The 57,671-nt window shown below is 50.7% G+C and carries 55 protein-coding genes and 1 riboswitch (2 of these 56 only partly in view); of the genes, 46 read left to right on the forward strand and 9 right to left on the reverse strand.

Annotation, left to right across the window (positions count from 1 at the left end; all coding sequences use genetic code 11):
* The 4 genes from BQ7367_RS07230 to BQ7367_RS07245 all read left to right on the forward strand — a co-directional run.
* On the forward strand, positions 1–721 hold the 3' portion of the coding sequence (locus BQ7367_RS07230; RefSeq protein ID WP_072524825.1) for a zinc dependent phospholipase C family protein. It extends 101 nt beyond the left edge of the window; the window shows 721 of its 822 coding nt (coding positions 102–822); the start codon falls outside the window, past its left edge; the stop codon is at positions 719–721.
* Between the two features lie 44 nt (positions 722–765).
* The gene (locus tag BQ7367_RS07235; protein ID WP_072524826.1) at positions 766–2,016 is read left to right on the forward strand and encodes an MFS transporter; all 1,251 of its coding nucleotides are present in this window, start codon (positions 766–768) and stop codon (positions 2,014–2,016) included.
* A 137-nt stretch (positions 2,017–2,153) separates the two neighbouring features.
* Positions 2,154–2,858 (forward strand): ABC transporter ATP-binding protein, encoded by a 705-nt coding sequence (locus BQ7367_RS07240; protein ID WP_072524827.1) that lies wholly within the window; start codon positions 2,154–2,156, stop codon positions 2,856–2,858.
* Positions 2,859–2,867: 9 nt separating this feature from the next.
* Entirely contained in the window at positions 2,868–5,999 is a 3,132-nt protein-coding gene (locus BQ7367_RS07245; protein WP_072524828.1) for an ABC transporter permease, read from the forward strand.
* An 81-nt stretch (positions 6,000–6,080) separates the two neighbouring features.
* Here the strand turns inward: BQ7367_RS07245 and BQ7367_RS07250 are convergent, their stop codons facing one another.
* Positions 6,081–6,998, reverse strand: a complete 918-nt coding sequence (locus tag BQ7367_RS07250) for an AEC family transporter (protein WP_072524829.1) — start codon at positions 6,996–6,998, stop codon at positions 6,081–6,083.
* A gap of 82 nt (positions 6,999–7,080) precedes the next feature.
* Entirely contained in the window at positions 7,081–7,722 is a 642-nt protein-coding gene (locus BQ7367_RS07255) for a phosphate propanoyltransferase (RefSeq protein WP_072524830.1), read from the reverse strand.
* Positions 7,723–7,918: 196 nt separating this feature from the next.
* On the opposite strand from BQ7367_RS07255, the gene BQ7367_RS07260 reads away from it, so the two are divergent.
* The 11 genes from BQ7367_RS07260 (at position 7,919) to BQ7367_RS07310 (ending at position 18,726) form a co-directional block, all read left to right on the forward strand.
* Complete coding sequence (locus BQ7367_RS07260; protein WP_072524831.1) at positions 7,919–9,550, forward strand: Na/Pi cotransporter family protein; 1,632 nt, start codon at positions 7,919–7,921, stop codon at positions 9,548–9,550.
* 102 nt (positions 9,551–9,652) lie between these two features.
* Positions 9,653–10,195, forward strand: coding sequence for a stage V sporulation protein T (spoVT, locus tag BQ7367_RS07265; RefSeq protein ID WP_072526129.1), 543 nt, complete (start codon positions 9,653–9,655; stop codon positions 10,193–10,195).
* 109 nt (positions 10,196–10,304) lie between these two features.
* Positions 10,305–10,691, forward strand: a complete 387-nt coding sequence (locus BQ7367_RS07270) for a TIGR04086 family membrane protein (RefSeq protein ID WP_072524832.1) — start codon at positions 10,305–10,307, stop codon at positions 10,689–10,691.
* Positions 10,692–10,770: 79 nt separating this feature from the next.
* Positions 10,771–10,914, forward strand: a complete 144-nt coding sequence (scfA, locus tag BQ7367_RS07275; protein WP_072524833.1) for a six-cysteine ranthipeptide SCIFF — start codon at positions 10,771–10,773, stop codon at positions 10,912–10,914.
* 128 nt (positions 10,915–11,042) lie between these two features.
* The gene (gene scfB / locus BQ7367_RS07280) at positions 11,043–12,437 is read left to right on the forward strand and encodes a thioether cross-link-forming SCIFF peptide maturase (protein WP_072524834.1); all 1,395 of its coding nucleotides are present in this window, start codon (positions 11,043–11,045) and stop codon (positions 12,435–12,437) included.
* A 46-nt stretch (positions 12,438–12,483) separates the two neighbouring features.
* The gene (locus BQ7367_RS07285) at positions 12,484–14,880 is read left to right on the forward strand and encodes a protein translocase subunit SecDF (protein WP_072524835.1); all 2,397 of its coding nucleotides are present in this window, start codon (positions 12,484–12,486) and stop codon (positions 14,878–14,880) included.
* A gap of 138 nt (positions 14,881–15,018) precedes the next feature.
* Positions 15,019–16,731, forward strand: coding sequence for a single-stranded-DNA-specific exonuclease RecJ (gene recJ, locus BQ7367_RS07290; protein ID WP_072524836.1), 1,713 nt, complete (start codon positions 15,019–15,021; stop codon positions 16,729–16,731).
* Positions 16,732–16,765: 34 nt separating this feature from the next.
* Positions 16,766–17,386, forward strand: coding sequence for an NUDIX hydrolase N-terminal domain-containing protein (locus tag BQ7367_RS07295; protein WP_072524837.1), 621 nt, complete (start codon positions 16,766–16,768; stop codon positions 17,384–17,386).
* Between the two features lie 44 nt (positions 17,387–17,430).
* A complete protein-coding gene (locus tag BQ7367_RS07300; protein ID WP_083588899.1) occupies positions 17,431–17,985 on the forward strand; it encodes a hypothetical protein in 555 nt (184 codons plus the stop codon).
* Positions 17,986–18,005: 20 nt separating this feature from the next.
* Entirely contained in the window at positions 18,006–18,197 is a 192-nt protein-coding gene (locus tag BQ7367_RS14810; protein ID WP_072524839.1) for a hypothetical protein, read from the forward strand.
* Positions 18,190–18,726: an aldo/keto reductase gene (locus BQ7367_RS07310; RefSeq protein ID WP_072524840.1), complete on the forward strand. Its 537-nt coding sequence runs from the start codon at positions 18,190–18,192 to the stop codon at positions 18,724–18,726. The genes BQ7367_RS14810 and BQ7367_RS07310 overlap by 8 nt, the downstream gene beginning before the upstream one ends.
* Before the next feature lie 4 nt (positions 18,727–18,730).
* Here the strand turns inward: BQ7367_RS07310 and BQ7367_RS07315 are convergent, their stop codons facing one another.
* Positions 18,731–19,669 (reverse strand): D-2-hydroxyacid dehydrogenase, encoded by a 939-nt coding sequence (locus BQ7367_RS07315; RefSeq protein WP_072524841.1) that lies wholly within the window; start codon positions 19,667–19,669, stop codon positions 18,731–18,733.
* Positions 19,670–19,984: 315 nt separating this feature from the next.
* Here BQ7367_RS07315 and BQ7367_RS07320 point away from each other — a divergent pair, with 315 nt between their 5' ends.
* The 5 genes from BQ7367_RS07320 to aspS are packed head-to-tail and all read left to right on the forward strand — an operon-like array spanning position 19,985 to position 27,509.
* Positions 19,985–22,288: a RelA/SpoT family protein gene (locus BQ7367_RS07320; RefSeq protein WP_072526130.1), complete on the forward strand. Its 2,304-nt coding sequence runs from the start codon at positions 19,985–19,987 to the stop codon at positions 22,286–22,288.
* Between the two features lie 27 nt (positions 22,289–22,315).
* On the forward strand, positions 22,316–22,939 hold the full coding sequence (locus tag BQ7367_RS07325; RefSeq protein ID WP_072524842.1) for an MBL fold metallo-hydrolase: 624 nt from the start codon (positions 22,316–22,318) through the stop codon (positions 22,937–22,939).
* Positions 22,940–22,964: 25 nt separating this feature from the next.
* On the forward strand, positions 22,965–24,485 hold the full coding sequence (hemZ, locus tag BQ7367_RS07330; RefSeq protein ID WP_072524843.1) for a coproporphyrinogen dehydrogenase HemZ: 1,521 nt from the start codon (positions 22,965–22,967) through the stop codon (positions 24,483–24,485).
* Positions 24,476–25,726 (forward strand): histidine--tRNA ligase, encoded by a 1,251-nt coding sequence (hisS, locus tag BQ7367_RS07335; RefSeq protein ID WP_072524844.1) that lies wholly within the window; start codon positions 24,476–24,478, stop codon positions 25,724–25,726. Before hemZ ends, hisS begins: the two co-directional genes overlap by 10 nt.
* A complete protein-coding gene (aspS, locus tag BQ7367_RS07340) occupies positions 25,719–27,509 on the forward strand; it encodes an aspartate--tRNA ligase (protein ID WP_072524845.1) in 1,791 nt (596 codons plus the stop codon). Before hisS ends, aspS begins: the two co-directional genes overlap by 8 nt.
* 23 nt (positions 27,510–27,532) lie before the next feature.
* Here aspS and BQ7367_RS07345 read toward each other — a convergent pair whose 3' ends face one another.
* Together BQ7367_RS07345 and BQ7367_RS07350 are read right to left on the reverse strand one after the other, a co-directional pair.
* Positions 27,533–27,811, reverse strand: a complete 279-nt coding sequence (locus BQ7367_RS07345; RefSeq protein WP_072524846.1) for a type II toxin-antitoxin system HicB family antitoxin — start codon at positions 27,809–27,811, stop codon at positions 27,533–27,535.
* 113 nt (positions 27,812–27,924) lie between these two features.
* The gene (locus BQ7367_RS07350) at positions 27,925–29,139 is read right to left on the reverse strand and encodes a DUF6070 family protein (protein WP_072524847.1); all 1,215 of its coding nucleotides are present in this window, start codon (positions 29,137–29,139) and stop codon (positions 27,925–27,927) included.
* Positions 29,140–29,398: 259 nt separating this feature from the next.
* On the opposite strand from BQ7367_RS07350, the gene BQ7367_RS07355 reads away from it, so the two are divergent.
* From BQ7367_RS07355 to BQ7367_RS07385, 7 genes are all read left to right on the forward strand, one after another.
* Positions 29,399–30,307, forward strand: a complete 909-nt coding sequence (locus tag BQ7367_RS07355) for an Abi family protein (protein ID WP_072524848.1) — start codon at positions 29,399–29,401, stop codon at positions 30,305–30,307.
* A gap of 268 nt (positions 30,308–30,575) precedes the next feature.
* Complete coding sequence (locus BQ7367_RS07360) at positions 30,576–32,384, forward strand: ammonium transporter (protein WP_072524849.1); 1,809 nt, start codon at positions 30,576–30,578, stop codon at positions 32,382–32,384.
* 156 nt (positions 32,385–32,540) lie between these two features.
* Positions 32,541–33,350: a precorrin-6A reductase gene (gene cobK / locus BQ7367_RS07365; protein ID WP_072524850.1), complete on the forward strand. Its 810-nt coding sequence runs from the start codon at positions 32,541–32,543 to the stop codon at positions 33,348–33,350.
* A 45-nt stretch (positions 33,351–33,395) separates the two neighbouring features.
* Positions 33,396–34,127: a TetR/AcrR family transcriptional regulator gene (locus BQ7367_RS07370; RefSeq protein ID WP_235837568.1), complete on the forward strand. Its 732-nt coding sequence runs from the start codon at positions 33,396–33,398 to the stop codon at positions 34,125–34,127.
* A 20-nt stretch (positions 34,128–34,147) separates the two neighbouring features.
* Positions 34,148–34,624 (forward strand): flavodoxin, encoded by a 477-nt coding sequence (locus tag BQ7367_RS07375; protein ID WP_072524851.1) that lies wholly within the window; start codon positions 34,148–34,150, stop codon positions 34,622–34,624.
* A 13-nt stretch (positions 34,625–34,637) separates the two neighbouring features.
* Positions 34,638–35,804 carry an iron-containing alcohol dehydrogenase gene (locus tag BQ7367_RS07380; protein ID WP_072524852.1) on the forward strand — a complete coding sequence of 389 codons (1,167 nt, stop codon included), beginning with the start codon at positions 34,638–34,640 and terminating at the stop codon, positions 35,802–35,804.
* Positions 35,805–35,913: 109 nt separating this feature from the next.
* The gene (locus BQ7367_RS07385) at positions 35,914–36,900 is read left to right on the forward strand and encodes a diaminopimelate dehydrogenase (RefSeq protein ID WP_072524853.1); all 987 of its coding nucleotides are present in this window, start codon (positions 35,914–35,916) and stop codon (positions 36,898–36,900) included.
* 865 nt (positions 36,901–37,765) lie between these two features.
* Here BQ7367_RS07385 and BQ7367_RS07390 read toward each other — a convergent pair.
* Positions 37,766–38,773 (reverse strand): YeiH family protein, encoded by a 1,008-nt coding sequence (locus BQ7367_RS07390; RefSeq protein WP_072524854.1) that lies wholly within the window; start codon positions 38,771–38,773, stop codon positions 37,766–37,768.
* 293 nt (positions 38,774–39,066) lie between these two features.
* Here BQ7367_RS07390 and BQ7367_RS07395 point away from each other — a divergent pair, with 293 nt between their 5' ends.
* From BQ7367_RS07395 to BQ7367_RS07405, 3 genes are all read left to right on the forward strand, one after another.
* Positions 39,067–39,942: a LysR family transcriptional regulator gene (locus BQ7367_RS07395; RefSeq protein ID WP_072526132.1), complete on the forward strand. Its 876-nt coding sequence runs from the start codon at positions 39,067–39,069 to the stop codon at positions 39,940–39,942.
* Positions 39,943–40,031: 89 nt separating this feature from the next.
* Positions 40,032–40,778 (forward strand): ABC transporter ATP-binding protein, encoded by a 747-nt coding sequence (locus tag BQ7367_RS07400; RefSeq protein ID WP_072524855.1) that lies wholly within the window; start codon positions 40,032–40,034, stop codon positions 40,776–40,778.
* 52 nt (positions 40,779–40,830) lie between these two features.
* Positions 40,831–41,745, forward strand: a complete 915-nt coding sequence (locus BQ7367_RS07405; RefSeq protein WP_442855398.1) for a SufB/SufD family protein — start codon at positions 40,831–40,833, stop codon at positions 41,743–41,745.
* A gap of 44 nt (positions 41,746–41,789) precedes the next feature.
* Here BQ7367_RS07405 and BQ7367_RS07410 read toward each other — a convergent pair whose 3' ends face one another.
* Entirely contained in the window at positions 41,790–42,677 is an 888-nt protein-coding gene (locus BQ7367_RS07410) for a LysR family transcriptional regulator (protein WP_072524856.1), read from the reverse strand.
* A gap of 199 nt (positions 42,678–42,876) precedes the next feature.
* Here BQ7367_RS07410 and BQ7367_RS07415 point away from each other — a divergent pair, with 199 nt between their 5' ends.
* The 4 genes from BQ7367_RS07415 (at position 42,877) to BQ7367_RS07430 (ending at position 46,678) form a co-directional block, all read left to right on the forward strand.
* Positions 42,877–44,166 (forward strand): IS30 family transposase, encoded by a 1,290-nt coding sequence (locus tag BQ7367_RS07415; protein WP_072524857.1) that lies wholly within the window; start codon positions 42,877–42,879, stop codon positions 44,164–44,166.
* 385 nt (positions 44,167–44,551) lie between these two features.
* The gene (locus BQ7367_RS07420) at positions 44,552–44,794 is read left to right on the forward strand and encodes a hypothetical protein (protein ID WP_072524858.1); all 243 of its coding nucleotides are present in this window, start codon (positions 44,552–44,554) and stop codon (positions 44,792–44,794) included.
* Position 44,795: 1 nt separating this feature from the next.
* Positions 44,796–45,785, forward strand: coding sequence for an alpha/beta hydrolase (locus BQ7367_RS07425; protein ID WP_072524859.1), 990 nt, complete (start codon positions 44,796–44,798; stop codon positions 45,783–45,785).
* Between the two features lie 221 nt (positions 45,786–46,006).
* On the forward strand, positions 46,007–46,678 hold the full coding sequence (locus tag BQ7367_RS07430; RefSeq protein WP_268874782.1) for an aldo/keto reductase: 672 nt from the start codon (positions 46,007–46,009) through the stop codon (positions 46,676–46,678).
* Positions 46,679–46,791: 113 nt separating this feature from the next.
* Here the strand turns inward: BQ7367_RS07430 and glpK are convergent, their stop codons facing one another.
* On the reverse strand, positions 46,792–48,288 hold the full coding sequence (gene glpK, locus BQ7367_RS07435; RefSeq protein ID WP_072524860.1) for a glycerol kinase GlpK: 1,497 nt from the start codon (positions 48,286–48,288) through the stop codon (positions 46,792–46,794).
* 227 nt (positions 48,289–48,515) lie between these two features.
* On the opposite strand from glpK, the gene BQ7367_RS07440 reads away from it, so the two are divergent.
* The 4 genes from BQ7367_RS07440 to BQ7367_RS14890 are packed head-to-tail and all read left to right on the forward strand — an operon-like array spanning position 48,516 to position 50,458.
* Positions 48,516–48,896 (forward strand): GntR family transcriptional regulator, encoded by a 381-nt coding sequence (locus tag BQ7367_RS07440; protein WP_072524861.1) that lies wholly within the window; start codon positions 48,516–48,518, stop codon positions 48,894–48,896.
* Positions 48,886–49,572, forward strand: a complete 687-nt coding sequence (locus BQ7367_RS07445) for an ABC transporter ATP-binding protein (RefSeq protein WP_072524862.1) — start codon at positions 48,886–48,888, stop codon at positions 49,570–49,572. The genes BQ7367_RS07440 and BQ7367_RS07445 overlap by 11 nt, the downstream gene beginning before the upstream one ends.
* 14 nt (positions 49,573–49,586) lie before the next feature.
* A complete protein-coding gene (locus BQ7367_RS07450) occupies positions 49,587–50,354 on the forward strand; it encodes a hypothetical protein (protein ID WP_072524863.1) in 768 nt (255 codons plus the stop codon).
* Positions 50,324–50,458, forward strand: coding sequence for a hypothetical protein (locus BQ7367_RS14890; protein ID WP_268874768.1), 135 nt, complete (start codon positions 50,324–50,326; stop codon positions 50,456–50,458). The genes BQ7367_RS07450 and BQ7367_RS14890 overlap by 31 nt, the downstream gene beginning before the upstream one ends.
* Positions 50,459–50,477: 19 nt before the next feature.
* Here the strand turns inward: BQ7367_RS14890 and BQ7367_RS07455 are convergent, their stop codons facing one another.
* A complete protein-coding gene (locus BQ7367_RS07455) occupies positions 50,478–50,945 on the reverse strand; it encodes a YbaK/EbsC family protein (RefSeq protein ID WP_072524864.1) in 468 nt (155 codons plus the stop codon).
* A gap of 408 nt (positions 50,946–51,353) precedes the next feature.
* Here BQ7367_RS07455 and thiW point away from each other — a divergent pair, with 408 nt between their 5' ends.
* From thiW to BQ7367_RS07495, 8 genes are all read left to right on the forward strand, one after another.
* On the forward strand, positions 51,354–51,890 hold the full coding sequence (gene thiW, locus BQ7367_RS07460; protein ID WP_072524865.1) for an energy coupling factor transporter S component ThiW: 537 nt from the start codon (positions 51,354–51,356) through the stop codon (positions 51,888–51,890).
* Between the two features lie 39 nt (positions 51,891–51,929).
* Positions 51,930–52,040: riboswitch (TPP riboswitch) on the forward strand.
* Positions 52,041–52,124: 84 nt separating this feature from the next.
* The gene (gene thiM / locus BQ7367_RS07465; RefSeq protein ID WP_072524866.1) at positions 52,125–52,946 is read left to right on the forward strand and encodes a hydroxyethylthiazole kinase; all 822 of its coding nucleotides are present in this window, start codon (positions 52,125–52,127) and stop codon (positions 52,944–52,946) included.
* The gene (gene thiE / locus BQ7367_RS07470) at positions 52,933–53,598 is read left to right on the forward strand and encodes a thiamine phosphate synthase (RefSeq protein WP_072524867.1); all 666 of its coding nucleotides are present in this window, start codon (positions 52,933–52,935) and stop codon (positions 53,596–53,598) included. The genes thiM and thiE overlap by 14 nt, the downstream gene beginning before the upstream one ends.
* Positions 53,599–53,615: 17 nt before the next feature.
* Positions 53,616–54,278 carry an HAD family hydrolase gene (locus BQ7367_RS07475; protein WP_072524868.1) on the forward strand — a complete coding sequence of 221 codons (663 nt, stop codon included), beginning with the start codon at positions 53,616–53,618 and terminating at the stop codon, positions 54,276–54,278.
* Positions 54,279–54,390: 112 nt separating this feature from the next.
* A complete protein-coding gene (thiD, locus tag BQ7367_RS07480; protein WP_072526134.1) occupies positions 54,391–55,245 on the forward strand; it encodes a bifunctional hydroxymethylpyrimidine kinase/phosphomethylpyrimidine kinase in 855 nt (284 codons plus the stop codon).
* A gap of 1 nt (position 55,246) precedes the next feature.
* Positions 55,247–56,434 (forward strand): putative hydroxymethylpyrimidine transporter CytX, encoded by a 1,188-nt coding sequence (cytX, locus tag BQ7367_RS07485; RefSeq protein WP_072524869.1) that lies wholly within the window; start codon positions 55,247–55,249, stop codon positions 56,432–56,434.
* Positions 56,435–56,633: 199 nt separating this feature from the next.
* Positions 56,634–57,038 (forward strand): large conductance mechanosensitive channel protein MscL, encoded by a 405-nt coding sequence (gene mscL, locus BQ7367_RS07490; protein ID WP_072524870.1) that lies wholly within the window; start codon positions 56,634–56,636, stop codon positions 57,036–57,038.
* A gap of 62 nt (positions 57,039–57,100) precedes the next feature.
* Positions 57,101–57,671 carry the beginning of a Na+/H+ antiporter NhaC family protein gene (locus BQ7367_RS07495; protein ID WP_072524871.1) on the forward strand. Its footprint extends 956 nt past the window's final position, so 571 of the gene's 1,527 nt are visible here — the first part of the coding sequence; its start codon is at positions 57,101–57,103; its stop codon lies beyond the right edge, outside the window.

Genomic DNA, 57,671 nt, shown 5'->3' on the forward strand with positions numbered 1-57,671 from the left:
TATCGGGGTACACGGACCGGACATTCTTTTTTATTATAATGCGCTGAAGAAAAATCCGGTTAACAGTCAGGGATATGATCTGCACGAAAAGATGGCAGATGAATTTTTTCGTCATTCCAAAGAAGTCGTGCGCAAAGCGGATGACGCTGCCGCGGCGAGAGCGTATGTATACGGATTTATCTGTCATTTTGCTCTGGACAGTGAATGTCATCCCTATATAGAGAAAATGATGCGGGAGGGAGGCCTCAGCCATTCAGAGATCGAGATGGAATTTGACCGTCTTCTTTTGAAGGAAGATTACATTAATCCGGTGCGTTATCTGTCTACGGGTCATATCCATCCGACCATGGAGAACGGAAAAGTTATTGCTCCCTTTTTTGAGGATGTGACACCGGAGATTGTGGTAAAATCTCTGAGATCCATGATCCGTATCCATAAGCTGCTCCTGGCACCGGGCAAGGCAAAACGCCGTCTGATCTTCGGAGGAATGAAACTGGCCGGACAGTATCAGTCCATGCACGGAATGGTCATGAGCCTGGAGCCGAATCCCGCCTGCCGTGATTACTGTCAGATCCTGAAAAAGCTGTATGCCGGAGCGGTTCCGCTGGCAGCAGGGCTGATCATACGGTACCAGAAAGCATTGTTTGAGGGAGAAGAACTGCCGGAGAGATTCCATCGGACATTCGGCGCAGGAGATGACTGGGAGAGTCTGAGACTGTAAAAATCCGGGAAATCGGAAAATAATAAGGAAAGAGAGAACAGAAAATGAAATTTAAACTGACACCGCTGGAAAAGAAATGGGTCCTCTATGATGTGGGAAATTCCGCGTTTACTCTGATGGTCTCTACGATTTTTCCAATCTATTTTAATTATCTTGCCGAAAATGTGGGAATAATCGAGGAAAATTATCTTGCTTACTGGGGATATGCCACTTCTGTCTGTACGCTGATCGTTGCGCTTCTGGGGCCTACCCTGGGAGCGATCGCTGATACAAGAAATTTTAAGAAAGCGATTTTTACCATTGCGATGGCTGTAGGCGTTCTGGGATGTGTTGTTTTGGGATTTTTATCGTCATGGATATGGTTTCTTGTCGTATTTGTGATCGCCAAGACAGGATATTCGGCCAGCCTGGTATTTTATGATTCTATGCTCACAGATGTAACGGAGCCGGAACGGATGGATACGGTATCATCGCACGGGTATGCGTGGGGGTATATCGGCAGCTGTATTCCTTTTGTGGCATGCCTGGGTATCGTGCTGGGCGCGGGAAGTCTGGGGATCAGTATGCAGACGTCCATGATTCTGGCCTTTATTGTCACAGCAGCCTGGTGGCTGTGTTCCTCCATGCCCCTGCTTTTTTCCTACCGGCAGAAATATTTCGCCGAGGCCGGAACACATGTGGTAAGAAACAGCTTTAAGCGGCTTGGACATACTTTCGCAGAATTGACGAAAGAGAAAAGAATTTTTGTTTTTCTGCTGGCATTTTTCTTCTATATCGACGGTGTGTATACTGTCATTGATATGGCTACGGCGTACGGAACGGCTCTTGGGCTGGACACCACCGGTCTGCTTCTGGCGTTGCTCCTGACCCAGATCGTGGCATTTCCCTGTGTGCTGATCTTCAGCCGGCTGGTGAAGAAGGTGACTCCCGAAAAGATCATCACGATCTGTATCGCGGCGTATTTCTGCATCGCAGTGTATGCCTACTGGCTGGACACACAGGCAGATTTTTGGATCCTGGCCGTACTGGTGGGGATGTTCCAGGGGACAATACAGGCGCTCTCAAGATCCTATTTCGCGAAGATCATACCCGCTGAAAAATCCGGAGAGTATTTTGGTATTTACGACATTTGCGGAAAAGGGGCATCTGTACTGGGGACATTTCTGGTATCTGTCTTAAGTCAGCTGACCGGAAGTATGAATATCGGGGTCAGCGCCCTTTCTGTGATGTTTCTGATCGGACTTGTTCTGTTCCGGTATTCGGCAAGGCTGAACGCAAAACAGGAGCATATCTAAAAAAAGTGTGAAAATAGCGGGAAATCTCTCAAATTGTAAGAAATCCATGATATAATACAATACAGACAGATCAGTCGGAGCGGATACGTGGTATCCGCTTCGCTTGCATGGAGAAAGGCGCGTCAGGAGAACACACTATGGATGAATTTGTTAAACTGGAAGATATCACGAAGATTTACAAGATGGGAGAGGTCGAGATCCGGGCGGTAAACAGTATCAGCTTTTCTATCAATAAAGGAGAATTTGTGGTTATTGTCGGGCCAAGCGGGGCGGGAAAAACAACAGTCCTGAATATTCTGGGAGGAATGGATACGGCCACTGACGGGACGCTTCTTGTAGATGGCAATGACATTACGGCATACACGGAGCGGCAGCTTACCGGATACCGGAGGAATGATATTGGATTCGTGTTTCAGTTTTATAATCTTGTCCCGAATCTGACCGCGCTGGAAAATGTGGAGCTGGCTCTCCAGATCTGCAGAAACCCTCTGGATGCCAGAGAAGTTCTGGAGGAGGTAGGGCTGGGTGACCGGCTGGACAACTTTCCGGCACAGCTCTCAGGCGGAGAACAGCAGCGAGTCTCTATTGCCAGGGCGCTGGCAAAAAATCCCAAACTTCTTCTCTGTGACGAGCCTACCGGCGCGCTGGATTATAATACAGGAAAGGCAATCCTGAAGCTTCTGCAGAATATGTGCAGGCAGAGGGGAATGACGGTGATTGTTATCACCCATAACCAGGCCATCTCACCTATGGCGGACCGCCTGATACATATTAAAAACGGACAGGTTTCCCATATGGAGATGAATCCGCATCCGACGTCCATTGACGAGATAGAGTGGTAGGAGAGACAGATGAAGAAAAAGGCGTTGAGAAAAGATTTTTATATGGAAATCCGGCGCAGTCTCGGGCGGTTCCTCTCCATCTTTTTTATCGTAGCCATCGGGTGCGCATTCTTCTCGGGGATCAGGGCCTCGGAACCGGACATGCGATATTCCGGAGACGCGTATTTTGACAGTAAGAATCTGATGGATATCCAGGTGATCAGTACACTGGGGCTGACGGAAGATGATGTTAAGGCTATACAGGAAGTGGAAGGGATCGAGAAAGCAGAGGGCGGATATTCCGCGGATGCTCTCTGTACAGAAGGAGATAATCAGATCGTGGTCCACGTGATGTCTATGCTCCCGTCTATGAATCAGGTTCAGCTTGAGGACGGGAGACTTCCCGAGTCGGCGGATGAGTGCGCGGTAGATGTGGATTTTCTGGCAGAAAGTACTCTCAAGATCGGGGATACCATTACTTTTTCCAGCGGGACAGAGGATGATATCACAGATACCCTCAAGACAGATACTTTTACGATCGTGGGGGCAGTGAGCAGTCCTCAGTATATCAGTTTTCAGAGGGGAAGTTCTACGGTTGGGAACGGAAGCGTTTCCGCGTTTGTCTGTGTACCGGAGGAAAGTTTTGCGCTGGATGTTTATACCGAGATTTATGCGCAGGTAGAAGGCGCAAAGGAACTGACTGCTTTTACTGACGCCTATGATGAACGTGTGGCAGAAGTGATAGACAATGTGGAAGCCATTCGGACAGAGCGGCAGGACGCCCGATATAATGAGATCCTAGAAGAAGCGGAACAGGAGATCGGGGACGCCGAGCAGAAATTGGCCGACGCGGAAGAGGAGCTGGAATCCGGGCGGGCAGAGGCTCAGAACGAACTGGACGATGCCAGAGAGCAGCTTACAGATGCCCAGGCGGAACTGGACAGCGGGAACAGCCAGATCGAGTCGTTAAGATCACAGATAGAATCTTCCAGGCAGGAACTGGAGAACAGGCAGGCCGAGCTGGATCAGGCTGCCGCGGAGTTGAATGGAAATATTGACAGCCTGAATACTCAGATCGATCAGTTGAATGAGGCAAAGGAGCAGTATAATGCACTTGCCGCCAGCGGAAAGACAGACGACGTTACCATGGCCGCGATGGAGGCATTGTATCAACAGATCCAGAGCGGAGAATCAGCGGTTGCTCAGGCACAGGCTCAGATCGATACGGCACGGGCCCAGCTGGAATCCGGGCAGGCTCAGATCAACAGCGGATGGGAGCAGATCTCTTTGGCGGAACAGCAGCTGGCTGACGCCCAGGCGCAGTCCCAGTCCGGCGCCCAGGAGATTGCCGATGGATGGGAAGCGTATTATGAGGGAGAGGAACAGGCACGGACAGAGATCGAGGATGGAGAACAGCAGATCGAAGATGCCAGAGCGCAGCTGGCCGACGCGGAAGAAGCGCTCGGCGATCTGGAGAAGCCAGAATGGTATATCTATGACAGGAACAATCTCCCGGATCATACAGGCTATGGGGAGAACGCTGACCGTATGAGGGCTATCGGACAGGTGTTCCCGGTAATCTTCTTCCTGGTGGCAGCGCTGATCAGTCTGACTACCATGACCAGAATGGTAGAGGAACAGAGAATCCAGATCGGAACCTTGAAGGCTCTGGGTTATGACAGACATTCTATAGCAGGAAAATATCTGGGGTACGCTCTTCTCGCTACCGTGACAGGAAGTACGGCCGGTATCCTTTTTGGCGAGAAAGTATTTCCCTATATTATTATTAATGCATATGGTATCATGTACCAGCATATGAATGAGATCTTGCTGCCCTATAATCTTCAGTATGGAATCGGAGCTGCCGCCGCGGCTCTTGCCAGTACATTGATCGCCACGTTTATGGCATGCTTTGGAGAGCTTAGGGAACAGGCCGCGGAGCTGATGCGCCCGCCCGCTCCAAAGCAGGGACAGAGAGTGCTGTTGGAGCGGATTCCGCTTATCTGGAAAAAGCTTAATTTTTCATGGAAGGCAAGCGTGCGGAATCTGGTGCGCTATAAGAAACGGTTTTTCATGACTATTTTCGGGATCGGGGGTTGTATGGCCCTGATGCTTGTGGGATTCGGTCTGAAAGATTCGATTTTTGCCATTGTGGATATTCAGTACGGAGAGATCCAGCTTTACGACGGCAATATTATTTTGGAGGACGGGATTTCTGACAAAGAAAGGGCAGATATCCTTGCCGATCTGGAGGAAAACCAGCAGGTGGACGGTTCAGCAGAAGGGCTGCTTTCTCAGATCACTCTGGGAAACGGCGAAGAGTGGTATGATACTGTCTATCTGGATGTGCCGAAAGATGTGGAGCAGTTTCCGGAGTTTAATGTGCTGCAGGACCGGATTACGAATGATAAGTATCTTCTGGATGATGAAGGAGCGGTACTTACCGAAAAGATGGCAAAGGATCTGGGTGTAAAAGCGGGAGATACGGTTATCATCCGAGATGAAGACAAAGGAGATCTGGAAGTTAAGATCAGCGCGGTATGCGAGAATTATATGGGACACTATCTGTATATGACGCCCTCCTTTTATGAGAAGGTATACGGGGAAGCACCGGATTATAACAGTATTGTATACAAAACTTTGGACAGGAGCACCGGTGAAGCGGAAGAAGTAGGAGAAGAAGTCCTGAAGCTTCCGGGAACCCTGAGTGTCAGCTATACGACAGACCTCAGACAGCAGGTGGATCATATGCTGGGCGCTCTGGACCTGGTTATCGTTGTGCTGATCATATCTGCGGGAGCTCTTGCGTTTGTTGTCCTGTACAATTTGAATAATATCAGCATTACAGAGAGAAAGAGAGAACTGGCAACCCTGAAAGTGCTGGGATTTTATAACAAAGAGGTAACGGCTTATGTATATCGGGAAAATATCGTTCTGACGATCCTGGGCTCGGTGTTTGGCATGGTACTGGGGTGGATCCTGCACCGGTTTGTAATCGTGACAGTAGAGATCGAGTCTGTTATGTTCGGGAGGAATATTGACGTGAGCAGCTTTGTGTTTGCCTTTCTCCTGACAGCGGCATTCTCGCTTCTGGTCAATGGAGCGATGTACTTTAAACTGAAGAAGATAGACATGGTGGAATCTTTAAAGAGTGTGGAGTAAAAAACGCGCGGGAATAGAAAGAGGTGGAAAAGAAAACAGAACAAAATCTGCCGGGCATGAGCCCGGCAGATTTTGTATATGTCAGAGAAGGCGTTCCGCGGTCATTACGACCAGGGGAATTGTGACCATGGACAGAACAGTGGAGAAAGCAAATATTTCTGAGGCATATGTATAATTCTGCCGGTACCGGATCGCGAACATGGTTCCGGAAGTAGCGGCAGGACATGCTGTGGCGATGAGCATGGAAATGGACACATCCTGCGGCAGGCGCATGAGCATCAGGAACGGAATCATAAGGATCGGTATAATCAGCAGTTTAATAACGGATACAAAATACAGGCGCGCCCTGCGCAGCATTTTCCAAAGATCAGACTGAGCCACCGAGAAACCGGCCACCATCATGGCAAGGGGCGTGTTCATATCCGCCACGTAGTCCATGGCGTCCACCAGTACCCCGGGGATACGTATCTGCAGAAAAAAGAGGATCACAGCAGCGAGTGTAGCGATAAACATAGGAGAGAGCAGACCCTCCTTCAGTCCTTTTACAGAGAATTTTTTCTCCATCAGAATGATGCCGTGGGTCCATGAAAAAAGATTAAACATGACAATATATGCTGTCAGGTAGAAGATCCCGTTGTCCCCCAGTACGCTGCCGATCAGCGGTATGCCGATAAAACCACAGTTAGAATAAATCGCGCTGAACCGTTCAATTGAGTAGTCCGGATGTCCGCCGGAACGGATCAGAAGAGTGGAAACGACGATGGCCAGGACGTGAGAGACCGCCGCTGCCGCGAAAGCCAGAAGCAGTCCACGGACCAGCTGAGGGTCATATTCAGTCTGGTAAACGGTGAGGATCACGCAGGGATTGACTACCATAAGGAGAAGATTTGAGACGGAACGGTTTCCTTCCTGATTTACGATCTTCACCCTGTAACATAAAAATGCGAGCAGCATGATAAAGAACATTTTTACCAACTGCTCAAAGATCAGTATAAACATGAGTTTGTTTTCCTTTCTTCATTACATGACAGGAACAGCCAGAACATACGGACAACCGGTAAACTGTGTCGTCTCCTGAAACTTATCGGTGGATCCCGGCCTCGAGTTCTTCTGCCCAGGACTGGAGGCTGTAGGTATGTCCGTTGAACAGTTTGAGGATGACTCCCGTAGGATTGTCCTCGTTGGCAAAAGCGTTGGCCTCGTCCGTATCTACATGCATGGCAAGGGAGTAGGAGGGGCTGACCCGTACGACCACGTCAGAAAAAATAAGAGATCGCTCATAGCTTGTAGTAATGACAAAGACGATATCATTATCTTTGACATGGGCGCGGATCGCGTCCACAGGAGTCATATGGATATGCCGTTTCGCGACAATTACTCCCCGTTGGAGTTCCAGTCTGCCTTTGGGGCCGATCAGGGTACATCCGGGTGTGCCTTCCAGGTCTCCGGACTGGCGTATGACGCTTTTGATTCCCAGTCTCCTGGCGTCAGTCACGGAAATTTCCACCTGAGTTTCTTTCCGGCAGGGGCCCAGGATGACTACTTTTTCGAACCTTCCTTTCGGTCCCTCGACCGTCAGGCGTTCTTTGCACGCGTACTGACCGGGCTGGCTTAATTCTTTCGCGAAAGTAGGCTTTGCGCCAGGGCCGAATAGTGTTTCAAAGTCTTTCTCTGTAATGTGGATATGTCTGGCTGATGTCTCAATCGGTATTTTTAAACTCATAGTCCGTTCCACTCCTTACAGACTAGATTTTAGCAGAATAAAGTGGGCATTTCAATGCATTTCTCTCCGAAATCACCCGTTTGAGGACAGGCGCGTTAAGAAAACGTAAAAATCATGTAAAATTTTGTTGACATGCTATAAAGACGCATGATAATTTTAGAATAGTGCGTTAATAATATGCAAAGGAGAAAAAGGGATGGGAATAACAGATATACTCTCATTATTTGGAGGGCTGGCGCTGTTTTTGTACGGGATGCAGATGATGAGCACAGGACTGGAAGCCGCTGCCGGAGACAAGATGAAGTCCGTTCTGGAAAAGCTCACCTCCAACCGAATAAAAGGAGTGCTTGTGGGGGCGGGCATCACGGCGGTGATCCAGTCTTCGTCCGCCACGACAGTCATGGTTGTAGGCTTTGTTAATTCCGGGCTTATGACACTGCGGCAGGCGGTGTGGGTGATTATGGGAGCCAACATAGGGACGACCATTACCGGGCAGCTGATTGCCCTTGATATTGGAGCGATAGCCCCGGTATTCGCGATCCTTGGCGTGGCCGCGATGATGTTTGTTAAAAATGAGAAAGTTCATCATGTCAGCAGTATCCTGGCAGGACTTGGCATCCTGTTTATGGGAATGGATATGATGGGAGCCGCAATGGAGCCGCTTCAGGAATCCGAGACGTTCATCCATCTAATGACACAGTTCAGCAATCCGCTTCTGGGGATTCTGGTGGGTGCTGTGTTTACAGCCATTATCCAGTCTTCTTCGGCGTCGGTGGGAATCCTTCAGGCACTGGCCGCCACAGGTATGATCCCGCTGTCAAGCGCGGTGTATGTGCTGTTTGGCCAGAATATCGGAACATGTATCACCGCGGTGCTGGCTTCTATCGGTACAAAGGTCAACGCCAAACGTACGACTATCATCCATCTGATGTTTAATATTATCGGAACAATGTTGTTTACAACGATCTGTATGCTCACGCCTTACGTGACCTGGGTAGAGGCCCTGACTCCGGGAGATCCGGTGGCTCAGATCGCCAACGCGCATACGATATTTAATATTGTGACAACACTGATCCTTCTGCCTTTCGGGACTTACATGGCAAAGGCAGCGGTACATATCCTGCCGGACAGCAAGAAGAAAGACGAAGAAGAACTTCAGATGAAATATATCCGGCCCTTCGAGTCTTCTTATGCCATCGGCCACAGCGCGGTAGCTGTCTCACAGGTAAAAGATGAAGTGGCAAGAATGCGGGAAATGGTAGAGAAGAATATCGCAGACGCGTTTGACACACTGATCAAATATAATGAAAAATCACGGAAAAAGATCGCGGAGCGGGAAGAATATATTGACTATCTGAACAAGGGAATATCCGAATATATCGTTTCTCTTATGGCAGGGGAGACCAATGCGGCTGATTCAAGAAAGATCAACGGATATTACTCGATCATTACCAATCTGGAACGGATCGGCGATCATGCCACTAACCTGGCGGAGTATGCGGATGATATGAAGAAATGGAATCTCGAATTTTCCGACACTGTGCTGGAGGAACTGGCGGAGATGAAACAGCAGTGTATCGCGTCTCTGGATAATCTGAAGGATGTAACAGCCGAGAACGCGGAGAGAGTTTTAAGTGACGCGGCGGTCATCGAACAGAAGACAGACGACATGCGGGACAAATATTTTAAGAAACAGATGCAGCGGCTGAAGAAAGGGAAGTGTAATCCTCAGAGCGGGATCGTATTTTCTGAGATACTGACAGACTTTGAGCGTATGGGAGATCACGCGCTGAATATCGCGCAGGAATACAGAGAGATGGTACAGTAGGAATACAGATAAATGAATAAAATCCTCTGTTTTACAGATACTACATTTACTGACAGAAATAACGAGTTTATGCAGATATTTGTAAAACGGAGGAATTTTTTTATGAAAGCGACAGGAATAGTCAGACGGATCGACGACCTTGGACGTGTCGTCATCCCGAAAGAGATCAGAAGAACGCTCCGCATCCGGGAGGGAGATCCTCTGGAGATCTTTACAGACCGCGAGGGGGAGATCATCCTGAAAAAATATTCTCCCATCGGGGAGCTGGGAACGCTGGCCAAATTGTATGCGGAAAGTTTATCTCAGACGCTGGGATGTACGGTGTGCATCACAGACACGGACCAGGTGGTGGCCGCGTCAGGAAGCGGGAAAAAGGAACTTCAGGACCAGTTTATCGTAAGAGAGCTTGAAACTATACTGAAAGACCGGAAGCAGATCCTGGCAAAAAAAGGCGGGGAAGAATATATCCGGATCACGGCAGAGATGAAAGAGTATGAAGATGAGGCGATCTGTCCCATAATCTGCGAAGGGGATGTGATCGGAGCCGTGATACTTTTAAATAAAGATGAAAAAAAGAAATTCGGAGAAGTAGAGCAGAGAGTAGCTTACAGCGCGGCTGATTTTCTGGGAAGACAGATGGGATAAAGTACAAGTTCCCGGAATCTGTCATAAATCCTTCCGGACAAACATAGTATTTACAACCGGGACAACGTCCGAAAAGACGATCTCAAATTGGATTCGGGAGGATAGAAATATGGAGAAAAACGCAGGCGGCAGGCAGGAAATTGAACAGATCGTTCTCAGGATGATCAAATCGCTCCTCTGTGCTTATATCGTAACCGGGATCATGCTCCTTGTACTGACGGTACTGCTCTACAAAGTGGGGCTCAGCGAAGAAAACGTAAATGCCGGCATTATCCTTATTTATGTGATTTCTACATTTGCAGGCGGATTCGTCATAGGAAAGATGACCGGAACGAGAAAATTCCTGTGGGGCCTGCTTACCGGGATCCTATATTTTGTTCTTTTGCTCCTTATCTCGCTCGGTGTGTACCATTCCCTGCAGTCAGAGCCGGTCAGTCTGCTGACTACATTCCTCCTGTGCGCGGGAGGCGGCATGCTGGGAGGCATGATCGCCTGAGAAAAAAGGGCTTTTAAAACGAGGGATGTTGTGCTATAATATCACAAGTGCAATGTTCAGAAGAGTAGGAGGACAGGACATGAAACACATTAAGACATTAAATACACAGACTTTGAACAATACAGTGAAAAAGGGCGGATGCGGAGAGTGCCAGACCTCATGTCAGTCAGCATGCAAGACATCCTGCACTGTAGGAAATCAGACCTGCGAGAACAGAAAATAACAGACTCGCATCTACAAGAAAACAAGGGGAAAAGGCAGCGGTCATGAAAGCCGCTGCCTTATGCTTGTCTGACCGGACAGGCGAAAATCCCTGCTTTTACGTCTGGAAAACGAAAGAGAGGTATTTTTGTGATACATTTGTATCAGAACAATGGATATAACATCGTACTCGATGTCAACAGTGGTTCCGTGCATGTAGTGGACAAGGCCGCGTATGATGTGATCGGGGCCCTGGAAAGACAGAATGAGTTCCATACGCCGGACACACTTAAGGATCCTCAGACAGCGGCTTATCTGTCGGAAGAACTGGGGGATACATACAGCGAAGAGGATGTCCGGGATATCCTGGAGGCTGTCATTGAGCTGGCAGAGCAGGGCCGTCTGTTTGCCAGGGATGTCTATGAGGACTATATCGATGAGGTAAAGCAGAGAAAAACTGTTGTGAAGGCGTTGTGCCTTCACATTGCCCACGACTGTAATCTGGCCTGCAGATACTGTTTCGCGGAGGAGGGAGAGTATCATGGGCGGCGCGCGTTGATGACCTTTGAAATAGGAAGGAAGGCGCTGGATTTCCTGATCGCGAATTCAGGAAACCGGAGGAACCTGGAAGTGGATTTCTTCGGGGGAGAGCCTCTGATGAACTGGCAGACCGTCAAAGATCTGGTGGCCTATGGCCGGGAACAGGAGAAGATCCATGACAAACATTTCCGTTTTACACTGACCACCAACGGCGTGCTGCTGAATGAGGAAGTTCAGGAGTTTTTAAACCGGGAGATGGACAATGTGGTCTTAAGTCTTGACGGGAGGAAAGAAGTCAATGACCGGATGCGGCCCTTCCGGAACGGAAAAGGAAGCTATGATCTGATCGTACCTAAATTTCAGAAGCTGGCCGAGAGCAGGAACCAGCAGAAATATTACATACGAGGGACATTTACAAGAGAGAATCTTGATTTTTCCAATGATGTGCTGCATTTTGCTGATCTGGGATTTGAGCAGATATCGATAGAGCCGGTAGTGGGAGAGGATACAGATCCTTATTCCATCAGGAAAGAAGACCTGCCGAAAATTTTTGAAGAGTATGACAGGCTGGCCAGGATCATGGTGGACAGGGAAAAGAGCGGGAGAGGCTTTACTTTCTTCCATTTTATGATCGATCTGGAAGGCGGGCCATGCGTGTCAAAACGTCTGTCCGGGTGCGGATCCGGCACGGAGTATCTGGCTGTGACACCCTGGGGGGATCTCTATCCGTGCCATCAGTTTGTAGGCCAGGAAGAGTTCCTTATGGGGAATGTAGATGAGGGGATCACCCGGCCGGAGATCGCCGATGAATTCCGGGCCTGCAGCGTATATTCCAAAGAGAGCTGCCGAAGATGTTTCGCGAAGTTCTACTGCAGCGGAGGCTGTATGGCGAACGCTTACAAATTTCATCACACCATCAATGACACCTATGAAGTGAGCTGTGAGATGGAGCGCAAACGCGTCGAATGCGCGATAATGATAAAAGCTGCCCTGGCGGACCGGTAAAACGGATCCCGGCAGAGACAGAAGAGCAGAAAGGAATGTTAATGTCATGAAAAAGAGCAGAGGTATACTGAGCCTGATCCTGGTGGCGGCATTTATGGCGCTGCTGGGAGTGACTACGATCCGGGGCCTGAATTCCTACGGTATGGGGGCGGCCAGAAACATCAATCTGGGTCTGGATCTGGAAGGAGGAGTCAGCATCACCTACCGGGTGAAAGGCGATACTCCGTCGCAGGAGGACATGGATGATACGGTCTACAAGATGCAGCGCCGCGTGGAACAGTACAGTACGGAGGCGCAGGCATACCAGGAAGGTGACGACCGCATCAACATCGAGATCCCGGGAGTGGAGGATGCCAACGAAATCCTGGAGGAACTGGGACAGCCGGGTTCTCTGTACTTTATCAAACATTATGACAGTGACGGAAATGAAAACTATACACTGGGCTCTGACGGATATGTGCTGAATAAGACGATAGAGGAGCTGCAGGAGAGTGATTCTATTGTTCTGACCGGTTCAGAAGTGGAGAATGCGTCCGCGGGCGCCACGACAGCCCAGCAGACAGAGAAGACAGAGTATGTTGTGGAGCTGACCCTCAATGACGAAGGGACAGAAGCCTTTGCGGCGGCTACACAGGAAGCGGTGGAAGCGGGAAATGACAGCATTGCCATTTACTATGACGGGGATCTCATCAGTGTGCCCAACGTAGAAGAGGCGATCAGCGATGGCAGGGCCCAGATATCCAGTTCTGATATGACCTATGAAGAGGCCTCCAATATCGCGTCTACTATTCGTATCGGCGGTCTCAATGTGGAACTGGAAGAAATCAGCTCGAAAGTAGTCGGAGCTCAGCTGGGAGAGGAAGCTATCAGCACCAGTCTTATGGCCGGAGCCATCGGGCTCGCGCTTGTGTGCGTATTCATGTGCTTCGTCTACCTGCTTCCCGGATTTGCTTCCAGCATAGCTTTAGTATTCTATACAGGCCTGATCCTTGTGCTGCTGAATGCTTATGATATCACTCTGACCTTGCCGGGTATCGCCGGTATCATCCTGGGTATCGGGATGGCGGTAGACGCCAATGTCATCATATTCGCCCGGGTAAGAGAAGAACTGTCCGCCGGGGCATCAGTGCAGGCATCCCTGAAGGCAGGGTTCCACAAGGCGATGTCAGCCATCCTGGACGGCAATATTACGACCCTGATCGCGGCGGCAGTGCTGTGGTTCCGGGGCAGCGGCCCGGTCCGCGGCTTTGCCCAGACCCTGGCTCTGGGTATCGTGGTGTCCATGTTCACGGCTCTTGTGGTGACCAGACTGGTCATCTATTCCTTCTATGCGATCGGGATCCGGAATCCAAAAGTATACGGCAAGATCCGGCCTCAGAGGAGGCCCATCGATTTCCTCGGGAAGAGAAGGGTATTCTTTATCATTTCCATTATTGCCTGCCTCAGCGGCTTTGTGGGGATGGGGATCAACAGTGCCCGCGGCGTCGGGGCCATGAACTACAGCCTGGATTTTGCCGGAGGTTCTACAACTACAGTGACATTTGACAAAGCCTATACTCTGGATGAGATTGACACCGAAATGGTGCCTGATCTGGAAGAAATTACCGGGGACAATAATATCCAGGTACAGACAGTGGAGGGGACAAACCAGGTCGTGTTTAAGACCCAGACACTGGATTTGGAGAAGAGAACGGCGTTTGAGACTTATATGCAGGATGAGTACGGTGTGACAGAAGAGATCACAACGGAAAATATCAGCGCTACGGTAAGCTCCGAGATGAGAACAGACGCGATCGTGGCAGTTATCCTGGCTACTCTGTGTATGCTGCTCTATATCTGGTTTCGGTTTAAAGATATCCGGTTCGCTACCAGCGCGGTGCTGGCTCTCGTACATGATGTGCTGGTAGTTCTGGCCTTTTATGTAATTGCCAGAGTTTCGGTGGGAAATACGTTCATCGCCTGTATGCTCACCATTGTCGGTTACTCCATCAACGCGACCATCGTCATCTTTGACCGGATCCGTGAGGAGCTGAAGGTAAAGGGAGGGACAGAAGACCTGAAAGCACTGGTAAACCGGTGCATTACCCAGACACTTACAAGAAGTATCTATACATCTTTGACAACCTTTATCACGATAGCGGTACTCTATGTAATGGGCGTAAGTTCCATCAAAGAATTCGCCCTTCCCTTGATGGTGGGTATTGTATGCGGAGCTTATTCATCGGTATGTATCACCGGGGCGCTCTGGTATGTGATGAAGACAAAAGGCCGGAAGGAAGCTGCCACTGTGGATGCAGCCCCAGCCCGTATCCCGTCCGACGCTGTAAAGGAGAAGGTGGAAGAACAGTCTGAGCCGTCTGACCAGAATGCCCGGGGAGGACAGACGAAAGGAAAGGAACGTGGCGGAAAGCGTTATACAAAGAATGTAAAAAAGAACAGCTGATACAAATCTCCTTCAACAGAGAGAGAAGAGACGATAAAATGGGCGCCCGTACCGGGAACGGTACGGGCGCTCTGTCTGCATCATCTTTACTTTTGCCGGGATTGATGGTATACATAAAAGATATAGGAGGAACACGAGATGGAACGATGGTATATCACCATGAAAAAGGCGGATTTCAACGCAATCGCGGAAACATATCACATATCTCCGATCCTGGCCCGTCTGATCCGCAACCGGGACATCATCGGCAATGAAGCTGTAGATTTTTATCTGAACGGGACGATCGCTGATCTGTATGACGGGATGCTCATGAAGGATATGGACCGGGCTGTGGAGATCCTGTCCGAGAAGATACGGGAAGAAAAAAGGATCCGTGTTATCGGAGATTATGATATCGACGGAGTTAACGCCACCTATATCCTCCAGGAAGGGCTCTCCGGTCTGGGAGCGGATGTGGATACAGATATTCCGGATCGGATAAAGGATGGATACGGCCTGAACCGGGCTCTGATCGACCGGGCCATCGATGACGGCATTGATACAATCATTACCTGCGATAATGGGATCGCGGCCACAGATGAGATCGCCTATGGGAAGGCCCACGGACTGACCATCATCGTCACAGATCATCACGAAGTCCCCTATATTGATATGGACGGAGAAAAAGAATATCTGATCCCTCAGGCGGACGCGGTGGTGGATGTCCACAGGCCTGACTGCGGATATCCTTTCAAAGGGCTGTGCGGGGCAGCTGTGGCGTACAAGCTGGTGGAAGCGCTCTTTAATGTAATGCAGCGGGATCCGGAGGATGTGGACTACCTTATGGAAAATGTAGCCATTGCCACAGTAGGTGATGTAATGGATCTGACAGGGGAGAACCGGATCTTTGTAAAACAGGGTCTGGAGATGCTCAAACGGACCCAGAATCCAGGTCTGCAGGCGCTTATAGAATGTACCGGAATCGATGTGGAGCGGCTGAACGCCTATCACATCGGATTCATCCTGGGCCCGTGCATCAATGCCAGCGGCCGGCTTGATACGGCAAAGCGGGCTTTGGAGCTGCTGAATGCCCGGACGCGGCGGGACGCGGTGATGCTGGCGGAGGATCTGAAAGCGCTCAATGACAGCCGGAAAGAGATGACAGAGCGCGGCGTGGCCAAGGCCGTGGAGCTGATCGAGACTACGTCTCTGAAGGATGACCGGGTGCTGGTCATTTATCTTCCGGACTGCCATGAGAGTATCGCGGGTATCATCGCGGGCAGGATCCGGGAGAGATACTATCGTCCGGTCTTTGTTCTTACGAAGGCAGAAGAAGGCGTAAAGGGATCCGGACGGTCCATCGAGGCCTATGACATGTTCGGGCAGATGTGCAGATGCAGGGCGCTGTTCACAAAGTTCGGAGGCCACAGGCTGGCAGCAGGCCTGTCTCTGGAAGAGGAAAATGTCCGGCGTTTCCGGGAAACCATCAATGCGCTCTGTGACCTGACGGAGGAAGACCTTCAGGAGAAAGTGTCCATCGATATGCGGCTCCCGTTTCCCTACATCACAGAAGAACTGATCCGGGAACTGGAACTTCTGGAACCCTTTGGGAAAGGAAATCCCAGGCCACTGTTCGCGGAGCGGAATCTGCGGGTGATCTGTCCGCAGATCTTCGGAAAGAACCGGAACGTCCTGAAATGCAGGCTGGAGGATGAACAGGGCAGCCAGATGGAAGCGGTATATTTCGGAGATGTGGAAACCTGTCTGAAGGCTATGAAGGAAAAGAAGATCATGTCCTTTACATATTATCCCTCCATCAATGAATATATGGGACAAAGAACGCTGCAGCTGACCATTGTGAATTATCAGTGAGGAACATGGCAGAAAGACAGGAGGTATAACATATATGGAGAAAAACGAGCGGTGGCTTCAGTGGGCGGTGGAGCTTCAGAGCATCGCCCAGGCCGGGTTGTTTTATGTAAAGGATGATTTTGACCGGGAGCGGTTTCAGAGGATCCGGGACATCGCAGCGGAGATGCTCGCGTATAAAACAGAGATCCCTCTGGATAAGGTGAAGGATCTGTTCTGCTGTGAGATCGGATATCAGACGCCGAAGATTGATACCAGAGCCGCGATCTTTCAGGAGGATAAGATCCTGCTTGTGAAAGAGAAAAACGGGAAATGGTCGCTTCCCGGCGGCTGGGTGGATGTGGATCTGTCGGTAAAGGAAAATGTCATCAAGGAGGTCCGGGAAGAGGCAGGGCTAAAAGTATCTGCTGACCGGGTGATCGCGGTGGAGGACAGAGAAAAGCACAATCAGCCGGTGTATGCTTATAAAGTGTGCAAGATCTTTGTTCTCTGTACTGTTCTGGGAGGATCCTTTCAGGAAAATACAGAAACTGTAGAAAGCCGGTATTTTGGACTGGAGGAACTGCCGGAGCTGTCGGAGGAGAAAAATAACCGGGAACAGATCGAGATGTGTTTTGAGGCATACCGGAGCGAGAACTGGGAGCCGTTTTTTGACTGACAGACAGTTCAGACGGCGAAATTTTGGGAAGAAGGAGAGACAGCATGAAACTTGCGGTTATTTTTCCGGGTATCGGGTATCACACAGACAAACCCCTTCTGTATTATGGGAAAAAGCTGGCAAAGTCCCACGGGTATGAGATCGTGGAAGCAGCCTACGGCAATTTCCCGAAAGGAGTCAAAGGTTCCAGAGAAAAAATGGAGTCATCCTTTTTCAGCGCCCTTGAGCAGACAGAGGAACTGCTCAAGGACGTTGAGTTTTCAGAATATGAAGAGATTCTCTTTATCTCGAAGAGTGTGGGAACCGCTGTGGCTTCTGCCTATGCGGGAAAGCACGGGATTAAAACAAGGAATGTATATTACACGCCGGTGGCGGCATCCTTTCAGTTTATGAAACAGCCGGGGATCGTCTTTCACGGCACGTCGGATTCCTGGGTTGCGACAGAAGAAGTCCGGGAAGGATGCCGGAAGGGAGGATTCCCCCTGTACCTGACCGAAGGGGCGGATCACTCTATGGAGACAGGGGACGTCCGGAAGGATCTGGAGAACCTGGAAGAGATCATGAGGATCACGGATGCCTATATCGGGCGGCATGTATGAATGAAAAAGGAGAATGACAGATGGAATACCGTATCAATCAGAGGACAAAGGACAGGATCAGTGTGATCGGCATCGGTTCCAGCTATCTGTCTGACGCGACGGAGTCGGAAGCGGTGCAGGCGCTGGAACTGGCTTATGAAAAAGGAGTCAACTATATCGATATGGCCGCGGGGGGCTGCAGAATGTTTCGGCTATTATGGAAAAGTGTTTGAAAAAGTGCGCAGGGATATGCTCTACCAGATCCACTTCGGAGCGGACTACTCTACCGGGAAATATGGATGGAGCCTGGATCCGGACCGCGTGAAGCGCTCGGTGGACTGGCAGCTGGGACAGCTCAGGACGGATTATATTGACTATGGGTTTATTCACTGTATGGACGAAGAAGGAGACTGGAAGACGTACCGGAAAAACGGCGTGCTGGATAAGCTGCTCCGGCTGAAAGAAGAAGGAGTTGTGCGTCATATCGGTCTGTCTTCCCACACGCCCCGGCTTGTCAACCGGGTACTGGATGAAGGGATCGTGGATATGCTGATGTTTTCCATCAATCCCGGCTATGACTATCAGGAGGGGGAATATGCCAACGGAAGTGTAAATGAGCGGGACTATTCCGTGATCGGGACATTTGCTCCCGCTGACGCCGCCGGGAAATGTGTGTACTGCAGCCACTGTGACAGCCGCTGCCCGTTCGGGGTGGAACAGTCAAAGCGGATGGAGCAGATCGCCGGATATTTTGGGTGTTAGATGCTCAGGACAGCCGCAGAAATTCTTCAATCTGTCCCGCGATGATCTGCATCAGCCGCTGTCTGGACTCGACGGCGGCCCATGCAATGTGAGGCGTGATGAGCAGCCGGTCCTTATCCTTTACCGACAGGAAGGGGCTGTCCGCCGCCATTGGCTCCAAGTCCAGTACATCCAGGCCGGCCGCCTGGATCTCTCCGGCATTGAGAGCTTCCGCCAGATCTGCTTCCCGGACGATGGGGCCTCTGCCCAGATTGAGAAGGATCGCTTGCGGCTTCATCTTCCGGAAAGCCTCCATGTTCATGATCCCCTGTGTATATTCATTGAGGGGCGCGTGGATGGAGAGAATGTCAGATCTTGACAGAAGAGTGTCAAAATCTGTCTGGGTATAACCCTTCTGGGCCGGCGCCCCTGACGCGGAATAGTAGATAACTTCTGCGCCGAAGGCAGTGGCAATATCCGCAACTCTCCGGCCGATGGCCCCAAGTCCCAGGATGCCCCAGGTCATGCCCTTAAGTTCGTGGAATGTCCTTGCGAAGTGGGTGAAGATCCGGTCATTGATATACCGGCCGTCTCTTGTATAATCGTCATAATACCGGAGGTGCTCCAGAAGATAGAACAGCATGGCAAAGGTGTGCTGGGCCACACATTCTGTAGAATATCCGGCAACATTGCGCCACTGGATCCCCCGTTTCGCCAGGTAGTCCTTGTCCAGGTTGTTGGTGCCTGTGGCCGTGACGCAGACCAGCTTCAGGCTGCCGGCCGTGGATATGGTGGCTTCATTTACCGGTACTTTATTCACGACAAGTATATCCGCTTCCCTGGCCCGGTCCGGGACTTCTTCCGGGGAGGTGAAGGGATATCTCACCACTTTTCCCAGACGTTCAAACTGAGAATAGTCAATGTCATCGCCCAGTGTTTTGGCGTCTAAAAATACGATTTTCATACGAGCATCTCCTCTGATCTTTTTCTGTTTTTTTATCCGGCCTTTTATCTGTGGACGGATAAAATCCGGATTCAGTATAGCATATTTTTACAGAATTTCGCAGAATTTCTGTATAATTTGTAAAATACAGGGAGAAAAATATTTGAAAATCACGAAAATGATGCTATACTTAAACACATCGGGATGCCCACTGCTGCAGGCGGCATCCCTTTCACGTAAAAAGGTTTTTATACATAGGATACAATGTCAGCAAAGCCGGCATGTGCTCTGTATTGCCGCTGCGGGCTGCGCTGTGTGACAGAAAGGGGGATCGGTATGGCAGGAACACTGGAATATGAACAGCTGAATAAAAATCTTGAAGTCGTGGACGGCCATGCCGTGAAAGCGCCGGAAGACTATCAGGATCCGGAACAGCTTTACCAGGCTTTGATTGCCCGGGTCAGAAAATACCATCCGTCGGCGGATATCTCCATGATCGAGAAGGCATACAATCTGGGAAAAGAGGCCCACAAAGATCAGGTAAGAAAATCCGGGGAACCATATATCATCCATCCTCTCTGGGTGGGGATCATTCTGGTGGATCTTGAAATGGATAAAGAGACCATCGTAGCGGGAATGCTCCACGACGCGGTGGAGGATACCGAGATGACGCTGGATGACGTCACCAGAGAATTCGGGGAAGAGGTCGCCCTCCTGGTAGACGGCGTCACCAAGCTGGGACAGCTCAGCTATTCTCAGGATAAGCTGGAGGTGCAGGCAGAGAATCTGCGAAAGATGTTCCTGGCTATGGCAAAGGATATCCGGGTCATCATCATCAAGCTGGCAGACCGGCTCCACAACATGCGCACACTGGAGTTCATGACTCCGGAGAAGCAGCAGGAGAAGGCCCGGGAAACGATGGATATTTATGCCCCTATTGCCCAGAGGCTCGGTATTTCCAAGATCAAGACGGAACTTGACGATCTGTCTTTGAAATACTGGAAACCGGATGTGTATTATCAGCTGGTCCGGGATTTAAACGCCCGGAAGACCGAGCGGGAGGAATTCGTCCAGCAGATCGTGGCGGAAGTGTCGGCACACATGAAAAATGCCCATATCAAGGCCAAAGTGTACGGCCGCGTGAAGCATTTTTTCAGTATCTATAAAAAAATGGTAAACCAGAACAAGACACTGGATCAGGTTTATGACCTGTTCGCGGTGCGTATTATCGTGGATTCCGTCAAGGACTGCTACGCGGCGCTGGGCGTGATCCATGAGATGTATACGCCCATTCCGGGGCGCTTCAAAGACTATATCGCCATGCCCAAGCCGAACATGTACCAGTCACTCCACACCACATTGATGGGGCCGTCGGGACAGCCCTTCGAGATCCAGATCCGGACCGAAGAGATGCACAAGACAGCGGAATATGGTATCGCGGCCCACTGGAAGTACAAGGAGGGCGCGGACGCGGCCAAGAGCATGGAGTCTCAGGAGGCCAAGTTAAACTGGCTGCGGCAGATCCTGGAATGGCAGCGGGACATGTCCGATAACCGGGAGTTTTTAAGCCTGCTCAAAGGCGACCTGGATCTGTTCGCGGAGGATGTCTACTGCTTTACGCCCAATGGAGATGTGAAGAACCTGCCCAACGGTTCCACACCGGTGGATTTCGCCTACGCGATCCACAGCGCGGTAGGGAATAAGATGGTGGGCGCCCGGGTCAACGGCAAGCTGGTCAACATTGACTATAAGATACAGAACGGAGACAGGATCGAGATCCTGACTTCCCAGAATTCCAAGGGACCCAGCCGGGACTGGCTGAACATCGTCAAAAGCACCCAGGCGAAGAACAAGATCAATCAGTGGTTCAAAAAGGAATTCAAGGAAGACAATATTATCCGCGGGAAGGAACTGATCGTGTCTTACTGCCGTGGGAAATCCATTAACTTACAGGATATTCTGAAGCCCAGATATCTGCAGATCGTACAGAAGAAATACGGATTCCGGGACTGGGACGCGGTTCTGGCCGCCATCGGGCACGGCGGGCTGAAAGAAGGCCAGGTGGTGAACCGCCTTGTGGAAGAGTATGAGAAGGACCACAAGAAAGAGATCACTGACGAGACGATCCTGGAGAAGATCTCCGAGGCTAACAGTAAGAAAGTCCACATTGCCAAGTCCAAGAGCGGTATCGTGGTAAAAGGCATCAATGATATGGCGGTACGTTTTTCCAAGTGCTGCAATCCGGTCCCAGGCGATGAGATCGTAGGATTCGTTACCCGGGGCAGAGGGATGTCCATCCACCGGACAGACTGTGTAAACATGCTGCATCTGTCCGACGCGGAGCGGGAGCGGCTCATTGACGCGGAGTGGGAGGATTCTGTGGAGACAGAAGGAGGAGGACAGTATCTGGCCGAGCTGAAGATGTATGCCGGCGACCGGCAGGGACTGCTTATGGATATTACCAGGGTGTTTACAGAGGCGAAGATCGATGTGAAGTCTATGAACATCCGCACGAATAAAAGGGGAACCGCGACGATCGACATGGGATTTATCGTACAGGGACGGGAGGAACTTAACAGCGTGATCGAGAAGCTGCGCCAGGTGGAAAGCGTGATCGACATCGAGCGGACAACGGGTTAAATGAGAATATCAGACAGGAGCAGTGGCATGAAGACAGAGAAATTTGTGCTGGGGCCGGTGGGCACCAACTGTTATATCGTGAGAAATGAAGAGTCTGGGGAGTGTTTCCTGGTAGATCCGGCGGCGTGTCCCCCGGAGCTGCCGGGACATATCCGGAGAGAAGGGCTTACAGTGAAGGCGGTTCTCCTGACTCACGGACATTTTGACCATATCATGGGGCTGGACGGATTTTTGAAGGAATTTCCGGTTCCGGTCTATGCGTATGAGACGGAGAAGGCGCTGCTGGAAGACGCAGAGCTGAACGCGTCCCTGTCCATGCTTGGGAAGGCATATACCTTTTCCGGGGCAGAGTATCTTAAGGACGCGCAGTCGCTGGAGATCGCGGGAATGACCATTCAGGTGCTGCACACCCCGGGGCATACCGCCGGATGCTGCTGTTACTATCTGGAAAAGGAGAATGCCCTGTTCAGCGGGGATACGCTGTTCTGCGCCTCTGTGGGGCGCACGGATCTTCCCACAGGGGACGGTGCTCAGATCGTCCGGTCCATCCGGGAGAAGTTGTTTGTGCTTCCGGATGAGACGAAAGTGTATCCGGGACATATGGAAGAGACGACCATCGGATACGAGAAGAAATATAACCCCTTTGTGTAAACCGGGGAGATCAGGTTGGGAGATCATGATTCAGATCACATGCAAAAGGAATAAGTTTACTTACAATGTATACCATATTACGAAAGCGTTTTTTCCGGCCGAGGAAATCCAGCAGAAGGTAGATGAGAAGCAAGAACCTCTTGTAGTACTGACACTTCCGGGAGGGTCTTGCTTCTCCCTTGCAGAGGAAGAGCTGGCAGAGAGCGGGAATCCCGCGTTTTCCGGATTCGGGACGCTGACTTTGGAGGAACGGGCCCAGGAGGAGAAACGGGAAGTGACCCGACGGGTTTACCGGTTTCTTTCAGAAGCAGCAGGCCGGGGCCTGGCCTGGGGCACGCTCACCGGCGTCAGGCCGACCAAGCTGGCTACACGGATGCTGGAACAGGGAAAGAGCAAAAAAGAGATCACACAGTTCCTTCAGGAGGAATATTTTGTCAGCGAAGAGAAGGCGGAACTCAGCTATGCGGTAGCGCTGAGAGAAAACGCGCTTCTCTCCCGGATGAATCCCCGGGGCGGATTCAGTCTCTATGTGGGGATCCCTTTCTGCCCGAGTGTATGTTCTTACTGCTCCTTCAGCTCCTCCCCGATTGATCAGTGGAGGGACCAGGTGGATGCCTATCTGGACGCACTGGTGAGGGAGCTGGAGGAACTGGGGAGGCTGGCAGCCGGCTGGGGGCCGGATGCGGTCTACATCGGCGGCGGCACTCCTACGGTCCTTGAGCCGGAACAGATCCGGCGGGTGCTGGAGGCGGTGACCGGCAGTTTTGACCTTAGAAGCACACTGGAATTTACCGTGGAAGCAGGCCGGCCGGACAGCATTACAGAGGAGAAGCTGGCGGTTCTGAAAGAATTTCCAGTGACGAGGATCTCCATCAATCCCCAGACCATGCAGCAGAAAACGCTGGATCTGGTAGGACGCCGTCATACGCCAGACGACGTAAGAGAGGCATTTGCTCTTGCCCGGAGCCTGGGATTTGACAATATCAATATGGATCTGATCGCCGGACTTCCCGGGGAGACGGTGGCGGACATGCAGGATACACTGCGGCAGATCGAAGCCATGAGGCCGGACAGCCTGACGGTCCATTCCCTTGCCATCAAGCGTGCCGCCCGGTTCGGACAGGAAGGGCGGACCATGGATCTGCACACCGACATCTCAAGGATGGTGGACGACGCGGCGGACAGCGCCGCGCGGATGGGACTGGCGCCGTATTACCTGTACCGGCAGAAGAATATCGCCGGGAATTTTGAGAATGTGGGCTACGCGGAACTTGACAAAGCGGGAATATACAATATACTGATTATGGAAGAAAAGCAGACGATCCTCGGGGCAGGCGCAGGCGCGTCCACGAAGATCCTGCTGAAAGATCCTGTCCGGACAGAACAGGGGAAGCAGATCGACATTGTCCATGTGGAAAATGTGAAGAATATTCTGGAGTATATCAGCCGGGTGGACGAAATGACAGAGCGGAAGCACCGCGCCGGATTCCCGGCATGTCTTGGAAACACGGCGGAAGAGATGAGAGGAGAACAGTTATGGCACTGAAAAAGAAGCCGGTCACCGGCATGAAGGATATGATGCCCGCTGAAATGGAGATCCGGGATTATGTCATCGGACTGATCAAAGAGACCTACAAGTCTTTCGGATTCTGTTCCATTGAAACTCCCTGTGTGGAGCATATTGAGAATCTCTGCAGCAAGCAGGGCGGGGACAACGAGAAGCTGATCTTCAAGATCTTAAAGCGGGGAGAGAAGCTGAAGATCGATCAGGCCCGGGAGGAGGCAGATCTGGTGGACGGAGGTCTGCGCTATGACCTGACAGTTCCACTCTCCCGTTATTACGCCAATCATGCCAATGAGCTTCCCTCTCCGTTCAAGGCGCTGCAGATGGGAAATGTATGGCGCGCGGACCGGCCTCAGAGAGGGCGTTTCCGTCAGTTCATGCAGTGTGACATCGACATTCTGGGTGAACCCTCCAATCTGGCAGAGATCGAGCTGATCCTGGCCACCACATCCCTTCTGGGAAAACTGGATTTTCAGAACTTTACCATCCGCATCAATGACCGGCGGATCCTGAAGGCAATGGCGGCTTTCAGCGGTTTTCAAGAGGAAGATTACGACAGCGTGTTCATCACCCTGGACAAGATGGACAAGATCGGTATGGACGGCGTGGCGGCAGAGTTAAAGGAGAACGGCTATGCGGAAAAATCGGTGGAAACGTATCTGGAGCTTTTTCAGGAGATCACGGACGATGTGGCGGGCGTGCGCCTGTGTAAAGAGAAACTGGAGGGCTTTCTCGCGCCTGAGGCGGCGGATTCACTGGAAATGATCATCTCCTGTGTGGAGCAGGAAAAAGAGGCAGAGTTCCGGATGAGTTTTGATCCCACGCTTGTGCGCGGCATGTCCTATTATACGGGGACCATCTTTGAGATCTCCATGGATGAGTTCGGCGGCAGTGTAGGCGGCGGCGGACGCTACGACCGGATGATCGGGAAGTTTACCGGACAGGACACCCCTGCGGTAGGATTTTCCATCGGCTTCGAGCGTATCGTGATGCTCCTTCTTGAGCGGGGCTATCAGGTGCCCACAAGCAGGCCGAAGAGAGCCTTCCTGCTGGAAAAGAAACTCTCCCGGGATAAGCTGCTTTCCGTGCTGGAAGAAGCGCGCAGGGAGCGTGCGTCCGGCAATCAGGTCATGATCGTGAATATGAAAAAGAACAAGAAGTTCCAGAAGGAACAGCTTGCGGAACAGGGATATACAGAGATTACGGAGGTGTACAATGGCTGAATCAATGCAGGGCCTGAAACGGACCCACCGCTGCGGGGAACTCTCGGCGGCGGATATCGGCAGGAACGTGACCATCATGGGATGGGTACAGAAGAACAGAAATAAGGGAGGTCTGGTGTTTACGGACGTACGCGACCGCTCCGGGATCATACAGGTCGTGTGTGAGGAAGGAAAGACCGATCCGGCTCTTCTGGAAAAAGCGGCGTCCCTGCGCTCAGAGTATACCGTGGCAGTGACAGGAGAAGTGTGCAGGCGTTCCGGGGCGGTCAATGACAAGATCGCCACAGGAGAGATCGAGATCATCCCGACTGGACTGCGCGTTCTTTCTGAGGCGCTGACGCCTCCCTTCCCCATTGAGGAGAATTCCAGGACGAAAGAGGAAGTGCGTCTGAAATACCGCTATCTGGATCTGAGGAGACCGGATCTTCAGCGCAATCTTATGCTGAAAAGCCAGGTCATGACGCTGACCCGCCAGTTCTTTTCTGAGGAAGGCTTCCTTGAAATCGAGACTCCGATGCTGGGCAAGACGACCCCGGAGGGAGCGAGAGATTATCTGGTGCCCAGCCGTGTGCATCCCGGGTGCTTCTACGGGCTGCCCCAGTCTCCGCAGCTCTACAAGCAGCTGCTGATGTGTTCCGGATTTGACCGCTATATCCAGATCGCCAGATGTTTCCGCGATGAGGACTTAAGAGCGGACCGCCAGCCGGAATTCACACAGATCGATATGGAGCTGTCTTTTGTGGATGTGGATGACGTGATTGACGTTAATGAGAGATACCTTGCAAAGCTTTTCAAAGAGGTGCTGGACGTGGATGTACAGCTTCCGATCCAGCGTATGACATGGCAGGAGGCCATGGACCGTTTCGGTTCCGACAAGCCGGATCTGCGTTTTGGAATGGAACTTACTGATGTGACAGATACAGTAAAAGGCTGCGGGTTCGGAGTCTTTACAGGCGCCATTGAAAATGGCGGAACTGTGCGCGGCATTAACGCCAAAGGCCAGGGCTCCATGCCCAGGAAAAAGATCGATAAGCTGACCGCTTTCGTAAAAGATTACGGCGCAAAAGGACTTGCCTATATCGCCCTTCAGGAGGACGGCACGGTGAAGTCATCCTTTGCCAAGTTCATGAGCGAGGAGGGGATGTCCGCGCTGATCAGCGCTATGGACGGGCAGCCGGGAGACCTGCTTCTCTTTGCGGCTGACAAGAATAAAGTGGTATGGGATTCTCTGGGAGCGCTCCGCGTGGAGCTGGCAAAAGAGCTGGATCTTTTAGATAAAAATGAATTCCGTTTTGTGTGGATCACAGAGTTCCCGCAGTTTGAGTGGAGTGAGGAGCAGGGACGTTATCTCGCGATGCATCATCCGTTTACCATGCCCATGGAAGAGGATCTGCCTCTTCTCGAGCAGGGCAGACTCGGGGAGGTGCGCGCGAAAGCCTACGATATCGTGCTCAATGGAAACGAGATCGGCGGCGGAAGTGTCAGGATCCATCAGAACGACATTCAGGAGAAAATGTTCGAGGCGCTCGGATTTACAAAAGAACAGGCACATACTCAGTTCGGATTCCTGCTCGAGGCGTTTAAGTATGGAGTACCGCCCCACGCAGGGCTTGCCTACGGTTTGGACCGCCTTGTCATGCTGATGGCGAAACAGGACAGCATCCGCGACGTGATCGCTTTCCCGAAGATCAAAGACGCGTCCTGTCTGATGACAGAGGCACCTACTCCGGCAGATGAGAAACAGCTGGAAGAACTGGGACTGGAAGTCGCGGCGGAGAAATAGAAAACAGGAGATGGGATGAGTTTTTACTCATCCCATCCTTCATAAAAGCGGATATTTACAGAAATATTTCTGACGATGTCGCCTTCCTCTGTCTCAATATCACTGATATCAGACACATAGGGAAGGTTCGGTTCGTCTTCTTCCAGTTCTACGGTGATCCAGGTCCGTGCTGCCTCATTGGCGTTGTCAATGGCGTCATCCAGTGTGTCACCGGCCGCCTCGCAGCATTCAAGATCCGGGAAAAACGCCCGGTAAGCTCCATCTTCTGTCTTGCGGAATACCGCGGGATATATGAATTTCATAACAGATTCTCCTTGTCTGGCAGCATGGTTCTGTATGCTGCTTTTTTGCGTTTCCCGGGACGGGATCATGTGAAGAAAGTCATTGTCCCGGCAGGATGTAGTATAGTATAAAATTACGAACTTGGCAAGCCGTAGATCCGGTTCCATTCTTCTTCTGTAAGCCGGGGCGAATGCCACTTTCCGCTGATCCCCTCTTTTGTCTCAATCACGTGATTGGACACATACTGGAATCCTCCGTCTTCCAGAGGACGGACGACTAGTTCGCTGGTGATGGCCTGGTCGTCAAATTCTGTGATCCAGACAGCGGCAACCGTCAGTTTCAGAGTGCCGTCCGGCTGTTCCTCCCAGGAGGTGACTTCCGGATAAGGCCCGTACAGACCCTCCGCGTCGTCCAGCCCCCTGGGACGGTACTGATAGGTGCCGCTGTCGGCATGGTATACGGTTTTCGCCCGGATGGTGTCCGGTCCGGCAGAGAGATACGTCTGAAGAACGTCTTCAAACTCCTGCTCCGGGATCTCGTATTCCGAGCCGGTGTACGTGTACGGATATGGCGGGACCGTCCCGTATTTCATCTCGTACATGATATCATACATATCGTAGAAATTAAGGGCTCCGTATCCGTCTGCTTCACTCCAGTCCGTGATCAGCATGTTATTGAGGCTGTAGCCCACAGGAGCCGCGTATTTCCGGGTCAGTTCCCGGCAGTCCCGGCTAAGTGAGATGATCCGGATACCGGTCTCCCTGGGCGGACCGTCAAAGCCGGGCATACGGTACTGAGAGAAAAAGAAATAGCCCCGTTGTGTAAAGCTCCAGTCCTCTGCTGTAAATGCCTCATAATATCCCGCTTTCGGATCGGTGTTCTGGCTGAAGGTGCACCGTTGGACGTCCACCGCGCCATCCTGGGTCTGGAATCGATAGTAGACAAAACTTCCGGCATCCATGACAAGGATCACGTCCGCCTGTCCGGACTCCCCATTTCCGGCTGCCTGGCAGAATGCCTCCATTGGGTCTGAGTTGACCATGTTGATCTGATTCTCTGTGTCAGCGGCGCAGAAGCCGTTTTGCCCAAGGCAGGATACTACTGCCTCTCTGGCTTTCAGTGTGTCCGCAGTGCCGTTTTTCAGAGCCTCTGAAGCGATATCTTCACACAGGCTGCCGGCTTCCAGGGCAGCGGAACAAAGTTCCTCTTCATCGGAGGAAGCTGTCCGGGCCTCCCGGGTGATTTCGGAATTTTCATCCAAAGTATCTACAGAATGCGGCGCGCATCCCGGCAGGAGGAATACGATGCCTGCCAGGATGGCGGCAGATATATTTTTTGAAAGTTTCATTGCCTTCTCCTTGTATGCGGCAGATTGAAGCAAGTCCGCACATACACGATATACCATTTGCCGCCGGATGGCAAGAGGCGGGATTTTCTGTCCACGGAAAGTAGACAGGTACAGGATTTCCGGACACAGGAGACGGAGAAAATCAAAAAGAAATCTTGACAGTCGAAATAAAAGTTATATAATGATAACAACAGAACCCACCACGCCTCTGATTTTCATGCGCAACCCGGTGGGACTTTTCATTTATGGGGGGTGTTTTATGTATCAATATCCAAAACAAATATTAACAATAACACAGCAGGTACAATCATATATTGACGCGGGAATGACAATTACCTGCCGTGAAGAGGTAGAAAAAACATTAAAATCCGTTGGCTTTTATCGCTTACGGGGATATTCGTTTCAGCTATATGATAATGCTGCAAAACAGTATGTTCCAGGGACCAGATTTGAAGATATTTTAAAGCTGTATCAGTTCGATCAGGAATTATCTGTGTTGATTTTTTCAATGATTTCTAAAATTGAAGTGGCTTTGAGAGTACGATTGGTGGAAGCGTTACTTGTACATGGAGATGCGCTGATTTTACAAGATTCTTCAATCTTTAAGGAGAAAAAACTGTATTGGAAGAATGTGTCTGCAATGGCATCAGAAATTGCCCGTTCTAATGATGTGTTTATCAAACACAATTTTGACAATCATGATGGTGAAGTTCCTGTATGGGCAGCGGTAGAAGTTCTTTCTTTTGGGACATTATCAAAGATAATCAAGAATTTGAAAACAGGCATTGGCAGTTCATATTCTATATTGGCAGCTAATTACCGGTATAGATCGAAAAAAGGGAATTTAGTAAATCCATCTCAAAAAATGTTTGCGTCATGGGTACAGGGCGTTTCTGTATTGCGTAATATGTGTGCTCATAATTCCCGTATTTATAATCGGACAATACATACTGCACCGGAAATCCTCGATGTGGATAAAATCACACCTCCGCCGACACATAACGGGTTATATCAAATTTTACTGGCAATGAAATATCTGAGATCATCAGATCAGGAATGGACAATATTTGCAGACGAATTTGATAAACTGATTCAAAAGAATAGCAGCGTAATCTGTCCTACAGCAATGAATTTGCCGACAGACTGGAAAGTGCATTTAAGTGTTTAAAATCGATTATACTGAATATAGTAATAAAGCAGACCTGACCAAGCATTTATGCTCAAACCGGTTAGGCTTTCGGCGGAGTGCTGCGATAAGCACTTCGCCATTTTTAAAAACAAAAATAAAAAAATTATAAAAAATTTATTGACAAAAGATAAATACAGTGATAAAGTAAACGCCAGAAGACGAAGATGTTTTCCATCGCGGAAGCATCTTCGTCTTTTTGTTTTTCTCTGGAGGAGGCATAGAAATAAAGCAGACTGGGAGGGATATTATGGATTATACAATGATCATCGATACTTTTTGGGTTTTGCTGGCAGCGATCCTTGTTTTCTGGATGAACCTCGGATTCGCGGCGGTAGAGTCAGGATTCGCGCGGGCGAAGAATACGGTAAACATCCTGTCCAAGAACTTTATTGTTTTTGCCGTGTCATCTCTTGGCTTCATGCTCCTTGGATGGGGCCTGATGTTCGGCGGGGACAATCCGTTCATCGGCACGGAGAACCTGTTTATCCTGGGAGGCGCTGATCTGTCATACTATGCGGATACGCTCACATCCAACGTACCGTTCTGGGGGAAATTTTTCTTCCAGCTTGTGTTCTGCGGTACAGCCGCAACGATCGTGTCAGGGGCGGTGGCAGAGAGGATCAAATATGTTTCCTTTATCATTTTTTCCTTTGTTCTGACCCTGTTCATCTATCCGGTAGTAGGACACTGGATCTGGGGCGGCGGCTGGCTGGCAGATATCGGATTCATGGATTTCGCGGGAGACACCGTCGTGCATTCCCTGGGCGGCTGGGGGGCCCTGTCGGGAGCGCTCATCCTGGGGCCCCGTATCGGGAAATACGGAAAAGACGGAAAAGCGAAGGCTATCCCGGGACACAATATGTCTCTGGCAGTGATCGGCCTGTTTGTTCTCTGGCTGGGATGGTTCGGGTTCAACCCGGGTTCCACGATGAGTTTCCAGAACCCGTCTGACGTCGTATATATTCTTGTCACCACAAATACATCCGCCATTGCCGCGGTGCTGACTTCCACGATCACATCCTGGATCTGTCTGGGAAAACCGGATCTGGGCATGACCATCAACGGATGTCTTGCCGGACTGGTTGGAATTACCGGCGGCTGTGCATATGTCAGCGTGGAGAGCTCTCTGCTGATCGGCGCCATCGCCGGGATCATCGTGGTATTCGCGGTAGTATTCTTTGACAAGATCAAGATCGACGATCCGGTGGGAGCGACGTCTGTGCATCTGTGCTGCGGTATCTTCGGAACCATCTGTATCGGGCTCTTTGCCCAGGAGGGAGTTACAACTCTTTCCACGAGAAACGGACTGTTCTTCGGCGGTGGATGGAGCCTGCTTGGGACTCAGCTGATCGGAATCCTGGCAGTGGCAGTGTTTGGATTCTGCACGACGGCCATTGTATGGCTGGCGCTTAAGAAGACCGTCGGTATCCGCGTATCCCGGGAGGAAGAACTGCAGGGCCTGGATATCGGCGAGCACGGCAACATCGCGTACCCGGATTTCGCGCCTGCGGCAGAGACATCCGGACTTTCAGACGGCAGGACGCCGCTGGAGATCCCTGCAGCTGCCGGGCATGCTGCTGAGACTGCTGCGGCAGACAGCGCGGCGCCGTCAGCAGGAGCGTCATCATCCACAGGAGCCGCGGCCGGCTCTGCATCGGCGGAAGAGGCGGTTCCGGTGGTCCATCTGGAGCGCCAGGGGCAGAAGATGACGAAAGTTACCGTAGTGACAAATCAGTCCCGGTTCTCAGAGCTTGAAAGCGCCCTGGAGAAGCTGGGCGTGACAGGACTTACGATCACCAATGTATTCGGATACGGCATGCAGAAAGGTCACACCACATATTTCCGCGGAGCTCCGGTAGAGACCAGGCTTCTGCCAAAGGTCAAGATCGATGTGGTCGTATGTAAGATCCCCACGGACACTGTGGTGGATACCGTTCAGAAGGTCCTGTATACAGGCAATGTAGGAGACGGCAAGATTTTCGTCTATGATGTGGAGGACGTGGTGAAGATCCGTACGAACGAGCACGGATACGATGCCCTTCAGGATGAAGAATGATCCGATCCGGAAGGAAGAATAAAAATTAAGAAACATCTCAAATACCAGGGAAAGCACGGCAGGAATCCGATCCGGCCGTGCTTTTTCTGTACACGCGCCGGAATCTTCTATATAATCAGTAGTGAGAAAAGATTTACAAGATAAGAGGAGACAGACATGAAAGGTATACTGATCTTTGCGGGAACGACCGAAGGAAGGAGACTGGCAGAACAGGCATCAAAGCTGAAAGTCCCCTGTTTTGTGAGTGCGGCTACGGAATATGGCGCAAGTATCCTGAAAGATCTGCCGGGGATCACTGTTCTCTCCGGAAGAATGGATCAGGAACAGATCCGGTCGTTTGCGGCGCGGTACCAGATCGGACTGGTGATTGACGCCACTCATCCCTTTGCTGAAGAGGCCACCAGAAATATAGCAGACGCCTGCCGGGAAGAACAGATCCCGTATGTGCGCTGCCTGCGGGAGAGAGAGCCAGAAGAGGAAGCACAGATGCAGGCGGCAGAGAAAAATGGCAGGATCCGTCGGGTCTGTTCTGTAGAAAAAGCGGTGGAATATCTCAAAGAGACCAAAGGCAGTATTCTGATCGCCACAGGGGGGAAAGAGCTGTACCGGTACCGGGAGATCGACGGATGGCAAAAGCGGTGCTATGCCCGCGTCTTATCCACAGAAGAGGCGGTGTGTGAAGCGGCGCGTCTGGGATTCCGGGGAAGGCACCTGATCGCCATGCAGGGGCCCTTTACCGCAGAAATGAACGCGGCGCTCCTCCGTCACACAGAGGCAGAATATTTTGTGACAAAAGAGTCCGGAAAAGAAGGGGGATTTCCGGAGAAACTTCAGGCAGCGCGGCAGACCGGGGCAGAGCTGGTCGTGGTATCCAGACCGGAAGAAGAGGGATGCAGCCTGGAGGAAGTGATGAAAAAGATGGAAGACTATGAAGCAGCAGCTGATCACAGATTATGTCAGGAGTAAAACAGAGGCAGAACCGGCATCCCCGGGATACCATGCTTCCAAAGCATGCTGATTGATGCAGATAAAGTATTTGCAAGCCTGCTGACATTGTGTCAGAATAAGACCGTAAGAAAACTGACATTATGTCAGAAGAAAAAGGAGGGACAGACCATGTCAAGGAGTTCGGAAGAACTGGCCCATGCCCGCAGGGAGGAGATCATCAATGCCTGCGCACGGCTCTATGAAAAAAAGAGCTTCAAGGAGATCACCTTAAAGGAGATCGGAGAGGCCACTTCTTTTACAAGAACTTCCATATACAATTATTTCCAGACAAAGGAAGAAATTTTTCTGGCATTGCTGCAGAGAGAATATCGTTTATGGGATGACAGGCTCCGCCAGATACGGAGTACACGCAGTTCTATGACCCGCACAGAATTTGCGGATACCATAGCCCACTCTCTGGAAGAAAGAAAAAATCTTCTGAAGCTGCTGTCCATGAATCACTATGACCTTGAGGAAAACAGCCGTACAGAGCGGCTGGTGGAATTCAAATTGACCTACAAAGAGACTCTGGAAGAGATCCGGAACTGCCTGGAGCAGTATTTCCCGGATATGACAGAGGCAGCGATACAGGAGTTTATCTTTTCCTTTTTCCCGTTTATGTTCGGTATTTACCCGTATACATTTGTGACGGAGAAACAAAGGACAGCAATGGAGGCGGCAGAGGTAGACTATGTTTATCTGACAGTCTATGACATTACCTTTGCCCATGTAAAGAAACTGCTGGGTGTTTTTTGAAACTGAAAGGAGAGACAGACATGAACAAAATGCTGGTAACTTATTTTTCGGCGAGCGGAGTGACAAGGAAGGCTGCGGAGAAGCTCTCGGAGGCCGCGGGAGCGGACCTGTATGAGATCAGGCCGGCCGTCCCCTATACAGCGGCGGATCTGGACTGGATGGATGCTTCTTCCAGAAGTTCAAAAGAAATGAAAGGCAAAGCGCCGTATCCGGAACTGGCAGATACATCCGCAGATATCGAGAATCGGGACGTGATCGCGGTGTGCTTCCCGATCTGGTGGTATACGGCTCCCACGATCATCAACCGGTTCCTGGAGAGCTATGATTTCTCCGGGAAAAAGATCTTCCTGTTCGCCACTTCAGGGGGCAGCGGATTCGGAAAGACCGCGAAAGATCTGAAGAAGAGCGCTCCGGGCGCGGAGATCGTGGAAGGCAGGATGCTGAACGGAAATCCGACTGTAGAAGAACTGGCGGCGTGGATAGAGAAAGCAAAATAAGGAGGACGTTAACATGTTAGGAAATTTCAGTTATTCAAACCCGACGAAATTATATTTTGGAGAGGATTCTCTTAAGTTTCTCAACGAAGAGCTTCCCAAATACGGAAAGAACATCATGCTCACATACGGCGGGGGCTCCATCAAGAAAAACGGGATCTATGACCAGGTGGTGGAGATCCTGAAAGCCAACGGGAAAAATATTTTTGAAGATCCGGGCGTTATGCCCAACCCGACAGTGCAGAAGCTGTATGAGGGCTGCCGGATCGCGAAGGAGAACAAGGTCGATCTGATCCTTGCGGTAGGCGGCGGATCTACCATCGATTATTCTAAGGCAGTGTCTGTCTCTGCATACTGCGAAGACGATCCGTGGGAGAAATATTACCTGCGTTTTGAGGATGTAGACAATCCGATCATTCCGGTAGGCGCGGTGCTGACCATGGTAGGAACAGGTTCCGAGATGAACGGCGGGGCGGTCATCACGAATCGGGAATCCAAACTGAAGATCGGGCATGTATTTGGCGAGAATGTATTTCCAAAATTCGCCATCCTGAATCCGACGTTCACATTCACACTGCCGGATTATCAGATGAAAGCGGGCTTCTTTGATATCATGAGCCATATACTGGAGCAGTATTTCTCAGGGGAGGATGACAATACATCGGATTACATCTCAGAAGGACTGCTGAGATCCCTGATCCACAGCACACGGATCGCCGTGAAAAATCCACGGGACTATGAGGCCCGGAGCAATATCATGTGGATCGCCACATGGGCGCTCAATACCCTGATCGCGCAGGGAAAGGCCACAGACTGGGAGGTTCATATGCTGGGGCAGGCAGTAGGAGCCCACACAAACGCGACCCACGGTATGACATTGTCGGCAGTATCCATGCCATATTACCGCCATATCATGAAATACGGACTTCAGAAATTCAGAAGGTACGCAGTCAATGTATGGAACGTTGATCCGGAAGGAAAGACTGCCGGGCAGGTAGCGGAAGAAGGACTTGCGGCAATGGAAGACTACATGAAAGAGATCGGGGTCGTTATGAATCTGACAGAACTGGGCGTGACAGAAGACATGATCCCGGGACTTGTGGAGAGTACGCTGATCATGGAAGGCGGCTACAAGGTCCTTACCAAAGACGAGATCGCGGAGATCTTCCGTCAGAGCCTGTAAGATCCGGAAACAAAAACACATTGAAAACTTGCTCCCGCAACTGTATAATAACAGCGGAATACTTCCCGAAGTATAAGAAAAAGCAAACAGTAAAGGAGTAGATGCGCAAATGAGTATCAGAATTGGTATTTTAGGCTATGGAAATCTTGGGAGAGGCGTAGAGTGCGCCGTCCGTCAGAATCCGGATATGGAGCTGGCGGCGGTATTTACACGCAGGTCTCCCGAAAATGTAGATATACTGACCGAAGGAGTTCCTGTATGCCATGTGAAAGACGCGGCAGACTGGCAGGATAAGATCGATGTCATGATCCTCTGCGGCGGAAGCGCCACAGACCTGCCGGAGCAGACCCCGCAGTTCGCGCGGATGTTCAATGTGATCGACAGCTTTGACACCCACGCCAGGATCCCGGAGCACTATGCCAATGTAGACGCGGCTGCCAGAGAAGGGAACAAGGTGGGGATCATCTCTGTAGGCTGGGATCCGGGCATGTTCTCTCTGAACCGGCTGTATGCCAACGCGCTGCTTCCGGAGGGGAAAGACTATACATTCTGGGGCAAGGGCGTAAGCCAGGGACATTCCGACGCCATCCGGAGAGTAGAAGGAGTCAAAGACGCCAAACAGTACACGATCCCGGTAGAGGCCGCTCTGGAAGCTGTTAGAAACGGAGAAAACCCGGATCTGACAACAAGGCAGAAACACACAAGGGAATGCTTTGTAGTTCTTGAAGAAGGAGCGGACGCGGCAAAGGTGGAAGAAGAGATCAAGACGATGCCGAACTACTTCTCCGATTATGACACAACCGTACACTTCATCAGTGAAGAAGAGCTGAAGAGAGACCACAGCGGGATCCCTCACGGAGGATTTGTCCTCCGCAGCGGACATACCGGATGGAACGGGGAGAACAGCCATCTGATCGAGTACAGCCTGAAACTGGACTCCAATCCGGAATTTACCTCCTCCGTTCTGGTGGCATACGCAAGAGCCGCTTACCGGCTGTCACGGGAAGGCGTGTCAGGATGCAGGACAGTGTTCGATATCGCGCCGGCATATCTGAGCGCGAAAGACGGAGAAGAACTGCGCAGAACAATGTTGTAAAATCTGAGTTTGCCGGGAGATGGGTGATACGTCCGGCAGGAACAGAAAATGATATAATCAGAAAAGGACGCCGGGGGAAAGGATCAGCTGCAGCGCCGTTTTAGCCCGCTCTACCTCATCCCCTGGAGTCCTTGTAACAGAAACCGAAGTGATCGTCCAGAGGGACTCCCACTTCGGTTTCTTAACAAGGAGCGCCAGGTGTATTCGGAACGCTCCATGCCGATACACGGCTTCTGCAGCCGTCCCTTTCCCCGGCTGCCCCTCCCGATCAGAACATTCTCTGCCCCTGCGGGCATCATCCCCTCATCCCCCGAACAATCCCAGGATTTAAGGACCCCGTGCAAGGGGAACTCCACTGGAGAAAATAACATTTCAGGGCACCGGACATATGCCATCCGCCTTCTGGTAGATACCTTTCCTGGGGGTGATCGCTGATATAGCCGAGGGCGTTCCCCTTACATACTGCTCATAAATCCTGGGATTGTTGTGGGGATGAATCATGACGCCGGAGGGGATGGATAAAGTGGAGGGTTAGGGAAGAGTGCCGGCTGGAGGGGTCTTTCTGCGGCGCCAGGCAGGTGGACCGGCGACTTTGGAGGAATCCGCGGGAAAAACTTAAGGGACTTTAGTCTCCGCCGTCAGGGAGGCCGATGGGATTGTCTGAGCGAATGCGAGTTGCCCATCGGCCTCCCTTACTTTTAGGCGGAGCTGAAGTCCCTTTATGTTTTCCCGGATTCCGGAACGGAGCAAGGGACACCTGTTCTGTCGCCGCAGAATACGTTTTCCAACGTATTACTCTTTCGGTTCCCTCCGTTTTGCCGATCCCCCCGGCGGCTTCTGAATCCCCCTGGTAAACTCAGATTTCTTACCAGAGGTGGAGAATGTGCTGCATTCCCAGGCTGACCAGTGAGATGCCGATCCAGCAGCAGAAGCCCGTGAAGATCGGTTTTCCTCCTGTTTTGATCAGTTTTACGATATTTGTGTTAAGCCCGATGGCGGCCATGGCCATGACGATCAGGAATTTACTCAGTTCTTTGAGCGGGCCGGTCACCCCTGCGGGAAGATGGAATGCCGTGGTAATTACAGAGGCCAGAACAAAAAACAGAACAAAAAACGGGAAGGACCTTTTCAGACTGAAGGAGGAGCCTTCCATATTTTTTTCTTTTCTTCCGCGACAGACGGCAAGAACCAGTGTGATCGGAATGATGGCAAGGGTTCTTGTCATTTTTACAATTGCGGCGGCCTCCAGCGTATTACTGCCGTGGATGCCGTCCCAGGCCGTGGCGGAGGCTGTGACGGAAGAAGTATCATTGACGGCTGTGCCGGCAAACAGGCCGAACCCTTCATTGCTGAGGCCGAGCGCGGCGCCGAGAGCGGGGAAGATCAGCGCTGCGGCCACATTGAAGAGAAAGATGACAGAGATGGACTGGGCCACCTCCTCATCGGACGCGCCGATCACCGGAGCGGTCGCGGCTATGGCGCTGCCTCCGCATATGGAAGAGCCGACGCCTACCAGAATGGCATTGTTGGGCTGCAGCCGGAGAGCCTTATACAGAAGAAAGGCGATGACCAGGGAAGTTGTGATCGTTGAGAGGATGATGGGAAGAGACTGCCTCCCTTTCGCAAGGATTTCTGTCAGATTCATCCCGAATCCGAGAAATACAACGGCCGCCTGAAGGATCTTTTTGGATGTATAGTTGATCCCGGCAGAGAACGCTTCTCTGTTTCCGGGAAGCAGTGTGACCGTCATGCCGATGAGAATGGCAAATACAGGGCCGCCGATGACGGGGAGCGTCTGACCCAGAAACCATGCCGGGACTGCGATGGCCAGACAGAGGATCAGTCCCTTTCCGTTTGTTTTTATAAAGTCCATGTGCAGAGCCTCCTGAAAGAAAGATAATGGATGGATACAGGATCCCGGAGATCTGGAAAGCAATTCCAGTTCCGGGATCTACAATAACATAAAAAAATCATAAAATAAAATTATTAATATTTATTTTATGATAAATATATGTTATAGTATAGTACAGGGAGTAATTTCTTATATATCTGGGCGGAGTTTTTCGCATGGAGAAAACTCCGCCCATTTTATCAAGACGGGGGCGGCTTTTCAGTTTTCGGGAGTATCGGGCCGCAGCCCTGTCTTTTGTGATAAGGGGAAGAGACATGCTGGATTTCAGGATGGAGACATTTCTGGCAGTTTGCCAGTGCATGAATTTTACAAGGGCGTCTGAAAAACTGAATATCACACAGCCTGCGGTTTCACAGCATATCCGTTTTCTGGAAAAGCACTATAATACAAAGCTTTTTCAATATGAAGGGAAAAAGCTGAAGCTGACAGGGGCAGGAGAGATCCTCAGAAATGCGTCTCTGACCATGATGCATGATGAACTGTCGATGCAGAGCGAGATGCAAAAGACTGACGGCGGAGAGAAGCTGTGTTTCGGAGCTACACGGACAGTAGGAGATGTCCTGATGGGAGGGGTCCTGAAGCGGTATCTGGATCAGGATCCCGAAGCGGATATTCATATGATCGTAGGGAATACGCAGGAGCTTCTCCGTCGACTGGACGCAGGGGAAATCGACTTCGCTCTTGTGGAAGGCTTTTTTCAGAAGAGCGAATATGATTTCCAGAAATATTCGGATGAAAAATATATTGCGGTGTGCAGTCCGGAGTATCCCTTCCGGGAAAAACCGGATAAAATTGAGAATCTTTTTCAGGAACGGCTGCTGATCAGAGAAGAGGGATCGGGGACCCGGGAGGTGCTTGAACGCTGGATGGACTCGCAGAATCTGAGCATCCATGATTTTGAAAAGACGACGGAAGTGGGGAGTCTGCAGACGATCCGGGAGTTGACAAAAGCCGGGTGCGGTATTACATTTTTATATGAGACTGCTGTGAAAGAAGATCTGGAGAAAGGCCTTCTGAAACGAATTCCCTTAAAGGATGTACGCATATCCCATGAATTTATGTTTATCTGGAGGAAGGGGAGCATATATGCGGACAGATACCGGGAGATCTTCCGGAGATTTTCTTCATAGAGTCCGGGAAACAGTCCGCCGCCGGCGTACGGACGGGGCGGATGAAATACGATATATCATAATAATATAGAAGGAAGTGAACTTCAGATATGCTGCAGGTAGAACATTTATCATATGATGTCATAGAGGAGGGAAAACCCTCTGAGATCCTGTCTGATGTAAGCTTTACGGTAAATGACGGAGAGATGCTTGTCATCACGGGGCCCAACGGCGGCGGCAAATCAACGCTGGCCAAGGTTCTCATGGGCATTAATAAGGCAACAGGAGGAAAGGTTTATCTGGACGGTCAGGACATCACAGACTATACAATTGACGAGAGAGCGAAAGCAGGGATCGGATTTGCGTTCCAGCAGCCGCCCCGTTTCAAGGGGATGACGGTGAGACGTCTCCTCTCTCTGGCGGCGGGGGAAACTCTGGACGAGAAGACATGCTGCGGTCTTTTAAGCAGTGTGGGCCTGTGTGCCAGAGAATATATCGACCGGGAAGTAGATACGACGCTGTCCGGCGGAGAGACCAAGCGGATCGAGATCGCCACGGTTCTTGCCAAACACCATAAACTCTGTATATTTGATGAGCCGGAGGCCGGCATCGACCTGTGGAGTTTTTCCATGCTGATCAAACGGTTTGAGCAGCTTCACAAAATGAAGAATGAGAGTCTGATCCTGATCTCCCATCAGGAGAGGATCATCCAGATGGCAGACCGGATCATGGTGATCTCTGACGGAAAAGTAGAGTCCATCGGAGCGGCACAGGAGATCATGCCGTCCCTGTTCGGACAGGAGCTGGATTCGTGCGAGTGCAGAAGGCAAAAGGGAGGTGAGCTCTATGGAGCTTAAAGATACGAAAGCGCAGGAAGCCGGAACGCAGACAGAAGAGAAGAAGATCGATCTGGACAGAGCGGTGCAGGATGTCCTGAACATGATCGATTCCTACGGGTTTAAGCAGGAGGGAGCATATAACCTGCGTCTCAACGGGATGGCCGTATGCCATGGAGACAGCCGCCATATCCATATTGTGAAAAAAGAGGACAAGCCGGGGATCGATATCCACATCAGCGGTGAGGCAAAGGAAGAGCAGGTCCATATACCGGTGGTCATGTCAAAAGAAGGCGTGGACATTGTATACAACGATTTCTATATTGAGGACGGAGCGGATGTGACGATCATCGCCGGATGCGGCATCCACGGGGAGGGCTGCTCCGAGACAAGGCATGACGGGATCCACTCGTTCCATGTGGGGAAAGGCTGCAATGTCAAATATGTTGAAAATCACTATGCGGAAGGAGACGGCACCGGGCAGAAGGTACTCAATCCCGTGACCAAGATCTATGTAGGCGAGGATTCCGTCTTTACACTGGAAACCACTCAGATCCGGGGTGTGGATTCCACGGAGCGGGAGAATTACATTGAGCTGGCGGACAACGCGAAGCTTTTTGTGACGGAGAAGCTGATGACGGATGAAGGGCAGACGGCGGTGTCCAACATGGATGTAGAGCTCAGCGGAGAGAACAGTTCAGCCAGGATCGTGTCCCGGTCTGTGGGGAAAGGAACATCCAAGCAGGTGTTCCATCCGAAAGCGATCGGAAACAACCGCTGTCACGCGCATATCCAGTGCGATTCCATCATCATGGACAAGGCGGAGATCAGTTCGATCCCCGAGATCGACGCAAGGCATGTGGACGCCCAGATCATCCATGAGGCGGCCATCGGACGGATCAATGATGAGCAGCTGGTGAAGCTGCGGACATTCGGGCTCAGCGAAGAAGAGGCCGAATCGGTGATCATCGAAAGTTTTTTGAAATAAGAATCAAACACAGAAAAGCGGCGGATTCCCGTCGCTTTTCATTTTCAATGTCCCTGCATACATAACTGAATCTTTAATTCGTCCAGCAACAGTTCGGCAATGGGAGAAAACACCTGATACTTTTTCCAGATCACATACATTTTCGTTTCCAGAGGCGGTTCCAATGGCCGAAAACACAGGCCGCTGCCGGGACTTGTATCGACCAGACGGTCAAACATCAGCAGATAGCCCAGCCCTTCCTTCACAAAAACAGAGCCGTTATAGGCAAGATTTACCGTGCCGGAAAGGTTCAGCATATCTGCTTTTTCACCGCACCATCTGGAAATATCGAATTTCATGCCCTGTGCGGAGCAGATCAGGGGAAGCCCGATGAGATCATCAACGCGGATACACTCTTTTTTGGAAAGCGGATCGTTCTCTTTCATTACAAGCCCCCAGCAGTCAACCCCGGGTATTTCTAAATAATTGTATTTGGAAAGATTCGGCGGTTCGGCAATTACTGCAAAATCAATCAGTCCCCGGTCCAGCCGTTCTGCAACCTGCTCGGTATTTCCGCTGGTAAGATGATAACGGAATAACGGATATTTTTTCTTAAATTCCTGAATTGTCTGTGCCAGATATTTGATTTGATAAGATTCGGCACATCCGATATGCACTTCACCGCCGGTTATATCATCCAGAGCCTGAAACTCATCCGCCGTTTTATCCACCATATCCAGAATGTCCTCTGCCCGTTTTCGCAGAAGCATCCCTTCATCTGTCAGGCTGAGGCCGGCGCTGCCCCGGCGGAAGAGCTTCCTCCCAAGCTCCAGCTCAAGTTCCTTTATTTGCTTGGACAGAGTGGGCTGGGAGACATGGAGGGCGTCTGCCGCCCGTGACATATTTCCGGTTCTTGCAATTTCTAAAAAATATCGTAAAACACGGATTTCCACAGGTATATTCTCCTTATATAGTTTTTGTATCAAGTTACAGGTCCAGTATAGATTAATTGAAAAATTAATGGCAACATAGGTTGTTGCAGTTAGAATTACAAGGCATATGAGCCATGGAGTTGCAGTTGTAACTTCATGGTTTCTTTTTGCCTTTTTCCCAGTATACTATCCTTGTCCTGTCTTCGGATTGGAGGTAACCATGAGTAATAAACACCTTACATATGATGACAGGCTTACTATCCAGGCAGGTCTGCAGCAGGGATTGAAGATCGCACAGATCGCCAAAAACATTGGAAAGGATCGGTCTACTGTCGGCAGAGAGATCAAAGCACACAGGAGACTGGTTGCCACTTCCAAAGGGAACAACTGTATCCACCATCGTACCTGTACCAGAATCCCGAACTGTCGTTCAGGCTGCTTCCATGGAAAGAAGCAGTGCCAGACAGCATGTGGACGATGCCAGGAAGGATGCCCTGATTATCGGGAAGAATTCTGTACAGACTATGAAAAGTCACCGTTTGTATGTAATGCCTGTGACCACCGGCTTCGCTGCCGTCTGCGCAGGATGCTCTATGATGCCAAGTATGCTCAGCAGCAGTATGAACAGATGCTCTCGGAGTCCCGGAAAGGAATCTCCCTCACAGAGCAGGAATTAAATCGGATCAATGATACGATTACACCACTGCTAAAAAAAGGACAGTCACTTCCTGTTATCTGTGAACGTTACAGAGATGAGTTGCCAGTATCGAACCGGACAATCTATTCCTATATTGACGCAGGTCTTCTGGATGCCAGAAATATAGATCTGAGAAGGAAACTACGCAGGTCGGAACGTAAAAAGAGCGGTCCGGTTCTCAGGGTAGATCGAAAATGCCATATCGGACGCAGCTATGAAGAATGCGAGGAATATATGCGCCAAAATCCAGATGCCATAGTCAGCCAGATGGACAGTGTGGTCATACACAAAGGCGGCCAGACACTGCTGACAATCTTGTTTACCAACTGTGACGTACAGCTCATGTTCCTGAGAGAGCGCAACACAGCGGGATCAGTAACAGAAATATTCTGCCGGCTGCGGGAAGCACTTGGAGATGAGAAATTCCGGATGCTTTTTCAGGTTATTATTACCGATCGGGGAAGCGAATTCAGCGATCCCGAAAAAATCGAAGCAGATATGGAGACCGGAGAGATCCAGTGCCGGGTATTCTATTGTGACCCGATGAATACAAATCAGAAGAGCAACTGTGAACGGAACCATGAATTGATCCGTTATCTCATACCTAAAAATCATGCAAAGGATGAATATACGGAAGAAGAGATCAGGGAAATGATGAACCACATCAATTCCTATCCACGAAAAAAGTGGAACGGACAGGCTCCTATAGATCTTTTTATCAAGATCTACGGCCAGGAGACTGCGAACCTCCTGGGCCTTGAAAAGATCCCATCCGATTCCATAACCCTTACACCGGCTTTGTTTAAGAAGTAAACCGGAATTTTAGAGAAGACAGGACACGGTAAAAAAGGAAACACAAACAGGGTGCATTTACAACTTCTGCGAAAAGTAAAAAATGCAGTCTGTGTTTTGTCATGCCTTCCTTTAAGAAATTTTACAAGGAAAATCGGAAAAAGGCAATCCAAAGCCAGAAAAACAGCTTAAAACAGTTGCAGTTACTCATGATCTTATGCAGTTACAACTTCATAAAGTTTTCAATGTGCAGTTACAACTTCAATGTTGCATTTAGAATTTCAATTAACCCAGGTCCAGTATAGGTATTCATGATATTCCTGTCAAGAATATCATGATATGAAATATAAATATTAGACATATCGCTTCTGTGCATTTATGATAAAAGCACAGGAGGTGCAGCAGAATGGCAGATGCATTCGATACGCCCGCTTTGATCTATCAGAATCTAAAGGACGCCGGCTGTGACATACAGACAACAGAGAATTGCATGTCTTTTGTAAAAGCCGGAAATTTAAAAGGAATGTTGCCGATTCTTCAGCAGTATCGAAAGGCGCTGCTCGGCACAGTACGGACAGGTCAAAAGAAAATCGACTGTCTGGATTATCTGATCTATAAAATTCAAAAAGAAATGAATGGAGGACTTTGATATGGAAGAAAAATTGATTTTGACAGAGGGATGGGACAAGACTTTTCCCCGGAGTGACAAGGCAGATCACAGCAAGGTGATATTCCATAACCGTTACGGAATTACTCTGGCAGCGGATCTGTATAAGCCGAAGAATGCCGGAGGCAGGCTGGCGGCCATCGCCGTATGCGGGCCCTTTGGTGCGGTAAAAGAGCAGGCTGCAGGTCTGTATGCACAGACGATGGCGGAGCGTGGATTTCTGACCATCGCATTCGATCCGTCTTTCACCGGTGAGAGCGGCGGCCAGCCCCGGTATATGGCATCCCCGGATATCAATACGGAGGATTTTCAGGCGGCTGTGGACTATCTGTCGCTGCGGGAAGATGTAGACCCGGAGAAGATCGGAATTATCGGTATCTGCGGCTGGGGAGGCATGGCGCTGAACGCCGCGGCCCTGGACACCCGGATTAAAGCGGCTGTGGCCTCTACGATGTACGACATGGCCCGTGTGAACGCGAATGGCTACTTTGATGCAGAGGACAGCGAAGCTGCCCGCTTCGAAAGGAAAAAAGCCCTTAATGCACAGCGGACCGAAGATTACAAAAACGGTTCTTATGCCCTGGGCGGCGGTGTGGCAGAGCAGGTTCCGGAGGACGCGCCCTTTTATGTAAAAGATTATCACGACTACTACAAGACCCGGCGGGGATATCATGCCCGTTCGCTTAATTCCAACGGCGGCTGGAATGTAACCGGCACCATGTCTTTTATGAACCAGCCCATTCTGCGGTACAGCAATGAGATCCGCTCTGCCGTGCTGATCATCCACGGTGAAAAAGCCCATTCCTGCTATTTCAGCCGTGACGCTTATGCCAATATGATGAAAGACAATCCGAATCCGGAGAACAAGGAACTGCTGATCATTCCCGGCGCGGTGCATACGGATTTGTATGACAAACTGGATGTGATTCCCTTTGACAAAATGGCGGCATTTTTTCAGAATGCCATGAACTAAAAGGTTATTTTCAGCAGATAACCGGAGGGCAGGAGGCAACGATATTTATGAAACAAAAACCGATTTCGCTTCTGATTACAGTCGTGGTTTTGATCAGCTGCCTGACAGTATCGTGGTAAACGGGTACTCTCCTTTTGGCGGCAGGGCTTGGGACCTATGCCCTTCATGGAAGGATCTGCACAAATGCAGTGTGCGAAGCCATACAAAGCGGATAGCGCCTCATTGATACCGCATCCTTTTACGGAAACGAGAGGGAAGTGGGTGAAGGCGTCCGTAAATCCGGCGTGCCGAGAGAGAAAATCTTCGTGCAGACCAAGCTGTATCCAAATCAGTACAGCCATGCTGCAAAAGCCATTGATGAAGCGCTGAAGAAGCTGGACATTGGCTATATTGATATGCTGCTGCATCATCCGGCCCCAGACGATGTAACGGCGTATGCGGCAATCGAAAAGGCCATACAGGACGGGAAAGTGCGCACTGCCGGTATTTCCTGCTACTATATCCGGGAGACAGATCCTTTCCTGCCGGAAGTATCCATAAAACCGGCGCTGATTCAAAATGAGATCCATCCGTATTATCAGGACAGCCCGGTGGTGGAGTATATTCAGAATAAAGGAATTGCTGTCCAGGCCTGGTATCCACTGGGCGGGCGGGGATACACCGGGGCAATGCTGGACGATCCTGTACTGCAGGAGATCGCGGCAGCACACAGAAAATCCGCAGCCCAGGTAATCCTCCGGTGGGATTTGCAAAAGGGGGTGGCGGTCATTCCGGGATCAGGCAATCCCGATCACATCAGGGACAATATCTCCATTTTTGATTTTGAGCTGTCAGCAGAGGAAATGAAGCAGATTGCCGCATTGGAGAAGAGGGAAAAGCACGACTGGTATTAAATCACGGAGAATATAAAAATATTGTCAAAAATGAAGGCAGACAACGGGATCGCGAAGATACTTGTTGTCTGCCTTATTCGGCCTTGCATCCACAGCAGAACCTTTATGTGGTTTTAATCTTCCTTTGCCCAGCCGTAGGAATATTTTACGGCTTTCTCCCATCCTTTGATCCGGGCGGCTCTTTCTGCATCGGTGATGGCCGGAGTAAACGTCCGGTCAATGGCCCAGTTCCGGATGACTTCATCCTTATTCTTCCAGTAGCCCACGGCCAGCCCGGCCAGATAGGCCGCTCCCATGGCTGTTGTCTCTACGCAGACGGGACGGTTGACCGGCGCGTTTATGATATCTGCCTGAGTCTGCATGAGGAAATTGTTGGCGCTGGCGCCGCCGTCTACTTTCAGGGCGCAAAGGTCGATCCCGGAGTCTGCCTTCATGGCGGTCAGGACGTCATTTACCTGATAGGCCAGCGACTCCAGAGTGGCGCGGATGATGTGATATTTGTTTACTCCCCGGGTAATGCCCACGATAGTGCCTCTCGCATACTGATCCCAGTAAGGCGCGCCCAGGCCGGTGAAGGCCGGGACCACATAGCAGCCGTTGGTATCCTTTACTTTCTGCGCCATATATTCCGAATCCTCCGCCGAGTCGATCAGGCGCATTTCATCCCGGAGCCACTGGACAGCTGCTCCGGCTACAAAGATAGAACCTTCCAGCGCGTAATCCACTTTCCCGTCCAGCCCCCAGGCGATGGTAGTCACAAGACCGTTGTCTGAAAATACAGGTTTCTCCCCGGTATTCATCAACAGAAAACAACCGGTCCCATATGTGTTCTTTGCCTCGCCCGGCCGGAAGCAGGTCTGTCCGAAAAGAGCGGCCTGCTGGTCTCCGGCAGCCCCCGCGATGGGGATGGGTCCGCCCAGGAAAGAAGGATCTGTCTCCCCGTAAATACAGCTGGAGGGTTTCACTTCGGGCAGCATGCATCCGGGAATATCCAGTTCTGCAAGTATTTCGTCGTCCCACTGCAGAGTATTGATGTTGAACAGCATGGTACGGGAAGCGTTGGAATAGTCTGTCACATGGACTTTTCCTTTTGTCATCTTCCAGATCAGCCAGGTCTCCACTGTCCCGAACAGGATCTCTCCCTGTTCGGCTCTCTGACGTACGCCCGGAACATGATCCAGGATCCATTTGATCTTTGTGCCGGAGAAATAGGCGTCGATGACCAGGCCGGTTTTTTCCCGGAATTGGTCTGTCAGTCCTTTTTCCTTGAGAGAATCGCAGTATTCTGAGGTCCGGCGGCACTGCCACACGATCGCGTGGTACACAGGCTCTCCTGTATTTTTATCCCATACGATGGCCGTCTCTCTCTGATTCGTGATCCCGATCGCGGCGATGTCAGCCGCGGCCGCGCCGATCTTGTTCATGGCCTCCACGGCGACTCCCAGCTGGCTTGCCCAGATCTCGTCGGCGTCGTGCTCCACCCATCCCGGCTGGGGGAAATATTGAGTAAATTCCCGCTGCGCGGAACTGCATACTTCCCCTTTCTCATTAAAAAGGATGCATCTGTTGCTGGTGGTCCCGGCATCCAGAGCCATCACATATTTTGCCATTTCGGTCTTCCTCCTTCCGTTTTTGTTTCCCGCCAGAAGAAGCCTGTATCTGCGGGAAAATCTCACATATACGATATATTTTTCTCATTATAACATACCCCGGAGAAAAAAGGGGATCACAGCGAAGAACAGATTTCAAAAAAATACTTGACGTATCTAAAATAATAGTGTACTATGTAACTATAGCACTAATACACATGAGATCATCACACTGAAGGAGGGATGACATGGAATATAATGCAGGCACTCCGATCTATCTCCAGGTCATACATGAGCTGAAGAAGAGAATGGTCAAAGGAGAATTAAAACCGGGAGACAAGATGCCCTCCAGCCGGGACCTGGCGGTAGAGTTCAAAGTCAATCAGAATACGGCTGCCAGGATCTACCGGGAGATGGAAATGGCAGGATACTGCTTTACAAGACGAGGCATCGGTACCTTTGTATCAGAGGAGGAGAATATGTTTGAGACATTAAAAAAAGAGATGGCAGGGAAACTGCTGGGAGATTTTATGCATGAGATGGAAGATCTGGGCTTCCGGAAGGATGATATTATCACCCAGATCGAAGAATATGAGGAGGACAAGGAGGACGGAGACAATGATGCTTGAATGTAGAGACCTGACAAAATGGTATGGCGGCACAGAGGCTGTGGCGGATCTTACACTGAATCTGGACGAGGGGAAACTGTATGGGCTTCTGGGAGAGAACGGGAGCGGCAAGACAACATGGATGAAGATGGCGGCGGGGCTGGCGAAGCCAAGCCACGGTGAGATCATCTACAAGGGACATCCGCTCACTTACAGGGATAAAGGGGAGATCGCATACATGGCGACAGAGCCGTTTTTCTATGATTTTATGAAAGTGGCGGATGTGGGGCTCTATTATGAAGATTTTTTCAAGGACTTTGACCGCGGAAGGTTTACAGACCTGATGATAAAGATGGGAATTCCGGACACGCGGAAAGTCAGGGATCTGTCCAGCGGCATGGCCGCAAAGGTCAAACTGGCGGCGACGCTGTCCAGAAATGCGGAACTGTATCTTCTGGATGAACCTTTAAACGGTGTCGATTATAAGGCAAGGGAAGAGATCGTGGATCTGATCCTGGAAGAGGCAGACGGGAAGAAGACCTTTGTGATCTCCACGCATCTGCTGGAAGAAGTGGAAAGTTTTATTGAGTATGCTATCTTTATCAGATCAGGTCAGCTGGTGGACAAGATCAACCTGGAGTCGGAACGAATGAAGAGCGGCCGGTCTCTCGGTGAGATCTATATGGATATCATGTGAGGAGGAACGTGGAGATGGGAAAACTGATTAAATATGAATGGAAGAAACAGAAAACTTCAAGGCTGATCATTCTTGCCGCGCTGGTGCTGGGAGCCGCGGTATTCGGATGGGCGCTGTTGTTTGGACATGACACATTGGCGGGGCTTACCATGGCACTGATGTTTTTCGTCGCGTTTCTGGTACTTTTATATACGGGGATCGAAAGTGTCATTGTCCTGAACCGGGATCTGAGGACGAAACAGAGCTATATGCTCTGGATGGTCCCGAAACCGATCTGGGAGATCCTGGGGGCGAAATTTATTTCTGCCATACTGCAGATGCTTTTTGTATTTGCCCTGTTCTTTACGGCAGGCTGCATATGCCTGGCATTCAGTGTGATCGACATCGGCGGCGTAAGAGCGATCGTCGAAGGGGTGAGAAAGGTGCTGCAGATCACCGCGGAAGGCGGGATCAAGTGGGCGGACATCCGGGTGATCCTGATATTTGCCGTCTATCTCTTCCTTTTCTGGATGGCTGTGATCTTTATCGGGTTTTTCTCCGTGATCCTGGCCCGTACCGTTCTGGTCAGATCCAGGTTTGCCGGACTGCTGGCGGTGATCCTGTTCTTTGTCCTGAACGTTCTGATGGAGATCGGTCTGGTGGCCCTGTATTCCGTTCCGGGCATCCAGGGTATGGCGGCATCCGGAGGCTGGAATATATGGGATATCGGATATTTTGCGGCGGTGTCTCTGCTCCTGTTCGGAGCGTCCGGATGGCTGGCAGACAGGAAGCTGAGTGTATAGATGGTGAAGTGTACAGTCAGGAAAAGCGCTGCCATGTGCGGCACCGGTCCGGGATGGGCCGGCACAGCCGCGGCAGCGCCTTTGCCGTGCAGAACAGTGAATAGATATTTCCGGGCCGCGGGATCATTTACATACATCGATCCATTCTTTCGCCCGGGCATATGTTTCCAGCTCATCGCAGGTCATCTCCACAGCTGAACTGGAACTTCCGGCAGCCGGAAATACTGTGTCAAACCGTTTCATGGATACATCCAGATAAGTGGTCACGGAATCCGGGTTACCGAAGGGGCAGACACCGCCGACGGCATGACCGGTCATATGCTCCACATCTTCCGGAGCGAGCATCCTGGCCTTCATCCCGAAGAATTGTTTGAACTTGCTGTTGTCGATCTTCTTGTCCCCGGCTGTTACGATCAGGATCGCGGCGTCTTTTTCCCTTGTGTAAAAGGACAGTGTTTTTGCGATCCTTGCCGGCTCCACGCCGACGGCCTGGGCCGCCAGGTCTACGGTGGCGCTGGATACCTGGAATTCAAGGATCTCCTTGTTAATATTGTTTTCTTTAAAATAGTTTCTGACGATTTTTACAGACATAATATTAAGGAACCTTCTTTCGTAATATAGCAGTTAAGCGCTGATATTATAACATGTGGTTAATAAAAATACAATCTGCAGCGGCATGACTTTGTACAGGTTTGAGAACAGGACATCTATCTTATTGATTTTCTTTCCCGGACGTGGTAAGATGAATCCCGTACAATCGAATAAAAAGTTTTCCCGGACGGGGAGCGCCGCTCCGGGTTTTTACTGTACACAGGAGCGTTAAGCATCTTTTCCCTGACGGATCTCAAAGTCAGGGAATGTACAAAAACACATGCGAGGGAATCCGTGTTCCGGAGTGAGAGGGCGCCAGTAAGCGCCGACCGTTAAGTGCCGGCTGTGCGGTTGTCAGACTGCGCCAGGGACAAAAAGCATGGCGGTACGTGTACAGGAGGTTGAGAGATGAAAAATGTCAATGTAAGGAAACTTGCTCTTGCGGGTATTCTGGTAGCAGTCGGCATCGTATGTTCGCCATTGTCGATCCCGGTGGGAGCATCAAAGTGCGCTCCGGTCCAGCATTTTATCAACATACTTGGCGGTGTGTTCCTGGGACCAGGTTATGCAGTGGGAATGGCGTTTGTCACAAGTCTTTTCAGAAACCTGATGGCTACGGGAACACTGCTTGCGTTTCCGGGATCCATGTGTGGAGCTTTTTTGTGCGGAATGCTGTACAAATATGGAAAGCATCTTCCACTGGCGTATCTGGGAGAGCTGTTTGGAACATCCGTTATCGGCGGGCTGCTGAGTTATCCTGTCGCTACGCTTATCATGGGGAGTGAAAGCGCGGTATTCGGATTTGTCCTTCCGTTTTTTGTATCCAGTTTCGGGGGGACCATCATCGCAGTGATTCTGGTGACAGCGATGAAAAAGATGAAAGTGTTTGACATTTATCTGGGTAATCTGGATAAAGCAGCGCAGACAGTTAAGAAAAAGAAGTAACAAGACGTGATTTTATGCCAGATAAAAAATCAGATTTATAAAAGAAAAACGGGGAGCTTGCGCCGGAAGCAGGCTGAGAGTAAGCTGGAACGCTTTGACCCGCAACCTGATTTGGGTAATGCCAACGTAGGGAGATACAGAATATTTACGACGTGGGTATCTTTTAATCAGGTTCCCCGTTTTTTTATTATATGGAAAGACAGGTGATTTTTTGTACGGCAGGAGGACAACATCATGATGAAAGAGTATCTGGAAAATGTGAGAAATAAAACACCGCTGGTGCACAATATTACGAACTACGTGACAGTAAATGATGTGGCCAATATGATCCTGGCCTGTGGTGGAAGCCCCATTATGTCAGATGAGGCAGAGGATGTGGAGGACATTACCTCTATCTGCGGCGGATTGAATATCAATATCGGTACGCTTCACAAGACAAGCATTGAGGGGATGTTCCGGGCAGGGAAGAAAGCCAATGAGCTGGGACATCCGGTGCTTTTGGATCCAGTGGGGGCAGGAGCCAGCGCGCTTAGGACCAACACGGCGCTGGAGCTTATGAAACAACTGAAGATCACCGTGATCCGGGGGAATATTTCCGAGATCAAGACACTGGCGGAAGGCAGTGGGACGACGAAAGGTGTCGACGCTGACTCCGCTGACGCGGTGACGGAAGAGACTCTGGACAGATCCGTGGCATTTGTGAAAGCATTCGCGAAGGAAGCGGGAAGTATTATTGCTGTGACAGGCGCAGTCGATCTGGTGACCGATGGAGCTACGTGTTACGTGATACGTAACGGCCGGCCGGAGATGGGGAAAATCACAGGAACGGGCTGTCAGCTGTCCGGAATGATGACGGCCTATGTGACAGCGGATCCGGAACATCCGCTGGAGGCCGCGGCCGCGGCGGTGTGCGTCATGGGACTTGCCGGAGAGATCGGATGGACCCGGATGCAGGAAGGAGACGGAAATTCTACTTACCGGAACCGGATCATAGACGCTGTTTATAATTTGACGGGCGAAGAGCTTGAGAAAGGGGCAAAATATGAATTGCGGTAATCTGGACGGCGGAAATTGCCGCAGAAAGGATCTGCTTCTCTATGCAGTGACGGACAGGAGCTGGCTGGGCGCCCAGACTCTTTATGAACAGGTAGAGAGCGCTCTGAAGGGCGGAGTTACTTTTGTCCAGTTAAGAGAAAAAAATCTTGATACAGACACGTTTCTCAGAGAAGCAAAAGAGATACAAAAATTGTGTGCCCGGTATAAAGTGCCATTTGTGATCAACGATAATGTGGATATTGCTGTCTTGTGCGGGGCAGACGGAGTCCATGTGGGGCAGAGCGATATGGAGGCGCTGGATGTGCGCAGAAAGATGGGGTCGGATAAGATCATCGGAGTGTCTGCCCAGACTGTGGAACAGGCATTGAAGGCCCAGGAGCACGGCGCGGATTATCTGGGTGTGGGAGCTGTATTTCCTACCGGGTCCAAGGCGGACGCTGTGGAGGTGGACCATCAAGTGCTGAAAGAAATATGCAGAGCCGTCCACATTCCGGTCGTTGCCATCGGCGGGATAACGAAAGAGAATGTGACAGAACTTAGAGGCAGCGGGATCTGCGGAATTGCCGTGATCAGCGCGATCTTCGCGCAGAACCATATTGAAGACGCGGCCCGGGCGCTTCGGAGGAAAACAGAGGAAATGCTCGCGGGCTGACAGAAAAGGGGAAAAAGATGATCAGAGGAGCTATATTTGACGTGGATGGTGTCCTGCTTAATTCTATGCCAGTGTGGGAAAATCTGGGGGAACTTTATCTTCGCAGACTTGGGATAGAGGCAGAGAAAGACCTGGGAACCCGCTTGTATACCATGAGTCTGGAAGAAAGCGCGAAGTATCTGATCGGTCAGTATCGTCTGGACAAGACTCCGGAACAGGTGATAGCGGAAGTGAATCTGGAGGTCAAAGATTTTTATAAGAACCGGGTCCCGCTCAAAGAAGGAGCGCGCCAGTATCTGAGTGAACTTAAAGAGAGAGGCGTGCCCATGGTGATCGCGACTACCGGAGACAGAAAAAACGCGGAAGCAGCGCTTAAGAGACTGAAAGTATTTCAGTTTTTTCAGGGGATTTTTACGTGCTCAGAGATCGGAAGCGGGAAGAATGAGCCGGATATCTATTATACAGCGGCTCTTCAGATGGATACAGAACCCTCTCAGACATGGGTGTTTGAGGACGCATTTCACGCAATCCGTACTGCGAAACAGGCCGGATTCCGGACGGTGGGTGTGTATGATAAGGCGAATGACCGGGACCTGGCACGGATCTGGAATACGGCGGACATCTATCTGCCGGAATTTAAAAACTTTGAACTGTTCTGGAAAAGAGCGTCCCGGGAATAGTGGACACTTTTCAGCGGTAGATTGGGGGCACCACCTTCTGCCGCTATATAAAATTAGTGCTGAAAACGTGTGTATGAGAAAGCGTACACAAAAGAAGAAAGGATGGGAAAATATGAAAACAGCATTAACAATCGCTGGGACAGACCCAAGCGGAGGCGCCGGGATTCAGGCAGATATCAAGACGATGACCGCGAATGGCGTGTTTGCCATGAGCGCGGTAACGGCATTGGTTGCACAGAATACGACCGGCGTAGCAGGGATTATGGAGGTATCTCCTGGATTTTTAAAACAGCAGATCGACTGCGTATTTACGGATATCCGTCCCGACGCGGTGAAGATCGGTATGGTTTCATCCACGGTTCTGATCAGGGCGATCGCGGAGGAACTGGCACTGTACAAAGCGGAAAATATTGTAGTGGATCCTGTCATGGTCGCGACAAACGGGGCCAGGCTGATCAGTGAAGACGCCATCGATACTCTGAAGGAGAGGCTTCTCCCTATGGCGGACATTCTTACGCCGAATATTCCGGAGGCAGAAGTACTTTCGGATATGAAGATCAAGACAGAGGAAGATATGATGAAGGCAGCGGAGAAGATCGGCGCCAATTATCGTTGCGATGTGCTTCTGAAAGGAGGGCATCAGATCAATGACGCAAATGATTTCCTCTACAGGAAAGAGGGCAGCCGCTGGTTTTACGGAAAACGGATCGATAATCCCAACACGCATGGCACAGGATGTACGCTGTCAAGCGCCATTGCCTCAAATCTGGCAAAAGGCTTTCCGATGGATGAGGCAGTAGAACGGGCCAAAGCGTATATTTCCGGGGCGCTGGGAGCCATGCTTGACCTGGGGAAGGGCAGAGGTCCTATGAATCATGCGTTTGCCATTACCGGAGAATATGCCAGGGAAGCGGTTTTAAAGACAGACGACAGCACAGCGCGCCACAGCAAAGGGGAGGTGCGGTGAGATGGCAGATAAGGCAGTAATGAAAAAAGGAACGTCTGTATTTGAGAACGGACTGATATGGTTTGGAGCGGGAGTTTCTATCGCGGAAATTCTGACAGGAACTTATCTGGCGCCTCTTGGTTTTGGAAAAGGTCTTGCGGCAATCCTGCTGGGACATCTGATCGGATGCTGCATGATGTTTTTCGCCGGACTCATCGGAGGAAAGATGAGGAAGAGCGCCATGGAGACGGTAAAGTTCAGTTTCGGGCAGAAAGGAGGGATCCTTTTTGCTGTTCTGAACGTGCTCCAGCTGGTGGGATGGACAGCGATCATGATCTATGATGGGGCCCTGGCGGCCAACGGAACATTTAATACAGGTTCCTGGGTGTGGTGCATCGTGATCGGAGCGCTTATCATCCTGTGGATTGCTGTGGGTGTGACGAATCTTGGAAAGATCAATACGGTTGCGATGGCAGCGCTGTTTATCCTGACTCTGATCCTGTGCGGGGTTATTTTCTTCGGAGGAGGAGAATCGGGGATCCTGAGCGGAGAGGCGATGAGTTTCGGGGCGGCGGTGGAACTGTCCGTGGCCATGCCGCTTTCCTGGCTCCCGGTGATCAGCGACTATACCCGGGAGGCGGAGAAGCCGGTAAAGGCTACGGCGGCCAGTGTCGTGGTCTACGGACTGGTAAGCTGCTGGATGTATGTGATCGGAATGGGCGCGGCGATCTATACCGGAGAGACAGATATTGCCGCGATCATGGTAAAGGCAGGACTGGGAATCGCGGCTCTTCTGATCGTGATCTTTTCCACGGTGACTACTACTTTCCTGGACGCATATTCAGCAGGTGTCTCCTCTGAGTCCATTTTTTCAAAATTAAAGGGCAATCATGTGGGAATCGCGGTTACTGTGATCGGCACTCTGGCGGCTATCCTCTTCCCGATGGATGATATTACGGATTTCCTCTATCTCATCGGATCTGTATTTGCTCCGATGATCGCAGTGCAGATCGCTGATGTATTTCTTCTGAAAAAAGATCGGAAGGCTTCAGAGTTTAACTGGAGGAATCTTGTGATCTGGCTGGTCGGATTTATCGTATACCGGTGGTTGATGACTGTTGACATTCCTCTGGGCAACACCCTGCCGGATATGGTAGTGGTGATTATTTTGTGTCTGGTCATAGACGCGGCCGCCGGCAGAAAACAGTGAATGTTGTTGTTAGAAAACCAGGACAGCCGGATCGGCGTTCCCGCAGGAAAGGATGGCTATGCTATGAGCTCTGATAAAAGAGGTCTTTTCTTCTGCCGGGGCGTATGCTATAATCTTTCTTTAGTAATCAGATAATAGGCAGATTGGGCTCAAAGAAGCCGGCCTGACTAAAGATAAGAGATGTGCAGGAGAGGAACATATGAAAAAATTTATTGAAGAGTTTAAAGCATTTGCCCTTCGGGGAAACATGATGGATATGGCAGTCGGTGTTATCATCGGCGGAGGATTTACAGGGATCGTGACGTCACTGACGGACAATTTTATCAATCCGATCCTGAATTTTGTGACAGGGGCTCAGACATATACATTACAGAATATAGCGGGATTTGCGTCAAAGTTCATATCAGATCTTGTGAATTTTCTGATCCTGGCTTTTGTTTTATTCTGCCTGTTGAAAGGGATCAATAAATTTATAACGCTCGGACAGAAAAAGGAAGAACCGGCGGCCCCGGAAACGAAACAGTGTCCGTATTGTTTAAGCGAGATCCCGGCCGCGGCTGTACGGTGCGCGCACTGTACTTCAGTGCTTGATGAACAGGTGTAGACCGCGGGAGATTTTGTGCGGATCAGGGAGCCGCATAATTTGACAGGAATGGAGAGTGAAATATGGACGGATCAATGTTTATAGGGACATGGTGGGCTCTTGTGCCGCCGCTTCTGGCGATTTTGCTCGCTTTTATTACAAAGGAAGTGTACAGCTCCCTCTTTATCGGCGTGGCTGTGGGAGCCATGCTTTTCAGTGGATTTCATCCGTGGGAGTCTTTCGTCAACTTCTTTGATATCATGAAGAACAGCATGAATCTGAATATTCTGATTTTTGATGTGCTGCTGGGAATGATCATTGTCCTCATGGCAAAGTCAGGAGGATCTGCTGCTTACGGGAAATGGGCGGGGACCAAGATCAGGTCAAAACGGAGTGCTCTTCTGGCTACGGCAGGTCTCGGAGTCCTGATTTTCGTGGATGATTATTTCAACTGTCTTACTGTAGGTTCGGTAATGCGCCCCGTGACTGACCGATACAAAGTGTCCAGAGCGAAACTGGCGTACATCATCGACGCCACCGCGGCGCCGGTCTGCATTATCGCTCCGGTTTCCAGCTGGGCGGCGGCAGTCAATTCCTATGTGCCTGATGACGCGGGGATCAGTGGTTTCCAGCTTTTTCTGAATACGATCCCAT

Origin of the sequence: Clostridium sp. Marseille-P3244, from assembly GCF_900120155.1 — a bacterium.
In the GTDB taxonomy this organism is placed as follows: Bacteria; Bacillota; Clostridia; order Lachnospirales; family Lachnospiraceae; genus Mediterraneibacter.

What these genes read in the sequence shown, in the direction of transcription:
- thiW (WP_072524865.1), top strand. Translation starts at nt 51,354, where the DNA reads ATGAAAAATGTCAATGTAAGGAAACTTGCTCTTGCGGGTATTCTGGTA.
- cobK (WP_072524850.1), top strand. Translation starts at nt 32,541, where the DNA reads ATGAAAGGTATACTGATCTTTGCGGGAACGACCGAAGGAAGGAGACTG.
- BQ7367_RS07285 (WP_072524835.1), top strand. Translation starts at nt 12,484, where the DNA reads ATGAAAAAGAGCAGAGGTATACTGAGCCTGATCCTGGTGGCGGCATTT.
- BQ7367_RS07475 (WP_072524868.1), top strand. Translation starts at nt 53,616, where the DNA reads ATGATCAGAGGAGCTATATTTGACGTGGATGGTGTCCTGCTTAATTCT.
- hemZ (WP_072524843.1), top strand. Translation starts at nt 22,965, where the DNA reads ATGATTCAGATCACATGCAAAAGGAATAAGTTTACTTACAATGTATAC.
- BQ7367_RS07425 (WP_072524859.1), top strand. Translation starts at nt 44,796, where the DNA reads ATGGAAGAAAAATTGATTTTGACAGAGGGATGGGACAAGACTTTTCCC.
- BQ7367_RS07360 (WP_072524849.1), top strand. Translation starts at nt 30,576, where the DNA reads ATGGATTATACAATGATCATCGATACTTTTTGGGTTTTGCTGGCAGCG.
- recJ (WP_072524836.1), top strand. Translation starts at nt 15,019, where the DNA reads ATGGAACGATGGTATATCACCATGAAAAAGGCGGATTTCAACGCAATC.
- BQ7367_RS07250 (WP_072524829.1), bottom strand. Translation starts at nt 6,998, where the DNA reads ATGTTTATACTGATCTTTGAGCAGTTGGTAAAAATGTTCTTTATCATG.
- BQ7367_RS07320 (WP_072526130.1), top strand. Translation starts at nt 19,985, where the DNA reads ATGGCAGGAACACTGGAATATGAACAGCTGAATAAAAATCTTGAAGTC.
- BQ7367_RS07240 (WP_072524827.1), top strand. Translation starts at nt 2,154, where the DNA reads ATGGATGAATTTGTTAAACTGGAAGATATCACGAAGATTTACAAGATG.
- BQ7367_RS07455 (WP_072524864.1), bottom strand. Translation starts at nt 50,945, where the DNA reads ATGTCTGTAAAAATCGTCAGAAACTATTTTAAAGAAAACAATATTAAC.
- BQ7367_RS07375 (WP_072524851.1), top strand. Translation starts at nt 34,148, where the DNA reads ATGAACAAAATGCTGGTAACTTATTTTTCGGCGAGCGGAGTGACAAGG.
- BQ7367_RS07420 (WP_072524858.1), top strand. Translation starts at nt 44,552, where the DNA reads ATGGCAGATGCATTCGATACGCCCGCTTTGATCTATCAGAATCTAAAG.
- BQ7367_RS07400 (WP_072524855.1), top strand. Translation starts at nt 40,032, where the DNA reads ATGCTGCAGGTAGAACATTTATCATATGATGTCATAGAGGAGGGAAAA.
- BQ7367_RS07345 (WP_072524846.1), bottom strand. Translation starts at nt 27,811, where the DNA reads ATGAAATTCATATATCCCGCGGTATTCCGCAAGACAGAAGATGGAGCT.
- BQ7367_RS07380 (WP_072524852.1), top strand. Translation starts at nt 34,638, where the DNA reads ATGTTAGGAAATTTCAGTTATTCAAACCCGACGAAATTATATTTTGGA.
- aspS (WP_072524845.1), top strand. Translation starts at nt 25,719, where the DNA reads ATGGCTGAATCAATGCAGGGCCTGAAACGGACCCACCGCTGCGGGGAA.
- glpK (WP_072524860.1), bottom strand. Translation starts at nt 48,288, where the DNA reads ATGGCAAAATATGTGATGGCTCTGGATGCCGGGACCACCAGCAACAGA.
- BQ7367_RS07355 (WP_072524848.1), top strand. Translation starts at nt 29,399, where the DNA reads ATGTATCAATATCCAAAACAAATATTAACAATAACACAGCAGGTACAA.
- BQ7367_RS07255 (WP_072524830.1), bottom strand. Translation starts at nt 7,722, where the DNA reads ATGAGTTTAAAAATACCGATTGAGACATCAGCCAGACATATCCACATT.
- thiD (WP_072526134.1), top strand. Translation starts at nt 54,391, where the DNA reads ATGAAAACAGCATTAACAATCGCTGGGACAGACCCAAGCGGAGGCGCC.
- thiM (WP_072524866.1), top strand. Translation starts at nt 52,125, where the DNA reads ATGATGAAAGAGTATCTGGAAAATGTGAGAAATAAAACACCGCTGGTG.
- BQ7367_RS07445 (WP_072524862.1), top strand. Translation starts at nt 48,886, where the DNA reads ATGATGCTTGAATGTAGAGACCTGACAAAATGGTATGGCGGCACAGAG.
- BQ7367_RS07260 (WP_072524831.1), top strand. Translation starts at nt 7,919, where the DNA reads ATGGGAATAACAGATATACTCTCATTATTTGGAGGGCTGGCGCTGTTT.
- BQ7367_RS07385 (WP_072524853.1), top strand. Translation starts at nt 35,914, where the DNA reads ATGAGTATCAGAATTGGTATTTTAGGCTATGGAAATCTTGGGAGAGGC.
- BQ7367_RS07440 (WP_072524861.1), top strand. Translation starts at nt 48,516, where the DNA reads ATGGAATATAATGCAGGCACTCCGATCTATCTCCAGGTCATACATGAG.
- BQ7367_RS07350 (WP_072524847.1), bottom strand. Translation starts at nt 29,139, where the DNA reads ATGAAACTTTCAAAAAATATATCTGCCGCCATCCTGGCAGGCATCGTA.
- BQ7367_RS07315 (WP_072524841.1), bottom strand. Translation starts at nt 19,669, where the DNA reads ATGAAAATCGTATTTTTAGACGCCAAAACACTGGGCGATGACATTGAC.
- BQ7367_RS07245 (WP_072524828.1), top strand. Translation starts at nt 2,868, where the DNA reads ATGAAGAAAAAGGCGTTGAGAAAAGATTTTTATATGGAAATCCGGCGC.
- BQ7367_RS07370 (WP_235837568.1), top strand. Translation starts at nt 33,396, where the DNA reads ATGCTGATTGATGCAGATAAAGTATTTGCAAGCCTGCTGACATTGTGT.
- BQ7367_RS07325 (WP_072524842.1), top strand. Translation starts at nt 22,316, where the DNA reads ATGAAGACAGAGAAATTTGTGCTGGGGCCGGTGGGCACCAACTGTTAT.
- hisS (WP_072524844.1), top strand. Translation starts at nt 24,476, where the DNA reads ATGGCACTGAAAAAGAAGCCGGTCACCGGCATGAAGGATATGATGCCC.
- BQ7367_RS07295 (WP_072524837.1), top strand. Translation starts at nt 16,766, where the DNA reads ATGGAGAAAAACGAGCGGTGGCTTCAGTGGGCGGTGGAGCTTCAGAGC.
- spoVT (WP_072526129.1), top strand. Translation starts at nt 9,653, where the DNA reads ATGAAAGCGACAGGAATAGTCAGACGGATCGACGACCTTGGACGTGTC.
- scfA (WP_072524833.1), top strand. Translation starts at nt 10,771, where the DNA reads ATGAAACACATTAAGACATTAAATACACAGACTTTGAACAATACAGTG.
- BQ7367_RS14890 (WP_268874768.1), top strand. Translation starts at nt 50,324, where the DNA reads ATGGCTGGCAGACAGGAAGCTGAGTGTATAGATGGTGAAGTGTACAGT.
- cytX (WP_072524869.1), top strand. Translation starts at nt 55,247, where the DNA reads ATGGCAGATAAGGCAGTAATGAAAAAAGGAACGTCTGTATTTGAGAAC.
- BQ7367_RS07395 (WP_072526132.1), top strand. Translation starts at nt 39,067, where the DNA reads ATGCTGGATTTCAGGATGGAGACATTTCTGGCAGTTTGCCAGTGCATG.
- BQ7367_RS07235 (WP_072524826.1), top strand. Translation starts at nt 766, where the DNA reads ATGAAATTTAAACTGACACCGCTGGAAAAGAAATGGGTCCTCTATGAT.
- BQ7367_RS07390 (WP_072524854.1), bottom strand. Translation starts at nt 38,773, where the DNA reads ATGGACTTTATAAAAACAAACGGAAAGGGACTGATCCTCTGTCTGGCC.
- BQ7367_RS07270 (WP_072524832.1), top strand. Translation starts at nt 10,305, where the DNA reads ATGGAGAAAAACGCAGGCGGCAGGCAGGAAATTGAACAGATCGTTCTC.
- BQ7367_RS07450 (WP_072524863.1), top strand. Translation starts at nt 49,587, where the DNA reads ATGGGAAAACTGATTAAATATGAATGGAAGAAACAGAAAACTTCAAGG.
- BQ7367_RS14810 (WP_072524839.1), top strand. Translation starts at nt 18,006, where the DNA reads ATGGAATACCGTATCAATCAGAGGACAAAGGACAGGATCAGTGTGATC.
- BQ7367_RS07415 (WP_072524857.1), top strand. Translation starts at nt 42,877, where the DNA reads ATGAGTAATAAACACCTTACATATGATGACAGGCTTACTATCCAGGCA.
- BQ7367_RS07300 (WP_083588899.1), top strand. Translation starts at nt 17,431, where the DNA reads ATGAAACTTGCGGTTATTTTTCCGGGTATCGGGTATCACACAGACAAA.
- thiE (WP_072524867.1), top strand. Translation starts at nt 52,933, where the DNA reads ATGAATTGCGGTAATCTGGACGGCGGAAATTGCCGCAGAAAGGATCTG.
- mscL (WP_072524870.1), top strand. Translation starts at nt 56,634, where the DNA reads ATGAAAAAATTTATTGAAGAGTTTAAAGCATTTGCCCTTCGGGGAAAC.